Below are 54,274 nucleotides of genomic sequence, written 5' to 3'. Positions count from 1 at the left end.
GCTTGCCTTTGATTTCTTCGGCTTCGTCCTTCGACACGCCTTCTTTCACGGCTTTGCCGCCTGCTTCAACCAGTTCCTTGGCTTCTTTCAGGCCCAGACCGGTGATGCCGCGGACTTCCTTGATCACGTTGATCTTGGATGCGCCGGCCGACTTCAGGATGACGTCGAATTCGGTCTGCTCTTCAGCGGCTGCGCCACCGGCGTCGCCACCAGCTGCCGCCATCATCACAGCGCCACCAGCGGCGGGCTCGATGCCGTATTCGTCTTTCAGGATGGTTTTCAGTTCTTGAGCTTCCAGCAGGGTAAGACCCACGATTTGCTCAGCAAGTGCTTTCAGATCAGCCATTTTACTGTTTTCCGTTCGTTTAGATGTGTTCCAACGTGTGAGCTTTCACTCCACGCAGATCAAAAGGTTGCTTACGCGGCTTCCGCCTTCTCTTCGATGGTCGAAAGGATGCTCGCGATGTTCGAAGCAGGTGCGCCAATCGCGCCGGCAATATTCGCAGCAGGCGCGCCGATGCAGCCAACGATCGAAGCAATAAGCTCGTCACGCGAGGGCATTTTCGACACGGCTGTTACGCCAGCACGATCCAGAGCGTTCTCGCCCATTGCACCGCCGAGGATTTCGAATTTCGAATTTTCCTTGGCGAAGTCCTCGGCCACCTTGGCTGCTGCCACGGGGTCCTCGGAATAGGTCAGAACGGTCATGCCCGAAAGGTAATCAGCAATGCTTGCGCAAGGCTTCCCTTCCAGAGCGATTTTGGCGAGCTTGTTCTTGGCGACGCGTACGGACCCACCGGCTTCGCGGGCGCGAGCACGAAGGTCCTGCATCTCAGCAACCGTGAGACCTGCGTAGTGGGCTACGACCACAACGCCAGAGCTTTCAAAGATCTGGCCGAGTTCTTCGACCAACTTCTCTTTTTGTGCTCTATCCACAGTTTCACTCCAATTATGGGGGTTACCCCCCGGCTCTTCACTGCCGGGCGAACCCGGCGACTAAGTCCGACTACGGGGCTAAGCCAAAATCGCCCGAGGGATCCCAGGCTGAATTGGTTATTCCCGTCTCAGGCAGGAAATTAAGGCATCGAACGACGCCACCCACCGTCTTGGACGAAACAAAATAAAGCGCACGACGAATCGCACGCTTTACTCCGCAGCACTGAATAGAACAGATGTATGGGGTTTCCAAGGGGGGAAAGGCAAAAAAGTCTCCAGCTTGAAACGCACCCAACGCTCGCCTCCCCTATCGGCCAGCGGCCGCGACGCGCCGTTGCACGCACGACGCCCCGATCAGCCGCTTGATCTCGGTGGTCGACACGCCCTCGGTACGCGGCAGATAGAGAATATCGCACAAATCACGCAGATCGTCGAATTTTCCAGCCCAGTCATCGCCCATCGCGAACAGGTCAACGTCATAACGCCGGATATCGTCGCGCTTCTGCGCCCAGTTGGTTTCCGGGATCACCCTGTCGACGTAGCGGCAGGCCTCCAGCACTTTGGCCCGGCTTTCGAACGGGACCACCGATGCCTTGCCTTTCTTCGCGTTGAACTCATCTGTCGAACAGGCCACGATCAGGCGACTGCCGAGCCGCGACAGACGCTCCAGCAGCCGGACATGACCGTAGTGGAACAGATCGAACGTCCCATAGGTGATCACGGTGCGATCCGGGCGCTGGCCAAGCACGCTCATTGAATCGCCTCCAGGAAGGTTTGAAACCGCTGCCGCGCCGATCTCCACGGGAATTTGAAATAGGGATCGGGCTGGCGCCAGTCCTCTCCGTAGTTCAGCGCCAGCATCTTTTCCGCGGCGGCCGGAATGGGCCGGCCGGAAACGCCGCAGGTTGCCAGCGGCAGCACGTCGTCTTCGGCCAGTTCGCCAAAGGTATGCGGATAGACGAACACCCTGCCCTCCTCGATCCAGGCCGGGAACAGGTCGATTTCGCAGCCATCTTCCGGCTTGAGCTTGTAGATCGCCGGATTGGTGACGTTTTCGGCATCGAAGACGCCCATGCCCTGCAAATCGGACCGCAGCGCCTTCCATTCCCCAGCCGCCGCAACCGCCGAACCGCTTTTCAACACCACAGCGAGGTCGATATCGTCGTCATGGTCGATCAGCCGGCCGTCACGCACCACGCCAAGGAGGGTGCCCGAGTTCAGAAACACCTGGTATCCGGCTTTGCCCAGCGTTTCGATGTGACTGCCGATCCGTCCCCATAAAGCGCCATGATCGCGGTCGGCGAAACTCGCCTTTCCGAAACCGTGATTGGTCACGCCGCCTTCGCCGATATGATCCTTGATCAGGGCCTCGAACTTGTCGAATTCGCGGCGCTGCCCGCCCCGGGCGCGCAGGTTGCGCAACTTCTGCATTGTCCGCATCGCCGTGGCGGGCCGGATCCGACCCACGACGCATGTCGCGATACGGGCCTCGAGGAATGGAATTCCCGGGCGTTTGGGCTTTAGATTCTTGAGCTCGGCATAATATTTCCAAGCCTCGAAATCCTCGGCATGACCGCTCAAGGCGGCCAGCGCGATCAGGCGAATTTCCTGTACCCGCGCCACGCGATCTTGCGCGGACAACCCGCGCGCACGCTCAATCAACGTTTCACTATTCACGTCTGAAACTTGCCTGTTTTAACAAATTTTTAGGCGCCTCGGCTCTAACGGCCTTGTCCGCCCCTGCTCATTTCGAAAAACGCTACCATCATAAGATGCATCGGATCAACATTTTTAAAGCCGCGCACCGCCCAGCCGCGCGGCACGGCGCGATGGATTACATCCCGGAACGAAAAAGGGGCGCCGAAACGGCGCCCCTTTCAAGATGCTTTGAAGCGAAGATTACTCGGCGTTGGCCGACGACACGTCGATGCTGACGCCCGGACCCATGGTCGAGCTGATCGCGATCTTCTTCATGTAAGCGCCCTTGGCACCCGACGGCTTGGCCTTGGCCACGGCCGACACGAAAGCCTTGACGTTCTCGACCAGCTTGGCCTCATCGAACGATGCCTTGCCGACGCCGGCGTGAACCACGCCCGCCTTTTCGGCACGGAACTGGACCTCACCGCCCTTGGCGGCTTCGACGGCTTCTTTCACGTCCATGGTCACGGTGCCGACCTTGGGGTTCGGCATCAGGTTGCGCGGACCCAGAACCTTACCCAGACGACCGACGATCGGCATCATGTCCGGGGTGGCGATGCAGCGATCGAAATCGATCGTGCCGCCCTGGATGGTTTCCATCAGGTCCTCGGCGCCAACGATATCCGCGCCTGCGGCCTGGGCTTCTTCTGCCTTGGGGCCACGCGCGAACACGGCGACGCGCACGGTTTTGCCGGTGCCGTTGGGCAGGCTGACAACGCCGCGAACCATCTGGTCAGCGTGACGGGTGTCAACGCCCAGGTTCATCGCGATTTCGATGGTTTCGTCGAACTTGGCGGTGGCGTTTGCCTTGACCAGGGCGACGGCTTCTTCAACCGACAGGTCGCTTTTGCCAGCGAATGCTTCACGGGCTGCTGCGGTGCGTTTTCCAAGCTTTGCCATCTTACTTCACCTCGATGCCCATGGACCGGGCCGAGCCCAGGATGATCTGCATCGCCGCTTCGATATCGTTGGCGTTCAGATCTTTCATCTTGGCTTCGGCGATTTCTTTCACCTGCGCTGCGGTCACCGAACCCACGGTATCACGACCGGGAGTGCTGGCGCCGGATTTCAGCTTGGCGGCCTTCTTCAGGAAATAGGACGCGGGCGGCGTCTTGATGTCCATGGTGAAGGACTTGTCCTGATAGTAGTTGATGACGGTCGGGCAGGGTGCGCCCGGATCCAGGTCCTGCGTCTTGGCGTTGAACGCCTTGCAGAATTCCATGATGTTGATGCCGCGCTGACCCAGTGCCGGACCAACCGGCGGGGACGGGTTTGCCTGACCGGCGGGCACCTGCAGTTTCAGCGTGCCGACGAGCTTCTTGGCCATGAGGCCTCTCCTTTTTCCAACACCCCTCGAACGCGTTCTCGGGGCCTTACGTTGTGTGGTCTGGTCCGGACATCGCGATGCCCTCGCCTCCCACGCTCGAAGCCGCCCTCATCGGGCGGCCAAACACTCAGACCTGTTTGGTGACCTGAGTGAAATCCAGTTCGACCGGGGTTTCGCGGCCAAAGATCGACACGGAAACCTTCAGCTTCTGCGCATCCTCGTCCACTTCCTCGATCATGCCGTCGAAATCTTCGAACGGACCGTCGTTGACCTTCACCTTCTCGCCCACTTCGAAGCGGATCAGCGTGCGCGGCGCTTCTTCGCCTTCCTGCACGCGGTTCAGGATCTGGTTCACTTCGGCGTCGCGCATCGGCATCGGGCGGCCTTGCGGGCCCAGGAAACCGGTGACGCGGTTGATCGAGTTGATCAGGTGATAGCCACGGTCGCTCATTTCCATGCGCACCAGCACATAGCCGGGCATGAAACGGCGTTCGGTGGTGATCTTCTTGCCGCGACGGACCTCGATCACTTCCTCGGTGGGAACAAGAACCTCTTCGATTTCGTCCTCAAGGCCGTTTTCCTCGGCGGACTGACGAATCTGCTCGGCAATCTTCTTCTCGAAGTTCGAGAGAACGCTCACCGAATACCAACGCTTCGCCATCTTGATCCTGTCCTTGCATCCGCGAGCCCGCAAAGGGGCCGAAAATTCCAATAAATTGCAGGCATTTGCCCGCTTCTCCCGGAAACAAAAAAGCGGCGTGCAACTCGAATCGCCGCACGCCATTTCCGGATGAGGCCTGTCACCTACCCCCGAACCCTCAGGAATTCAAGAGAAAAGGCGCCGGACCCCGGGAGCCGAACTCAGCCGAACAGCGACAGCAGACCGCGCAAACCGCCCTTGATCGCAAGATCGACCAGCGCAAAGAAGATCGCGGTCAGCGTCGCCATGACGAACACCATAGCGGTCGTCAGCAGAACTTCGCGGCGGGTCGGCCAGACCACCTTGCCCACTTCGCTGCGGACCTGCTGGATGAACTGAAGCGGATTTGTGCGTGCCATGCTTTTTCTTCTCTGTCTGGAATGGGCCGCAGATACGCGTATCGGCGCCCGATTTCAAGGGGGCTCAGCCCGGCAGAGCACCGGTCAGCACATACCGCAGCATTTCGACCACCTGGCGCGGCTCCTCGGCCACGGCCAGCGCAGCGGCGTCGACCTCTTTCAGCGCGTGCTGGTGATCGGGCCCGTGCAGAACGATCAGCGACTTGCCGAGCGCCGCGGCATAGCCCGCGTCGAAGGCCGCGTTCCACTGCTTGTATTTCTCGCCAAAACGCACCACGACGACATCGGCGTCCTCGATCCCCTTGCGGGTACGGATCGCGTTCAGCTTGGCGCCCTTGTGATCGTGCCAGAACTTGTTCGGTTCCGCCCCCATGATCGCCACGCCGCAATCGTCGCTGGCATCGTGATCGGTCACCGGGGCGCTGAATTCGACATCCAGTCCCTGCGCACCGTCGATGATCTGTTCGCGCCAATCGGTGTGAATCTCACCCGACAAATACACTTTCAAAGCCATTGGACCCTCCGTCTTTGGGTCCGTGTCTTACCGCCTCTGCCGGGCAAAGCCCAGCCTCGATCAGGGCGCGAAAGGTCACAGTTTGCGCGCCACCAGGTAACGGGTCGGTGGCTTGGCGGGAAAATTGCCCGCCTCGATGATCTTGAATCCGGCCAGCTCGACGGCGCTTTCCAGCTCGGTAATCTTCAGGAACCGCACGAACGGCGCCTTGCCGATTAGTTGCATCAGCGGCAGCGCCAGCATCAGCAACCGCAGCTTCAAGGTTCCGCCGCCTTCGGCCAGGCAAACCGTTTTCGAAATGAACAATCCGCCCGGCCGGACCATTTCCCCGATCTGCGCCAGCGCCGCATCGGTATCCTCGATCAGGTGCAAAAGGTTGAAGGCCATGACCACGTCATAGGGATCTTCGCGCAGCCCCTCGTCATCGACCCCTGCCTGAACGAAGCTGACATTGCGGGCCCCGGCCTCGGCTGCGCGGTGCTTGCCGATCTCCACCATGTTCGCCGACAGGTCGCTGGCCACCACGGATCCCGCCGCCCCGGCCAGCGTCACCGCCGTCATGCCGGTGCCGCAGCCCAGTTCCAGCACCCGGTCGGTTTCCTTCAGATAGCTGCGTGTCCGGCCCAGCGTGTATTCATAGGCCTCCATGTCGTCGATCGGCGACTTGGCATAACGGTCGGCAAGCCTGTCCCAAAATTTCGCGGCTGTCTGCATGATGGGCCTCCTTTTGGCGGGATTTATACCCATGCGGATACCCGATAGAAATTGCGGAAATCCGCAGTTGCACTATACACAAACGCATGAACGACAGCAGCCGGCAGTTCGACTGGAACCATGTCCGCGCCTTCCTCGCCACCGCCGAGGAAGGATCGCTTTCGGCCGCCGCACGCAAGCTGCGCCTGACCCAGCCAACGCTGGGCCGGCAGGTTTCCGCATTGGAGGACGAACTGGGCCTGTTGCTGTTCGAACGGGTCGGACGCAGCCTCGTGCTGACCCGCGCCGGGACTGAGCTTCTCGATCATGTCCGCGCCATGGGCGAAGCCGCCGACCGGGTGGCGCTGGTCGCCTCGGGACAATCCCAATCGATCGAAGGGCTGATCCGCATCACCGCCTCGGACGTCACCTCGGCCTTCGTGCTGCCTTGGGCGCTGAAACAGCTGCGCAGCGAAGCTCCGCGCCTCAACATCGACATCGTCGCGTCCAACGACATCCGCGACCTGATGCGGCGCGAGGCCGATATCGCCATCCGCAACGTCCGCCCCGAACAACCCGACCTGATCGCCCGGCTGGTGCAGGAGGCAAGCGCGCATTTCTATGCCTCGACCGGCTATCTCGACCGCATGGGCCGGCCGCAAACCCCCGATGACCTCGCGAACCACGATTTCATCCATTACGGCGATGCAGAAGGGATGCGGGATTTCCTGACCCCTCTCGGCCTGCCGGTCACGGTGGAGAATTTCCGCATCGGCTCGAACAGCGGCTTGGTCGGCTGGGAACTTGCCCGGCAGGGTTTCGGTATCGTCGCGATGGACGAGGAAGTGGCCAGGATGACACCCGGCATGGAACGGATACTGCCCGAGCTTGACCCGATCACCTTCCCGGTCTGGCTCGCCACCCATCGCGAATTGCATACCAGCCGCCGCATCCGCCTAGTCTTCGACCTGCTGGCAGATTACCTGTCGCAGCGCGGCTGAACGGCCCGCGGCCCTGCCCGGTCACCGCACCGAAAAAGGGCCGCGCAATGCGCAGCCCTTCCGTTGCTCACCATCCATACGGCTTACCCGCGCAGCGTTCCGCCGGTCGCCTTCGACACTTTCTCGACGATCTTGGCGGCCACCGCCTCGATGTCCTTTTCCTTCAGCGTCTTCTCCGTCGGTTGCAGCCGAACGGTGATGGCGATGGATTTCTTGCCCTCGCCCAGCGAACCGCCGATGAACTGATCGAAGATCCGAACCTCGTCGATCAGCGCCTTGTCGGCCCCGGCGGCGGCGTTGACCAGCGTCAGTGCCTCGACATCGGCATCGACCACGAAGGCGAAATCGCGTTCAACCGCCTGCAAGTCGCGCAGTTCCAGCGCCGGACGGGTGGCCGATTTCTTCTTCGGCATCGGCACGTTTTCGGGCCAGACGGTGAAGGCCACGGCAGGACCTTTCACATCCATCTCGGCCAGCACTTTCGGGTGCAGTTCGCCAAAGACGCCCAGCACCTTCTTCGGGCCAAGGCAGATCTGGCCATGTCGGCCCGGATGCCACCAGGCTTCACCGTTGCGGAAAATCTGCGCCTTGGCCGGCGCGCCGATGGCGGCCAGAACCGCCTCGGCGTCGGCCTTGGCGTCATAGACGTCCACCGCGCGCGACTGGCCATGCACGTCCTTGGGACCAGTGCGACCGATCAGCAGACCCGAAATCTGCAACCGCTGTTCGCCGGGTTCGCCGCCGGTGAAGGCGGGGCCGCATTCAAACAGCGCCAGGTCGCTGAACCCGCGCGCCTGGTTGCGTGCGGCGGCCTGCAGCAGGCCGGGCAGCAGATCGGGGCGCATATGGCTCATCTCGCTGGAAATCGGGTTGTCCAGCATGGTCGCATCCGCCCCGCCGCCGAACAGTTCCGCCGATTTGCGGTCGATGAAGGAATAGGTGACGCATTCGTTGTACCCGAGCGACGCCGCGGTGCGCCGCGCGATGGTTTCGCGCCGCTGCAGCGGGGTCTGGGTCGGCTTCGGCACGCTGACCGTGGGACGGGCCAGCGGGATCGGTTCCAGCTTGGTCAACGACGCCACCCGCGCCACTTCCTCGACCAAATCGGCCGGGCCCTGAACGTCGGGGCGCCAACTGGGCACATGGGCCATGTTGCCTTCCATCCGGAACCCCAGCCGGGTCAGGGTCTGGCGTTGCTCGGATTCGGGGATTTCCATCCCCACCAGCGACTGCACCTTTGCGGCGTCGAGCTTGTAGGCGCGCGACACGTCCGGCACCTTGCCGGCCACCACGACGGTCGACGCCTCGCCACCGCAGAGATCCAGGATCATCTGCGTCGCGTCTTCGATGGCCTGCAGGTTATAGGCCGGATCGATGCCGCGTTCGTTGCGGTACCGCGCATCCGAATTGATCTTCAGCGCGCGCCCGGTCTTGGCAATCTGGATGGTGTCCCAAACGGCCGCTTCAAGGAACACGTTCACCGTCTCCTCGGTGCAACCGGTTTCCAGCCCGCCCATGATGCCGGCAATCGATTCGATGCCGTTGTCGTCGGAAATCGCCACCGCGCCCGCCGGGAAGGTATATTCCTTTTCGTCCAGACCGATCAGCGTCTCGCCGCCCTTGGTCCGGTGCACCCGCAAATCGCCCTTGACCTTGTCGGCGTCGAACACGTGCAGCGGCCGGTTGCGGTCGAAGGTGAAGAAGTTGGTCACGTCGACCAGCGCCGAAATCGGCCGCAACCCGATCGCCCGCAACCGCTGTTGCAGCCATTCCGGGCTGGGCCCGTTCTTCACGCCCCGGATCAGGCGCCCGGCGAACACTTCGCAGCCGCCTTCGCGGGCATCATCGTCGATGGTTACCTTGATCGGGGACGGGAACTGCCCCTCGACCCGGGGTTCATCCACCGGCTTCATCTCGCCCAGGCCGCGCGCCGCCAGATCGCGGGCGATGCCGCGCACGCCCAGGGCGTCCTGACGGTTCGGCGTGATGGCGATGTCGATCACCGGATCGACCTTGGCCGGATCGTTCGCGGCCAGCCAGTCGGTGAACTTCTGCCCCACCTCGCCCGAGGGCAGTTCGATGATGCCGTTATGTTCGTCGGAAAGCTCCAGTTCGCGTTCCGAGGCCATCATGCCGTGACTTTCCACGCCGCGGATATTGCCGACGCTCAGCGTCACGTCGATGCCGGGCACGTAATCGCCGGGCTTGCACAGGACCACGGTGATGCCTGCCCGCGCGTTCGGCGCGCCGCAAACGATCTGCTTGTCGCCCTCGTCGGTTTCCACCGTGCAGACGCGCAGCCGGTCAGCATCGGGGTGCTGTTCGGCATGCTTGACCTTAGCAAGCGTGAAGGAGGCCAGTTTCGAGGCCGGGTCCTCGACCTCTTCCACTTCCAGACCCAGATCGGTCAGGGCGTAGAGGATTTCATCCAAAGAAGCCTCGGTCTCGAGGTGCTCTTTCAGCCAGGAGAGGGTGAATTTCATAGTTCGATCCCCAATTTCTCGGCGGCTTCTTGCCTGATATAAGCAACAGCCAAATCTTTCATGATACCAAGAGTGGCACCGCCAATTTTAGCAGCTCCGTCCTTGGTCTTTTCCCACACGTCGTCAGAACGAATGGCATTGATGTAGTCATGACCTTGGGCAGTGAGTCGAAAAGTTCCATTACCTACTTCGGTAACAAAGCCCTCATCGGAAAGTAAAAGAACATGATATCGTTCGCGCCGCTCTTCTTCGCTCGCATCCTTTGTGTAGCCCGGCATCATCAGAAGCCAGTCATCCGCCTCTTCGTAATTGAAGAGTAGCGCCCTAATCAGGTCATCGTCACGTTTCACCGCGACAGCCCCCCATGCAGGGTCGGCACGTCAAGCGAGGCAAACCCGTAATGGCGCAGCCAGCGCAGGTCGCTGTCGAAGAACGCCCGCAGGTCGGGAATGCCGTATTTCAGCATCGCCAAACGGTCGATACCCATGCCGAAGGCAAAACCCTGCCATTCGTCCGGGTTCACGCCCGCGGCCTGCAGCACCTTCGGATGCACCATGCCCGACCCCAGAACCTCCATCCAATCGTCGCCCTCGCCGATCTTCAGCTGACCGTCGACCCAGCTGCACTGGATATCGACCTCGGCCGAGGGTTCGGTGAAGGGGAAGTGGGAGGCGCGGAAGCGGGTCTTGATGCCGTCGATCTCAAAAAAGGCGGCGAAGAATTCCTCCAGCACCCATTTCAGGTTCGCCATCGAAATGTCGCGGTCGATGGCAAGGCCCTCGACCTGGTGGAACATCGGCGTGTGGGTCTGGTCGTAGTCCGACCGATAGACGCGCCCCGGTGCGATCACGCGGATCGGCGCGCCCTGCTTTTCCATCGCGCGGGTCTGCACCGGCGAGGTATGGGTGCGCAGCACGTGCGGCGGACGTTCGTCGGCCTCATCCCGGTGCATGTAGAACGTGTCGAATTCCTGCCGCGCGGGGTGGTGCGGCGGGATGTTGAGGCTGTCGAAGTTGTACCAGTCGGTTTCGATCTGCGGCCCTTCGGCCACGGCAAAACCAAGATTGGCGAAGATCGCGGCGATTTCTTCGCTGACCTGGCTGACCGGGTGGATGGTGCCCTGCCCGCGGCCCCTGCCCGGCAGCGTCACGTCCAACCATTCGGTGCGCAGACGCTCATCCAGCGCGGCGTCGGCCAGCGCGGTTTTCTTGGCGGCCAGTGCCGAGTTGAGTTCGTCCTTCAGCGCATTCAATGCCGGACCGGCGACCTGGCGCTCTTCCGGCGTCATCTTGCCCAGCTCGCGCATTTTCAGGCTGACTTCGCCCTTCTTGCCCACCGCCTGAACGCGAATGTCTTCCAAAGCGGCTTCATCGCCCGCATCGGCGATGGCGCTGAGGTATTTCTGTTTCAGATCGTCCATCCGACCCCTCCAATTCCGTTGGTCCCCTGCTACCCAGCACGGACCCAAAACGCAAGAAGCCGCGAGACCCCAAAAGGTCCGCGGCTTCCTTAAACTTTATCCCTGGATGGGATTACGCGAGCGCGGCCTTCGCCTTATCGACGATGGCACCGAACGCTTCGGGTTCGTGCACAGCCAGATCGGCCAGAACCTTGCGGTCCACTTCGACGCCGGCCAGGGTCAGGCCGTTGATGAAGCGCGAATAGGTCAGCGCTTCGTCATGCGCGCGAACGGCTGCGTTGATCCGCTGGATCCACAGCGCGCGGAAATTCCGCTTGCGGTTCTTGCGGTCGCGGGTTGCATACTGGTTCGCCTTGTCGACGGCCTGACGGGCGACCTTGAAGGTGTTCTTGCGACGGCCATAGTAACCCTTGGCTGCCTTGATGACCTTCTTGTGACGGGCGTGAGTCGTGGTACCACCTTTAACGCGGGACATGTCTGCTCTCCTCTCTTAGCGGTCGTAGGGCATGAAGCCCTTGACGATTTTGGCGTCGGGAGCCGACAGCGTGGTGGTTCCGCGTGCATCGCGGATGAATTTGCGGGTACGTTTGATCATGCCGTGGCGTTTGCCGGCCTGAGCGGCGAGCACCTTGCCTTTGGCGGTCACCTTGAAGCGCTTCTTGGCGCTCGACTTGGTCTTCATCTTGGGCATTTTCGTCTCCTTGTCTTTGAACGATTACACGCGACTCGGCATGCCACTCCGGCCGGCCGCGCAGACAGGCCGCCCCTATACGCGGGCAAGGATGGGGTTGCAAGTGAAAATCAGCGCATCAGCAGCGCGATGACATTGACAAAGGCCGCCGGCACGTCACCCGGCCGATACTGCCAGTCGTTCAGCACGCAGGCATAGACGACAAGGGCGCCCCCGACGGCAAGGGTCAAAGCCGAAACGTTGAAAGGCCTGTGATTGCTCCAAGCAGAGACGGCCGATGAAATCGAAAACACAATCACGACAATCCCAAGTACCAAAACCAGATCCGCATTCATCGATGCTCTCCGCGCCTGAATGCGTCAAGCCTACTCTGGATCGGTGGCAAAAATCAAACGTTCGGCGCAGGGGGCAACGCGCAGGATATTGGTGGAGCCGGGCACGTTGAAGGGCAGCCCCGCGGTGACGAGTATCTGATCCTCTTCAGTGGCATAGCCGCCGGTTCGGGCGGCACGGGCGGCATTGACCACCGCCTGCTTGAAGCGCTCCAGCTCGCCGGTCATCACGCAATCCACCCCCCAGCTCAACGCCAGCCTCCGGGCGGTGCCGCGCAGCGATGTCATCGCCACGATCGGAACCCGCGGCCGTTCCCGCGCGGTCAGAAGCGCGGTGGTTCCCGACTGGGTAAAGCAGCAGATCGCCTTGATGTCGGTGGTTTCGGCGATTTCGCGGGCGGCGGCGACGATACCATCGGCCACCGTGGCCCGGTCGGCCGAACGCGAGGCATCGATCAGCTCGCGATAGGTTTCGTCAGCTTCGACTTCCTGGGCTACGTTGTCCATCGTGGTCACGGCTTCGACCGGGAACTGTCCGGCAGCCGATTCCGCGCTGAGCATGATCGCATCGGCGCCTTCGTAGATCGCGTTAGCCACATCGGACACCTCGGCCCGGGTCGGCATCGGCGATTCGATCATAGATTCCAGCATCTGGGTGGCGACGATCACCGGCTTGGCCGCCCTGCGGCATTTTCGGATCAGCCGCTTCTGGATCGGCGGCACGTTCTGCACCGGCAATTCGACCCCCAGATCGCCGCGCGCCACCATCACCCCGTCGCTGACCGCGAGGATGTCGTCGAATGCCTTCACCGCGGCGGGTTTTTCGATCTTCGACAGGATCGCGGCGCGGCCACCGGCCAGCTTGCGCGCTTCTTCCACATCCTCGACCCGCTGGACGAAGCTCAGCGCCAGCCAGTCGATGCCGAGCTGGCAGACGAATTCCAGGTCGCGCCGGTCCTTTTCGGACAGCGCCGCGAGCGGCAGCACCACGTCGGGCACGTTCACACCCTTGCGGTTGGAAATGACGCCGCCGTTGATCACTTCACAATCGGCGAAATCCGTGCCGCAGTCCAGCACCTGAAGCCGGATCTTGCCGTCATTGATTAGAAGCGTGGCCCCGGCTTCCAGCGCCTGGAAAATTTCCGGATGTGGCAGGCAGACCCGGGTGGCATCGCCCGGCGCCTCGTCCAGGTCGAGCCGGAAGCGCGCGCCGTTTTCCAGCGTCTCTTCCTCATTGCCAAACACACCGACGCGCAGTTTCGGCCCCTGCAGGTCGGCCAGGATGCCGATCGGGTTGTCCAGATCGCGTTCCACTTGCCGGATCATCGCGTGGCGTTCACGGATTTCGTCATGGCTGCCATGGCTCATGTTCAGACGAAACACGTCAGCGCCCGCTTCGTGCAGCTTGCGGATCATGTCGTAATCGTTTGAGGCCGGCCCAAGCGTCGCCACGATCTTCACATTCCGAAAACGTCTCATTCCATTCAGCCTCTGCTTATCTTTATGTTAACGCTAACCTACAGCAATTTCGAAACCAGAGACAATTCCAATTTGTCGCATTCTGCCTTACAGGGACCTCAAAAGAAGTGAAAGTTTCATGACGTACGAACCCTACCGGATCATCGGTGCAGACCGCCCGTCACGCTGGCTTGTCACCTGCGACCATGCCGCCAATACCGTGCCGCCTTTCGTCAATGACGGTCAGCTGGGGCTGGCCAGGGGCGATATGGAACGCCACATCGCCTATGACGTCGGCGCCGCTGGGGTCGCCACCGCACTGGCCGAGGCGCTGGATGCCCCCGCGATCCTGTCGAATTTTTCCCGCCTGGTGATCGACCCCAACCGCGGCGAAGACGATCCGACCCTGCTGATGAAGCTCTATGACGGCACCATCATCCCGGCCAACCGCAACGCGGGGCCCGAGGAGCTGGAACAGCGGCTGAATGCCTGTTACCGGCCCTATCACACCGCGCTGGCGGAACTGGCGGCGCGGCGCGGCGACACGGTGATCCTGTCGATCCACAGCTTCACCCGGCAATTGCAGGGCCGCGATCCGCGACCGTGGCATATCGGCATACTCTATGCCGCCGACGACCGGCTGGCCAAACCGCTGATCCGCCGGCTGGAACAGGAACACGATCTTTGCATCGGGGAAAACCAGCCCTATGGCGGCCACCTGCCCGGCGATGCGATCGCCCGCCATGCCATCGCGCATCAGCGCCTGAACGTGTTGGTGGAAATCCGCAACGATCTGATCGAAGATGAACCGCATCAGGTGGAATGGGCGCAACGCCTTGCCCCGATTCTGCAACAGGCGCTGGAGCAGACGGGGCTCTAGCGCCCGCAATCACGGCGCTTCCCGAAGCGCCGGTAGGAGGATACAGAATGGACGACCAGACCCGCATCGAACTCGAAGCCGCAGCTTTCCGCACCCTGCGCGAACATCTGATGGAAAAGCGCACCGACGTGCAGAACATCGACCTGATGAACCTCGCCGGATTCTGCCGCAACTGCCTCAGCCGCTGGTACCAGGAAGCCGCCAACGAACGCGGCATCGAGATGACCAAGAACGAGGCGCGCGAAATTTTCTACGGCATGCCTTACGACGACTGGAAAGCGCAGAACCAGACCGCGGCCAGCCCCGAGAAACAGGAAGAGTTCAAGAAAGCCTTCGCCGAGAACGTGGGCGACAAGGGCTAGGATCGCTGCGCCGCACCATTGGCACCTTCACAGCAACAATGCGCCGATACACCCTTGGGTTGTTTAACTCCGCTTACCAAGAAAGCAATTTCTCTTGACTCATATCAGTCGGGATGCTTTCAGAAGTTAAACTTAAGGGTGTATTTTATACTTTATATTCCAATCCTATTACCTTTGATAGTCGGATCGACTTTGGCGTTTGGAATGTTGGATGATGGTTCGGACCTCGACAACGCCGAGGACGAACGCACCGATGTACGAGAAACCACAATGGTGGTGCCTGAGGATGACAATATCGCGACCTTTGAAGACAACGAAGGCCTGCATGACGATCTGACGGGGACTTCCACGTTTGACATTGTCGATTTGGGAGACGGTGATGATTACGCTCTGACCGGCGATGGAAATGATTTCATTTTGGGCGGTGCCGGGCAGGACAGTATCGATGGCGGCTTGGGAGAAGACACCATTCACGGCGGTGCCGGAGATGACTTTCTCGGTGGCGGCGACGGTGACGGAAGCGATTGGATACGCGGTGGCGAAGGTAACGATGTGATCAATCTTGGCGCAGGTTTGGACAGCAACGGCGCCGACATCGAAGACTATGAAATGGTTCTTCTCGAAGATCCTGAAAATTCGGCGACCTATCTTGCGCAGATGCAGGCCGAAATAGAGGATTCAGATGCAGGAAACGACACGATCTCGGGTGGGGCTCACGATGACGAGATCAGCGATTTTCTTGGCTCCAATCTGATCAACGGTCAGCAGGGATCGGACACGATCGTCGGGCTGGACCTGTATGAAACTGAAGGTACACCCGACACATTGCTGGGCGGGCACAACGATGACACCCTGATTGGTGACGATGGTGACGTGATGAGCGGCGGTCTCGATACTGACCGCTTCATCGTGTATCAGTCGGTAGGAAATGCCGCGGTCACCATCACCGATTTCGACCCCGTCAGCGAAATCCTTCTCGTTGCCGGCGACTACGATACCTCGGTTACACTCAGCTTCAGCGCCAACGGAGATCACGCGCAGGTGATGGCCGGCGACACGGTTCTGGCCACGCTGGAAAACGTTTCGGTATCCGATTTGTCGTCGGACAACGTCATGTATGAATCGGAAACGCAGGCCACACCGTAATCGGTACAGAAGGAGATAACACGCTCCACACCGATGAATTCGCCAATGACACTCGATCCTTGGCGACGACACTGTCTTGCTCGGAAGTGGAAATAATGCCATCGACCTGGATGATGGCGACGATGTCATGATGGTCGCAAGCTGACCGCAATTCGATACAGTCTCATTTAAATCGGCCGGACTGCCCTGACGGGTACTGCATCTGCACCGCCCCGACCACATTTCCTGTTGCCACCGGCGTCCCAGCCGGGCCTTTTCATGTAACTAGGCCGCATAAATCAGGGAGCGACAGATGACGGAACAGATGGTCAGTATCGAACGCGCAGAAACACAGCACGGGCGACGCATCGCCATCGTCCGCTTTGACACCGGCGCCAAGGCGAACGCTCTGTCGCAGGAACTGATGCGTCAACTCACCGCCGCGGCGCGCAGTTTCGAAGGCGACGCGGACACCAGCGCCATCATCCTGACCGGCCGGGCCGACCGGTTCTGCCTCGGCATGGATCTGAAGGACCCCGAATTTCAGGGCGCGCGGGACCTGCCGCTGAACGAACGCCGTCAGTTGCTGCAGCTTGGCCCGCGCATGTGCAGCGCCTGGGAAGACCTGGAACCGATGACCATCTGCGCCATCGAAGGCTGGTGCGTCGGTGGCGGCGTGGCTTTGGCGGCATCGCTGGATCTGCGGGTCTGCGGCCGGTCTTCGCAATTCTACATCCCCGAGATCGAACGTGGTCTGAACATGGGCTGGGGATCGCTGCCCCGCATCGCGGGTCTGATCGGCCCCGCCCGTGCCAAACGGCTTGCCATCGTGGCGGAACAGATCGGCGCGGGCGAGGCGGCGGACTGGGGCTGGGCGGATTACGTCGCCGAGGACGGAAAGGTCGTGGAAACGGCCCTGTCGGTTGCCGAACAGATCGCGGCAATGCCGCCCGTCGCAGTACGGATGATCAAGCAGGGCATCGAAACCGCCACGAAACCGCTCAACGGCGCCGTCAGTGCGATGGACATGGATCAGTTTGCCCTGATGCAATCTTCCGAAGACCACGCCGAGGGCGTGGCATCCTTTCTCGAAGGGAGAGAAGCGAAATTCACCGGGAACTGATCAAAAATGCACCAGTCCGGGTGCATATTGCCGCACAAGTCCTGTTCACCCATGGGGCTGTCCACCTGCCCAGCTGGCGAATACATTCGTCTCAGTTGATATGATTTCCTCGGCAAAGGCCCAAAATGACCACTCTTCCCACCTATTTCATTTCCCACGGGGGCGGTCCGTGGCCGTGGATTCCGCAGATGGCGGCGGATTTGGAACCATTGGCGGCCTCGTTCCGCGCCATGCCCGGCGAAATCGGTCAGACGCCGAAGGCCGTGCTGATGATCTCGGGCCATTGGGAAAGCGATGAATTCGCCGTCATGCATTCGGCCCGGCCGCCGATGGTCTATGATTATTACAACTTCCCGCCCGAAACCTATGAAATCCAGTACCCCGCCCCCGGCGCGCCGGAACTGGCCGAGGGCGTGGCGCATATGATCCATGCCGCCGGCCTGCCGACGCGGCTGGATGATGAATACGGTTACGACCACGGCACCTTCGTTCCGATGGCCGTGATGTATCCTCGGGCCGATGTGCCACTGTTCCAGGTTTCGATGCGGCACAATTACGACCCCGAGGAGCATTTCGCACTGGGTCGCGCGCTGGCGCCACTGCGTGATCGCGGCGTGCTGATCGTCGGATCGGGGCTGAGCTTCCATAACCTGCGCATGTTCGGCCCGGCAGCCAGGGAACCTTCGACCGTGTTCGACGGCTGGCTGACCGAAACGCTGGCCCTGCCCCCGGCGGACCGCACCGCCGCTTTGCTGGAATGGGAAAAGGCACCGCAGGCCCGCACCTGCCACGAAAAGGAAGATCACCTGGTGCCGCTTTTCGCCGCCCTCGGCGCCGCCGAAAACGATCCCGCCACCCGGACCTATCACCAGACCGGCATTCGCGGCGGCGTGACCGCATCGAGCTTCCGCTTCGGCTGATCCCCGGTTTGACCGGGATCAACGCGCGCGCCCCGCGCTGCTGGCAGGCTGGCCCCATTCACAGGATAAAGGCCATGACATGCGCGCAATGGTATTCGAAAAACCGGGACAGCGGCTGCGGCTGAGCGAAATGGACTTGCCGCACTCCGCCGACGGGCAAGTGCGGATCAGGGTCGAAGCCTGCGGCGTCTGCCGGACCGACCTGCACATCGTCGACGGCGAACTGGACCATCCCAAACTGCCGCTCGTCCCCGGGCACGAAATCGTCGGCCGCGTCGATGCGCTTGGTCCGGGTGTTTCCGGCCTTGCCCTTGGACAGAGGGTCGGCGTGCCCTGGCTGGGCCATGCCTGCGGCCATTGCTACTACTGCGACCACGGCCGGGAAAACCTCTGCGACGACCCGCTGTTCACCGGCTACACGATCAATGGTGGCTATGCCGAATACTGCCTGGCCCATACCGATTTCGTCTTTGCCCTGCCCGATGACGCCGATCCGGTCGCGCTGGCGCCGCTGCTGTGCGCCGGGCTGATCGGCTATCGCAGTTTCGCACAAGCGGGCGAGGTCGATCGGCTCGGTCTCTACGGATTTGGCGCTGCGGCGCATATCCTGTGCCAGATCGCGGTCTGGCAGGGGATCGAGGTCTTTGCCTTCACCAGCGACGGCGACGCGCAGGCACAGGATTTCGCCCGCAGGCTGGGCGCAAGATGGGCCGGCGGATCATCCCAGCCGTCACCGATAGAACTGGACGCTACGATCCTGTTTGCCCCCGTCGGCGCACTGGTCCCGCTGGCGCTGAAGGCAGTGCGCAAGGGCGGCAGAGTGGTCTGCGGCGGCATCCACATGAGCGACATTCCGGGCTTCCCCTATGCCGATCTGTGGGGCGAACGCGAAATCCGATCGGTCGCCAACCTGACCCGCGCCGATGGCGAAGCGTTCTTCCCGCTGGCACAGCAGGCCGGGGTCAAGACCGAAACCATCCCCTACCCGCTGGAACGGGCTAACGAGGCGCTGGACGACCTGCGCGCCGGGCGGCTGCAGGGGGCGGCGGTGCTGGTGCCGTGACCAGTCCTTGACGAAATCACGTGCGTCATGGCTCCCGAGATGCCATGCTCGCCAATGCAACAATAGGGAGGTTGCCAATGCGTCCGGCAGATCAACTCGCCCAGTTCGTCGCCGAAGCCCTGAAGGAAGGGCGATCGCGCGCGGAAATCGCCGCTGCCCTGCAACAGGCCGGCTGGGCGCAAAACGAAGTGACCGAGGCGTTGAACGCATGGGCCGATACCGGTTTCATTCCGCCGGTGCCGCGCCCGCGCCCCTATGTGTCGGCTCGCGAAGCGTTCCTTTACGGGCTGATGTTCCTGGCCCTTGCGATGACCGCGTGGAACATCACCACGCTCGGCTTCGAACTGATCGAACTCTGGCTGCCCGACATCGCGGACAGCTACTCGCGCTACAATGTCGGCACGGTACGCTGGTCGATTTCCGTGCTGGTGGTATTTTTCCCGCTGTTCCTGGTGATGAACACCCGCGCTCAACGCGCCGCCCATGCCGATCCCGGCAAGCGCCGCTCGGCGGTACGCAAATGGTTCGGCTACATCGCCCTTTTCCTGGCCGCTCTGACCCTGCTGGGCGACCTGATCGCGGTGATCTATGCGCTGCTCAGCGGCGACCTCACCGCGCGGTTCTTTGCCAAGGCGGTTCTTGTGGCGCTGACCGCCGGGCTGATCTTCCTGTATTTCAGCGGCGAAACGAGGGAGGCCGAGAATGCAAGCTGACAGGCTGGCACAGACCGCGCTGGCCGCGCTTGTTGCGGGGCTGGTGGTATTTGGCCTGCTGACGGTGGGCGGCCCCGGCAAGGGGCGGATAGAAAAACGCGACGATACGCGGATGTCTGATCTGCTCGTCCTCAGCAGCTACGTCCGCTGCGTTGCCGACACCCAGGGCAAAACCCTGCCCGCCTCTCTGGCCCCGGTGGATACATGCCAGCGCGACCTGCGGCTAACCGATCCCTATACCGACACGCCCTATCGCTACGAACGCGTCTCGGACACGGCCTACCGGCTTTGCGCCGGGTTCGAAGACCCCGACTGGATAATCGAAACCCGTGGCGCGGATATCGACCGCGCCACGGGCTGCTTGCAGTACACCTATACGCCCTGAGGCGATCAGATCCCCGACTTGATGCTTTCGTCGAGATAGATTTCGCGCAGACGCGTGGCAACCGGGCCGGGTTCGCCCGCGCCGACCTTGGCGCCGTCGATTTCCACCACCGGCATCACGAAGGTCGAGGCCGAAGTGACAAAGGCCTCATCCGCATCCTGTGCTTCCGCTATGGTGAAGGGGCGTTCCTCGACTTCCATCTGTGCTTCACGGGCGAATCGCAGCACCGCCGCGCGGGTGATCCCGTGCAGGATGTCGCTGGACAGGTTGCGGGTGATGATCTTGCCGTCCTTGACGATATAGGCGTTGTTCGACGTGCCTTCGGTCACATGGCCGTCCTCGACCAGCCAGGCATCGTCGCAGCCTTCCTTCTTGGCCGCCATCTTGCCCATCGAGGGGTACAGCAGCTGCACCGTCTTGATGTCGCGGCGGCCCCAGCGGATATCCTCGATCGAGATGACCTTGATGCCCTTTTTCGCTACCGGATTATCGGCCAGGCCGGGCTTTGACTGGGTGAACAGGACCAGCGTCGGCTTCACCACTTCCGGGTCGGGGAAGACGAAATCGCGGTCGCCGGCCGATCCGCGCGACACCTGCAGGTAGATCATGCCCTCGTCGATCCCGTTCAGTTCCACCAGCTTGCGGTGGATATCCAGCAGGTCGTCGAAGGCTTCGGGCTTTTCCATTTCCAGTTCGTTCAGCGACCGTTCCAGCCGCGCCAGGTGGCCGTCGAAGTCGATCAGCTTGCCCTCCAGCACGCTGGTCACTTCGTAAACGCCGTCGGCCATCAGGAAGGACCGGTCGAAGATCGAAACCGTAGCTTCGGTTTCGGGCAGGTACTCACCGTTAACGTAAACGGTACGGGTCATGGGCGGTCTCCTTCTATCCCCACAAGGCCGCGACGGGCGGGTGCACGCCGTCGGCATCGTATTGCAATGCGTTGTCGCGGTCTTCGGCCAGAAGAAGCGGCCCGTCAAGGTCCGTCACCATCGCGCCTTGTGCCACCAGCACCGCGGGCGCCATCGCCAGCGAACTGCCGACCATGCAGCCGACCATGACCTTGTAGCCCTCCGCCAGCGCCTCGTCGCGCAGCATCAAGGCCTCGGTCAGACCGCCGGTCTTGTCCAGCTTGATGTTGACCACGTCGTATTTGCCCTTCAGCCCGGGCAGCGACGCGCGGTCATGACAGCTTTCATCGGCACAGACCGGCACCGGACGCACCATCCCGAGCAGCGCGTCGTCCTGCGCCGCCGGAAGCGGCTGTTCGACCAGGGCCACGCCCAGCCGCACTAGGTGCGGCGCCAGGTCCTTGTAAACCTCGGCGCTCCAGCCCTCGTTGGCATCGATGATAATCTTGGACTTGGGCGCCCCGGCCCGTACCGCTTCAAGCCGCGGCATGTCGTCGGGCGTGCCCAGCTTGATCTTCAGCAGCGGCCGGAAGGCGTTCTTCTCGGCCTGCGCCCGCATCGCATCGGGTTCGTCCAGCGACAGGGTGTAGGCGGTGATCTCCGGCCCCGGCGCAGGCAATCCGGCCAGTTCCCAGACCCGCTTGCCCGCGCGTTTGGCTTCCCAGTCCCACAGGGCGCAATCGACCGCGTTGCGCGCGGCCCCGGCCGGCAGCAGCTTCTGCAGGGCGGCGCGGCTGACATCCGACGGCAGGCCGAGGATTTCCTCGGTCACGCTGCCGAGCGTTTCGTCATAGCGCGCGTAAGGCACGCATTCGCCCCAACCGATCACGCCGTCGCGGGTCACCTTCACCGTCAGAACCTGCGCCTCGGTCCGTGCGCCCCGGCTGATCCGGAACACCTGAGCCAGTGGAAACACATCTCTTTCAACGGTGATCGTCACGCGCCCATCCCCTTTTCATCGTTCTTCAAATGCTCGCAAAACGGCCGGAGCGCCAACACGGCACCCCGGCCCCTGTTTCAATCAGATCGCCGCCAGCGCGTCCACCAGCTTGGCCGCGCCAAACCGGAACGGGTCGGTTGCCGGCAGGCCCAGATCGGCCTCGACCTTCGCAACATAGGCCTTGGCGTCTTCCTCGCTCATGTGCTGGGTGTTGATCGCGTAGCCGACCACCTTGGCATCCGGGTTGGCGACCTGCGCCAGCGAGGTCGCCATGTCGCGCACCGCCTCGAGCGTCGGCAGCTTGTAGCCCGGCAGCCCGCGCATGTGTTCGCGGGTCGGTTCGTGGCAAACGATCAGGGCGTCGGGCTGGCCGCCGTGGATCAGCGCCATGGTGACGCCGGAATAGGACACGTGGAATAGGCTGCCCTGCCCTTCGATGATGTCCCAGTGGTCGGCGTCGTTGTCGGGGGTGATGTATTCGATCGACCCGGCCATGAAATCAGCCACCACCGCATCCAGCGGCACGCCGTCGCCGGTGATCAGGATCCCGGTCTGTCCGGTGGCGCGGAAATCGGCCTTCATGCCGCGCGCGCGCATTTCCTTTTCCAGGCACAGCGCGGTGTACATCTTGCCCACCGAACAATCGGTGCCGACGGCCAGCACCCGCATGCCGGTCCGCTTGACGCCGTTGGCGATCGGGTAGTCCACTTCCGGCACCCGCACATCGTGCAATTCCCGCCCGGTCGCTTCGGCCACCGCGACAAGGTCGGCTTCGTCGCGCAGCAGGTTGTGCAGCCCGCTGGCGAGGTCGAAGCCTTCCTCCAGCGCCGTCACCAGCACCTTTTTCCAGGCCGGACTGATCACGCCGCCCCGGTTCGCGACACCGATCACCAGCGTCTTGGCGCCGGCCGCCTTGGCCTCTTCCAGCGTCATGTCGGTCAGGCCCATATCGGCCTTGCAGCCCTCCATGCGGAACTGGCCGATGGCGAATTCCGGGCGCCAGTCCTTGATGCCCTGCGCCACTTTCGCGGCCAGTTGGTCGGGGGCATCGCCCAGGAACAGAAGATAGGGAGTCTGGATCATCGTTTCGGCCTCTCATTCACTTGTTAAACTCCATTGTCGGGGTTCGCGACGGGATTGCTTTGCGAAATTTGCGGTGCAGCACGGCGTTACAGAAGATTTTTGCATGAATTGAAAATAATTCGAAGATTATCCCGTGATGACAGACAACACCGACATTATCCACCATCCCGGCAGCGGATTTGCCGCAACTGCAAAATGACCTTGCGAAAGCGCGCGCAATTTCATAACCCTCAGGGCGACGAATTCGAAATTTAGTTACTCAAAGGATGACGCCATGAGTTTCCGCATTCAGCCCGCCGCGCCTGCCCGCCCGAACCGCTGCCAGCTGTTCGGCCCGGCCTCCAACACCAAGCTGTTCGCCAAGATGGCGGCCTCGGCGGCGGACGTGATCAATATCGACCTGGAAGATTCGGTCGCCCCTTCGGACAAGGATATGGCCCGAGCCAACGCGATCGAGGCGATCAACACCGTCGACTGGGGCAACAAGCATCTCTCGGTGCGGATCAACGGGCTCGACACGCCCTATTGGTACCGCGACGTGGTCGACCTTCTGGAACAGTGCGGCGACCGGCTCGACCAGATCATGATCCCGAAAGTGGGCTGCGCCGAGGACGTCTACGCGGTCGACGCGCTGGTCACCGCGATCGAGCGCGCCAAGGGCCGGACCAAGCCGATCAGCTTCGAGGTGATCATCGAATCGGCCGCCGGCATCGCCCATGTCGAAGCGATCGCCGCGTCCTCGCCGCGGCTGCAGGCGATGAGCCTTGGCGCCGCCGATTTCGCCGCCTCGATGGGGATGCAGACCACCGGCATCGGCGGCACCCAGGAAAACTACTACATGCTGCACGACGGCGCGAAACACTGGTCCGACCCGTGGCACTGGGCCCAGGCGGCCATCGTCGCCGCCTGCCGCACCCACGGCATCCTGCCTGTCGATGGCCCGTTCGGCGACTTCTCCGACGACGAAGGCTTCATCGCGCAGGCGAAACGCTCCGCCACCCTGGGCATGGTCGGCAAATGGGCGATCCACCCGAAACAGATCGCGCTGGCCAACCAGGTCTTCACCCCGTCCGAGGAAGCCGTCACCGAGGCGCGCGAAATCCTCGCCGCGATGGAAGACGCCAAGGCCAAGGGCGAAGGCGCCACCGTCTACAAGGGCCGGCTGGTCGACATCGCCAGCATCAAGCAGGCCGAGGTCATCGTCGCCCAGGCCGACCTGATCGCCAACAGCTGACCCACGCATCAGAAGCGGCGCCCCCCTTCCCGGGCCGCCGCTTCCCGCTTCTTCTTTTCAAAAATATCCCGGGGGAGTCGCGCAGGGCGCGACGGGGGCAGCGCTCCCTCTGCTTCGCCTCGGGGCGAAGCGCATCAAGCGTGGCGCAGCCACACAATCAAATCAGACCCGAATGGAATCAGGACCGGTCGCCCCCCCGTCCCTTTCAGCCCGGCCCGGAAGTCCGACAACGCCTCCGGATACAGGCGTTCCACCGTTTCCTCGCTTAACCGCGCGCCCTTCGCATTCCAGCAACTCAGCCCGTCAGCGCCCTGCAGCAGGAACGCCACGGGCGTTTTTTCGCCGCAAATGAACATCCCTCGCCCCAGCGCGCCACAGCGCACCTGCCGCGTACTGATGGCCGCCACGCGCCCTTGGGGCAGTTGAATGATCTCGATATCGTAATCCGTCATCGCATCGGCCCGAAAACGCGCCAGACAAAGCGCAGGATAGGCGGCAACAGCGTGATCGGCGTGATCCGCAAGGCCGCCCGCAATTGCCCGTCAAGACAGGCAGTATCGAAATCGGGCGCCAATGCGATCGTCACCCCCCGCCGCGCGGGCAGGCCATAGAGGATCGGCGACAGCATCCCGAAGACCGTGCCGGTATCGGCGGGATCGCCAAGTCCGAACCGGCCCTGCAGGCGGAACTCCTCAAACCTGATCTGCCGCAGCAACCCCCGCAGCAGCACCGGGAATTCCCCCGCCAGGCGCACCGACCCCTTTCCCGTCCGCCCCTTGCGGCGCTTCGGTTTCTTCCTGGCCTTCTTCTTGCGCGGCTTTCTGGGCCTTGCGCTGTCATAGACCACCAGCCCGGGCGCCATTCCGCCCATCAGGCCGATGGTGACGCGCAGACGCGCCACCGCGCCGGCCTCGCCGGTCAGCGCGATACGCAGCGGCAACGCGGCCAGCAGCACGATCGCCGTCAGCAGCGCCAGCACGCCCCAGACCAGAATCTGCAGCGCCAGCCACAGGATCACGGTCACGCCTCGTCGTCAGCCTTGCCCTGCCCGGACAGCTTCGCCCCCGCGACCTTGGCCGCGGCTTCGCCGAGGACTTCGGCCACATTGGACATTGCCCCCTTCACGGCCTCGACGCGCGCGCCGTTGGCGTCGAACACGATGGCGCCCACGGGCTTGATGCCGCCGCCCGCTCCGGTCCCGGCACCGCCGCCAGATTTCGCGTCGGACCCGCTGCCGGCCCCAAAGCCGAAGCCATAGCTGACGATCGGGATCACCGTCGCGCCGTCGCGCTCGATCGGATCGCCCAGCACGTTGCGCGCATTCAACAGCTTGTCGAGTTCCTCGACCGTTCCCTTCAATAGCTTTTCAACATCTTGCATCTGAAATCTCCCGTCGCGGGACAATCCCGCCGCCCGAGGTTTCGCGCCTGAAAGGGCGCGCGGCCATGATCTGGATCACGGACGGGCGCGGGATCGGGGCGATTCGCCGGGAATCCGTTCAGGCGCGTTCGTCCTTGGGCGACCCCATCACCACATAGGTCGTGATCGAATTCACCTGCGGCAGGGTGCCCAGAACGTCGGTGTGGAAGCGCTTGAAATCGGCAAGGTCGCGCGCCTCCACCCGCAGCAGGTATTCGATGCTGCCGGTAATATTGTGGCACTCGCGCACCTCCGGCGACCGGGCCACCGACCGCTCGAACGCTTCCTGGCTGTCCTTGGTGTGCAGGTTCAGCCCGACCGCGATATAGGCGGTGAACCCGCCGCCCCGCGCTGCCGGGTCGATCACCGCGCGATAGCCCTTGATCACACCGCTGCGTTCCAGTTCCTGCACTCGGCGCAGACAGGCCGAGGGCGACAGCCCGACCCGTTCGGCCAGGTCCAGGTTGCTGATCCGCCCGTTCCGGGACAGCTCGCACAATATCTTTTGGTTTATATCGTCATTCTTCGTCATCAGTTGCAAAATTAGACCAACAGCACACGAAAACGCAATTACACTGCGGGCAAATCGAAATAATTCTTCTTCATGACTTACGAATTACTCACCGGCCTTGCCGCCTTCGCCTTCGCCTCCTCGATCACGCCGGGGCCCAACAACATGATGTTGCTGGCCTCGGGCGCCAATTTCGGCTTTCGCCGTTCGATCCCGCATATGCTGGGTATCGCCATCGGGTTCACCTTGATGATCGTGCTGGTCGGCATCGGCCTGATCGGCCTGTTCGACGCCTTCCCGCTCAGCCATGCGATCCTCAAATTCGCAGGTGTCGGCTATCTGCTTTGGCTGGCCTGGAAAATCGCCAATGCCGGCATGCCCGAAGCAGGCAGCAACGCCCGCCCGATGAATTTCGTGCAAGCGGCGGCGTTCCAATGGGTCAATCCCAAGGCCTGGCAAATGGCGCTGACCGCGATCACGCTTTACGCGCCGGACCGGTCGGTCTGGGCAATCGGTATCGTGGCGGCGATCTTCGGGCTGATCAACCTGCCCTCGGTCAGCACATGGACGGTACTGGGCCAGCAGATGCAAAGGGTGTTGTCCTCGCCGCTCAGGCTGCGCAGCTTCAACGTCGTGATGGCGCTGTTGCTGGTGGCCTCGCTGGTCCCGGTGCTTTACCCTGCCGCGTCGTGACCCTGACCCTGCTCCATACCGCCGCGGCCCACCGCGCCACCTTCGACCGCCTGCGCGACCGTATCGCGCCGGGGACGCAGTTGGACCATGTCGTGCGCGAAGACTGGCTGATCCGGGCACAAGGCGGCATTGACGACGACCTGGCGCGGGAAATCACCGCAGCGACCATGGCGGCGGGCGGCCCGGTGCTGTGCAGCTGCACCACGCTGGGGCCACTGGCCGAAGCCGCCGGTGCGTTGCGCATCGATCAGCCGATGATGCAGATCGCGGCGCAAACCGGTGGCAAGGTGCTGATGGCCTACTGCCTGAAATCGACCGAAACGCCGAGCCTGTCGCTGCTGCAGCGCGAAATGGACAGGGCAGGAAATGACAGCGGGATAGAGCCGCTGTTTCTTGGCCATCATTGGCCGCTTTTCGAAGCCGGTGAAGCCGACGAATTCGCCGATGCCATCGCGGCTTCTGTTCGCGGCGCGGCCACAATGTGCGACGACCTCGGCGCGGTGGTGCTGGCGCAGGCACCGATGGCGGCGGCGGCGGACCGGCTGACCGATCTGGGCCTGCCGGTTCTCAGTTCGCCAGAAACGGCACTCGGCGCGGCACTGGAGCGCGTCAGGCAGGCTTGACCGGCTGGCGCAAGATCGTCTTCAGCTTCTCCGGCGCCACCCGGCACGGATCGGACAGGTAGATTTCGTGATGATGCCCACCAAAGGTCAGCCCCATTCCCGGCATCGCCTCGTGATGCAGGTCGGCCAGCACCGGCGCCTCGTCGGCATAAGACCCGACATGCAATGCCTGCAGGCAATCGCCCTCCTCGTAGCGCCACAACCCGACCGCCTCGACATGATCCGCATCGGTGGCGGCATCCTTATCCTTGGCCAGTTTCGCCAGCACCTTGGCCCGCGCCGCATTCAGCATCTCCTCGCTCACACCCTCCGGCATCCGCAGCATCGCCTTCCAGCGCCAATTCGCCCGGTCGCCCCTGACGAAAGCGTCCATGTCATCGGCCCACCACAATGCTTCCAGCGGCGGCACCACGAAATCCTGCCCCGCCGCCTTGCACGCGAACTTGATCGCATAGGCCACCGGATAAAGCGCGGCGACCGCGGCGGTGTATTCCGCCCCGCCCGGATCGCCCTGCCCTTCGACCGCCAGGAACAGCATCGCCGGTATCACGACCCGGTCCCATCGCCCGGTCTTGCCGCTATAAAACGCCTTGTCGGTTTTTTTGAAATCCAACTTATCCATCCTGATCCTCCGCCAGCGCCATGCGTATCCGTCCCATTGAACCCCACCGGGCCGACCGCCGCCTTGCGCCCGATCAACAAGCATTGCCAGTTGCATCTGGCCCCAGTCACAGCCATATAACCTGCTAATCAAGGCTGGAGAGTGACACGCGATGACCAACTACCTCGATTTTGAACGCCCGCTTGCCGAAATCGAAGGCAAGGCCGAAGAACTGCGCGCCATGGCGCGGCAGAACGAGGAGATGGATATCGAAGCGGAAGCCGCCGCTCTGGACAAGAAAGCGGCTGACCTGCTCAAGGATCTCTACAAGAACCTGACGCCCTGGCGCAAATGCCAGGTCGCGCGCCATGCCGACCGTCCCCATTGCAAGGACTACATCGAGGCACTGTTCACCGATTACACGCCGCTGGCGGGCGACCGGAACTTCGCCGACGATCACGCGGTGATGGGCGGGCTGGCGCGGTTCAACGACAAGCCGGTGATCGTGCTGGGCCAGGAAAAGGGCCATGACACCAAAAGCCGGATCGAACGTAATTTCGGCATGGCCCGGCCCGAAGGGTATCGCAAGGCGGTGCGGCTGATGGAAATGGCGGAAAAATTCGGCCTGCCGGTGATCACCCTGGTCGACACCTCGGGTGCCTATCCCGGCAAGGGGGCCGAGGAACGCGGCCAGTCCGAGGCGATCGCGCGCTCGACCGAAAAATGCCTGCAGATCGGCGTGCCGGTGATTTCGGTGATCATCGGCGAAGGCGGGTCCGGCGGCGCCGTTGCCTTTGCCACCGCCGACCGGCTGGCGATGCTGGAACATTCGGTCTATTCGGTGATTAGCCCCGAAGGCTGCGCCTCGATCCTGTGGAAGGACGCGGGCAAGATGCGCGAAGCGGCCGAAGCGCTGCGCCTTACCGCGCAGGACCTGAACAAACTGGGCGTCGCGGACCATGTCATCGACGAACCTCTTGGCGGCGCGCATCGCGACCGCGAGGCGACGATGCAGTCGGTGGGCGACGCGATCCAGAAGATGCTGGGCGAACTGTCCGGCCGGTCGGCAAAGAAGCTGGTCGCGGATCGGCGCAAAAAATTCCTCGACATGGGATCGAAGGGTCTGGCGGCCTGAGGCGAGCTTTCCCGAAACGGATACGGCAGCAAGGTCCGATGCGAATTTTGCCCCCCTTCCGCCGAACCGCTTTTACGGCAATAGTCGTTTCATGATCGAGAAACTGGAAATGTTCATCTCGCTGGCGCGCGAACAGCATTTCGGCCGCGCCGCCGAAAGCTGCGGCGTAACCCAGCCCAGCCTGTCGGCCGCCATCAAGCAGCTCGAGGACCAGCTTGGCGTTATGCTGGTTTATCGCGGATCACGATTTCAGGGTCTGACACCTGAAGGTCAGCGGGTGCTGGACTGGGCGCGCCAGATCGTCGGCGACACCCGAACCATGAAAGAAGAAATGCGCGCCGCCAGGCAGGGCCTGTCGGGCAACCTGCGGCTGGCCGCGATTCCCACCGCACTCAACCTGATAGCCGAACTGACGGCGGAATTCGTCCAACGCCATCCCAAGGTTCGCTTCACCATCCTGTCGCGCACCTCGGTCGAAATCCTGTCGATGCTGGAAAACCTGCAGATCGACGCCGGGCTGACCTATCTGGATAATGAACCGCTGGGCCGGGTGTCCACGGTGCCGATCTACTCCGAACGTTACGCGCTGATCCTGCGGCGCGATCACCCGCTGGCGGATCGCGACCGGATCGATTGGGGCGAACTGAGCGAACTGCCGCTTTGCCTGCTGACCCCCGACATGCAGAACCGCCGGATCATATCCCAGCACCTGTCCGAAGCCGGAGCCGAGGTGACCCCGATGATCGAATCCTCGTCGCTGATCGTTCTGGTGGCCCATGTGCGCCAGGGCGGCTGGGCGACTATCCTGCCGCTGAAGGCGGCAGAAATCTTTCTCGAGGGGGGGGAACTGGCGGCGGTGCCCATCGCCGCGCCCGAGGCACACCACCGCGTCGGGCTTATCGCGCCCCACCGCGAACCCCACACGCCGGTCCTGGCGGCGCTGCTGGCGCAGGCCGCGTCGTTGTCGGGACGGTTTCAGGACTGACAGGGGCAGCTTGAGCCTACACCGCCTCCCGGATCACACCCACTTGGCCATCGGCGGCAGGCTCATCAGAACCGCATTCGCGTCGTGGCCGGTTTCCAGCCCGAATTTCGTGCCCCGATCGTAAACCAGATTGTATTCGGCATAGAGCCCGCGATGGATCAGCTGAGTATCCTTGTCGGCCTCGGTCCAGGGCGTGTTGCGGCGCTTTTCGGTGATCGGCACGAAGGCGGGCAGGAAGGCCCGGCCGACATCCTGAATGAAGGCGAAATCCGCCTCCCAGTCACCGGTGTTGTGGTCGTCGAGGAAGATGCCGCCGACACCACGTGCCCGCTTGCGGTGGGGGATATAGAAATATTCGTCCGCCCAGGCCTTGAAGCGCGGGTAATATTCCGGGTCGTGCCTGTCGCAATGTTCCTTCTGCACGGCATGGAAATGCGCCGTGTCCTCAGGATATTCGATGCAGGGGTTCAGGTCGGATCCGCCGCCGAACCACCAGGCATGGGGGGTCCAGAACATCCGCGTGTTCATGTGAACGGCGGGCGTGTGCGGGTTCTGCATGTGCGCGACCAGCGAAATGCCCGAGGCCCAGAACCGCGGATCGTCCTTCATCCCCGGAATGCCCTTGCGCGCGGCCATCGCCGCCTGTGCGCGTTCGCCCAGTTCACCGTAAACAGTCGACACGTTAACGCCTACCTTTTCGAACACCCGGCCGCCGCGCATGACGCTCATCAAGCCGCCGCCGGCATCCGACCCGTCCGCCGATTCCCGCTTGGTTTCGGTTACTTCGAACCGGCCCGCCGGCCGGTCGGCGAAGGGGCCTTCGGTCTGGCTGTCTTCCAGCGCCTCGAAGGCGGCGACGATATCGTCACGCAGCTGCCGGAACCAGGCGCTGGCGCGCTGTTTTTCTTCTGTGAACACTTCGGTCATGACATCCTCACCCTGTCTTTGGCGCAGGTTTAGCAGCCCGCGCGGGCGGCGACCACTGTCACGATGGCGCAGGGATCAATGCGCCGAGGCCGAAACCGGATCGATCAGGGTGCGACCGCCATCTATGGTCATGATCTGCCCGGTCATGAAGCCCGACGCTTCCGACGCCAGGTACTGCGCCGCATGGGTCAGTTCGGTCGGCGCCGCGATCCGGCCCAGCGGCGTGTGTTGTTCGATCTCGCTGCGGTAATCGGTGTGATCGCGCAACGTGTCCTTCAGGCTGTTCGACATCACCGACCCGAAGGCCAGCCCGTTGACGCGAATCCGGTGCGGTGCCAGCGCGACGGCCAATGACCGGGTCATCTGATCCAATGCGGCGGTCGACACCGAATAGGCCAACAGGTCGGGCGAGGTGCGCCGCGCTGCGATGCAGGACAGATTGACGATGGTGCCGGCGGTGCCTTCGCCGTTGCCATTGGCCTGCTTGATCATCCGCTTGGCGACCAACTGCGACAGCCGCAAAGAGGTCAGCAGGTTCTGCTGCAACATGGTTTCGACCGCGTCGTCATCGGCGTTCAGGGGATCGGCAGCGATGATCTGTCGCGAGGCGTTGATCAGGATATCGACACTGTCGAACGCATCCAGCGTCGCCGACAACAGGTTCACGAGGGTCAGCTTTTCCCGCAGATCGCCTGCGAAATAGCGATGGGCCTTGCCCTCTTCGTTCGGGCCCAGTTCCTTGACGAGATTGCCCTCGTCCATATCCGCGAATATCACATTCGCGCCCTTGTCGAGGAAATGCCGGCCGATGGCCAGGCCGATCCCATTGGCGCCACCGGTCACAATGGCTGTCTTTCCCGAAATGGCAAAGCTCATGCGTAAAGCTCCTGAAATCTGATGGCTATGGGTACCGGGTCTATCGTGACTTACGGGACGGCCGCCGGGCGTAGAGCACCTTGAAGCGGTTGTCCCCGTCCACTTCTTTCACATCGGCGAACAGCTCGGCAAGAGTCGTTTCGTAGGCAAGGTGACGGTTCGCCACCAGCCACAACTCGCCATGTGCGGCCAGATTACGGGCCGCGGCGGCAATGAAGGCCCGGCCCAAATCGGGTTCCGCGGTGCGGCCGGTATGGAAAGGCGGGTTCATCACCACCCCGTCGAGCTTGCGGTCCGACCGCCATGTGGTGGCATCGGCCCAATGGAATTGCACCCGCTCGTCGTCCAGATTCGCGCGCGCGCACTCCAGCGCCGCATAATCGGCCTCGACCAGAGCCAGCGATTTGACCCCCGCGCGTTGCAGCACGGCGCGCGACAGATACCCCCACCCCGCGCCCAGATCGGCCAGATGTCCCGACAATTTCTCGGGCAGGGCGCTAGCCAGCAATTTCGAGGCCGGGTCGATCCCGTCGGCGGAAAACACACCGGGCCGGGTGATGAAACCGTCCTCGATCACGGACGGTTCCGACGCGGCCCAATCCTCGAATCCCGAACCGGCGGCGAACCAGAACAGCTTGCCATGCGCCTTGGAAAGAACCGAAAGCACCTCGGCCCGTTTGCGCACTTCCTTCAGCAGGCTGTCGACGCCATCGGTTTTCTGCCCGTCGATCACCACCGGCCCCTCTGTCAGCGCTGCCGCCTCGGCGATCATCGCACGTGCCAATTGCTTGGCGCGCGGCAGGAATACGATGCTGGCGGCATAGCGGCCTTCGGCCTGCGTGGCACAGTCGAATCCCTGCGCCGTGAACCGGTCGTAATCGGGTTTGAAACCCGTCACGATCTGGCAACGCGCCTTCGGCAAGTCGGAGATGTCGGTATCGGCACGCGGCGCGAAAACGCCAATCCTGCCTTCGGCGATGTCCAGACCGGCCTCAAGGGCCAGGGCGAGGCGCGGATGGCTCATCGGTGGGCCTCGCGAAGCTGGGACAGGATCATTCCTTTTCCATCGTACATTGCAGCGGGTGCTGATGGCGGCGGGCGAAATCCATCACCTGGGTCACCTTGGTTTCCGCGATTTCGTGACTGAAAACGCCGACCACCGCCAGCCCCTTCTTGTGGACCGTCAGCATGATTTCAAAGGCCTGCGCGTGGTTCATCCCGAAAAACCGTTCCAGAACGTGAACAACGAATTCCATCGGCGTGTAATCGTCGTTCAGCAGCATCACCTTGTACAGCGGAGGGCGCTTGGTCTTGGGCCGGGTCTGCAGCGCGATGGACGCATCGGAATCGTCGTCGTTCTTGTCAGACATTGTGACGGGCCAGTCGATCATGAGCTCGCTTCTTCGGTTTTCGCGGTTGAGGCTTAGAACGGTCTATATAACCTGTGTATTGGATTAGGAAAGAGGTCTGCCGCTGGCAGAAGGAAAACTTGGCCGGAAAACTTACGACAATAGGCTTCGATGCGGACGATACGCTTTGGCATAATGAGCGGTTTTTCCGCATCACGCAGGAGCGATTCGCCGACCTTCTGGACGATTTCGCTGACCCCGACCACCTGATGGAACGCCTTCTCGAGGCGGAAAAGCGCAATATTCGCCATTACGGATTCGGGATCAAAGGTTTCGTCCTGTCGATGATCGAAACCGCCCTCGACGTGACCGAAAACCGCGCGCCCGGCCCGGTCATCCGGGCGCTGATCGATGCCGGTCAGGACATGCTGCAGCACCCGATCGAACTGCTGCCGCACGCGCGCGAAGCGGTCGAAGCGCTGGCCGACAGCCACCGCGTGATCCTGATCACCAAGGGCGACCTGATCGATCAGGAACGCAAGCTGGCGCAATCGGGTCTGGGGGACCTGTTCGACGGGATTGAAATCGTGTCGAACAAGACGCCAGAGGTCTATGCCGAGATCTTCACCCGCCTGGGCGACGGCCCCGCATCCGGGCTGATGGCGGGCAACTCGATGAAATCCGACGTGGTGCCGATGGTCGAAGCGGGCGGTTGGGGCGTTTACGTGCCGCACGGGTTGGTCTGGGAAATCGAACGGGCCGAGGCGCCGGAACAGTCGGACAGGTATCAGGCAATCGACGATCTGGGCGCCCTGACCGCGCTGGTGAAACGGATCGAAGAGGGCTGACGGCGTTTGCAGCGCGGTAGAGCCGGGCAGCGCCTTGATCCCGCCACCTATATGTACAAGTAACTGATCCCGGTTTCCGTCTGATCCGCCCGCGCGCCCCGCGCGGCGCCAATACCGCCCTGGTTGAAAAAATCTTCCCGCCGCGATGGCATGTGTTGGGGGTCCGAAACGCCATCCCCCAAGATTTGCCTCTTTGTCGGGCAGCATCCCCGGTTCGTCAAAAAAACGGTCAAAACCCAACTAAATGATAGCTTTATTCGTGAAAACTCATGTGTTAGCCTGAATTCAACCAAACGACGTCAGACCGGAAAACCGGCGGCGCAGAGGCAGTAAAGGCAGTGATCGTGAAGGATCGGCAGTGGAAGCCGGCCCGCTTGGGCCTGCTGGTATTCGCACTCATCTGGATATTGGCCATCGTGCCGCTCAGCGCGCGCGCCGCACCCTATGCGGCGATGGTGATCGACGCGCGTTCGGGCGAAGTCCTGCATTCGCGCAACGCTGATCAGCGCCTTCACCCGGCTTCCCTGACCAAGATGATGACGCTCTATATCGCCTTTGAGGCGATCGAGCACGGCGAAATCAGCCTCGACACCAAGGTCCGCATCACGAAGAAAGCCGCCGCCGAACCTCCTTCGAAACTGGGGCTGGTGGCCGGGCAGCGGATCAAGCTGCGTTACCTGATCCGTGCCGCGGCGGTGAAATCGGCCAATGACGCCGCCACCGCCATCGGCATCGCGATTTCGGGTTCCGAAGCGGCCTTCGCCCGCCGGATGAACCGCACTGCCAAGGCCCTTGGCATGACCCGGACCACCTTCAAGAACGCCAACGGGCTGACGGAATCGGGCCACCTGTCCACCGCCCGGGACATGACGACGCTGGGCCGGCACCTGTTTTTCGACTTCCCGGAATATTACAACCTGTTTTCGCGCCGATCGACCGATGCCGGCATGCGTCAGGTCAACAACACCAACCGCCGTTTCCTGAACGCCTACAAGGGCGCCGACGGCATCAAGACCGGCTATACCCGCGCCGCAGGGTTCAACCTCGTCGCCTCGGCGCGGCGTGGCGACGAACGGATCATCGCCACGGTTTTCGGTGGCCGGTCCACCGCGACCCGCAACGCCAAGGTCGCCGAATTGCTGGATCTGGGGTTCCGCCGCGCCCCGAGCCGGGTGGCAGTACGAAAACCGCAACGGCCAATCTATGTCGGCAACAGTCCCGCGCCGGGAACGGCTGGCAAAACCATTCGCCTGGTAACGGCGGTGAAGAAAAGTCTGCGCCCCCGGCCGCGTCCCGGCGAAGCGTCCCAGCCGCCGGTCCTGCTTGCTTTGAAGGATGACATAAACAGCGCGCTGGCCGAAGTAGCGATCACCTCGGACACCCCCGCGGTCACTCCAAGGATGCGGCCCGAAGAGGTGGTCCTTGCCAAAGCCGACAATACGCCGGCGGTCGAGGAAACCCTGGCCCGCCAGTCCAGCCGCAGCGAACCCGAAGTCGTGACCCGCGTCAGCACCTCGGGTGGACGGCACTGGGGCATCAATATCGGCCGCTTCCCCAGCCGCTATGCCGCCGAGCGACAGTTGCTGAAAGTCGCCCTGACGGAAATGAGCACGCTGGACGGCGGCCTGCGCAAGGTGGTCAATCGCAAGAACGGCTATGACGCCAATTTCCTTGGCCTGACCCGCGACAGCGCCGATCTGGCCTGCCGCCGCCTGCAGGCGCGGAAAGTGACCTGCTTCATGATCGGGCCGGGCTGAGGCAGGGTTCCCAGATCGGTTCAGCCTCTGCGCGCGACACGAAAAAAACCCCACGGAAACGGGCCGCGGGGTTTTCTTTTTGGATGGTCTTCCGGGCCGTTCAGGGCTTGGGATGATCGTCCCAGTCGCCGTTCAGAATCCGCTGCGCGTTTCCGTCCGGGTCGTCATACTGATCGCTCTTGACTGTGTAGATGAAAAACAAAAGCCCCACGCCGCCAAGGATCAGCGAGATCGGGATCAGGTAGGACAGGACTGACATCGGCTTTACCTCAGGCGCAACGCGTTCAGGGAAACTGTAATGGAACTGGCCGACATAGCCAAGGCCGCGACCAGCGGCGTGGCAAGCCCGATGACCGCGATCGGCACCGCGATCACGTTGTAGATCGTCGCTATGCGGAAGTTTTCGCGAATACGGCGGGTCGCGGACCGTGCGGTTGCCACCGCGTCTGCAATCGGGCTCAGATCGCCGCCCAGCAGCACGATGTCCGACGCCACCCGCGCCGCGTCAAGCGCCGAAGCGGGAGAGATCGATACATGCGCCTCGGTCAGTGCCGCGGTGTCGTTCAACCCGTCACCCACCATCAGAACATGCCTGCCTTCAGCGCGCATCGCGGCGATGCGCGCTGCCTTGTCGCTGGGCAGCGCCTCGGCCATCCATTGCCGGATGCCCAGCCGGCCTGCCATCTTTTCCACCGCGCCCGAAGCGTCGCCGGAAATCAGGATCACGTCCTTGCCGCTGTCCTGCAGAGCCTTGACCGCCTCTTCCGCCCCCTCGCGCAGACGGTCGGCGAAGCGGAAGGGTATCGGTTCCTCGCCCTCGACGGCCAGCCACGCGGTGGTTTGCGACAGCGACGGCGCGCCGACCCATGCACCGCGGCCCAGACGCACGCGGCGCCCCTGCCAACGGCCTTCGGTGCCGTAACCTGGCACCTCGGTCAGGCTTTCGATTGCGGCCGGCTTCACCCCCTCTGCCTTCACCGTGTTGGTCAGTGACACCGACAGCGGATGCGCGCTGCCCTGCGCCAGCGCCAACGCGATTTCCAGATCGCGGGTCGCGTGGTCCCCCATGTTGGTCAGTTCCGGCGTACCCGCGGTCAGCGTGCCTGTCTTGTCGAAGACGACCGTGTCGACCTGCGCCAGACGTTCCAGCGCGGTGGAATGCTTGATCAGCATCCCCTTGCGGAACAACCGCCCGGACGCGGCTGTGGTCACCGCCGGCACGGCCAGCCCAAGGGCACAGGGGCAGGTGATGATCAGAACGGCGGCGGCGATGTTGAGCGCGGTACGCACATCCCAGCTGTAGAGGTACCAGCCGACGAAGCTGAGCGCCGACAGGATATGCACCCCCGGCGCATACAGCTTCGCGGCCTTGTCCGCCAGCGAGGTGTAGCGCGACCGGCCCGATTCCGCGATGGCGACCAGATCGGCCATCCGGTGCAGCGAGGTGTCCTTGCCCACCGCCGTTGCGCGGATCGTCAGGGGGCCGGTCAGGTTGACCTCGCCCGCCGACACCGCCTGCCCCGCCGCGGCAAATACCGGCACTGTTTCCCCGGTCAGCAGCGACCTGTCGATTTCCGAGGTGCCCTCGACGATTTCGCCGTCCACCGGCATCCGTCCGCCCGGCCGCACCATGATCAGGTCGCACACGACCAGCTCCGACACCGGCACCTGCTTTTCCTCGCCCTCGCGCAGCAGGAAGGCGCGCGGCACTTCCAGCGCCGCCAGTTCCTCGGCCGCCGAACGTGCAATCGCCCGGGTGCGGTGATCCAGATAACGCCCGGCCAGCAGGAAGAAGGTCAGCGTCAAGGCCGCGTCGAAATAGGCGTGTTCGCCCGACAGCGAGGTTTCCCAGAGCGACGTCACCACCGCCAGCGCGATCGCCAGGACGATCGGCACGTCCATGTTCAGCCGCCCGTTTCTCAGCGCGCTCCAGGCGTTGCGGAAAAACGGCTGGCCGGAAAACACGATGGTGGGCAGCGCGATCGCCGCCGAAATCCAGTGAAACAGGTCGCGCGTCGCCGCTTCGGCGCCGGACCAGACCGACACCGACAGCAGCATCACGTTCATCGAGGCGAATCCCGCCACCGCCAGCCGCATCAGCAAATCGCGCCCGGCCTTGTCGGCCTTCGTCGCCGACAAGGCACCGGCATCCAGTTCGTGCGCCTCGTATCCGATCCCCGAAAGCACCCCGATCAGATCCTGCGGCATCACGTCGTGATCGGCCTCCACGCTGGCGCGTTTCAGCGACAGGTTCACCCGCGCCGAATGCACGCCGGGATGATCCGCCAGCGCGCTTTCCACCGCCGAGATACAGGCCCCGCAATGCACCGCCGGCACCGACAGGGAAATCTGAGCATCTTTCAACTCTTCGCGTTCCGCCAGGGCTTCCGCCGCCGGAGCGGCGAGGCAGGCCGGGCAGGCCGAAGGGGGTGGGCGCATGGCGGTGGTCATCGGCTTACCGGATCACGTGCAGGTTCAGGCGTTGGGTAAACTCGGTGCCATCATCGGCAAACGCCTTCAGACGCACGTTCCATTTGCCGCCGCTCAACTGCAGCGGCGCGACATAGGCTTCGCCGTCAAAGCTGAACTCGGGCGCGACATCCTCGGCAATCTCGGTAGGCCGGCCCACCGTCGCCTGCAGCTTTGCCGCGCGCACCGGGCGCCCCTGCCGGTCGGTGATCCGCAGGGTGATATGGCCGTCCACCTCATCGGCCCGAACGGTCCAGCCCAGAGCTTCCTGCGCGGCCTTGCGCTTGTTGAATTCCTGGCTGGCGACATAGGAATTCTTAACCTCGAGCCCCGGGAAGGTCTTCACCGCCTTGACCGCGAGGAGCACATTGACCGAGATGATCACCCCGAAAGCCGCGACGAAGCCTATCAGCACATGTTTACCGGTGATTTCCTTGACCATCAGTTTGCCCTTCCGTTGAACACCGTGTCTTTGTAGGCGCGTTCGCCACTGGCAGTGTCTTCGACCCAGAAACGGAATTCCACCCGTTCGCTTTCCGCCGGTTCAGACCCTTTCGGCGCGATCACGTAAACCCGTTGCAGATAGGTGCTGTCGGCCGGCACCTTGACCGAAGAATAAGGCGTGCCTTCCAACTGCACCCGCAGCGCCGGATCGCCCTTCAGAGAGATATAGAACGGCCGGTCCTCGCCATGCTTGTTGCGCAGCCGCACGTCATAGGTGTTGCGGATCGATCCGTCGGACAGGGTCACGAAGGTCGGGTTGCGGACCGGCGCGACGGTCAGGTCGATATCCGAGCGGATGAACAGCGCCACCACAAGGCCGACGCCGACCAGCGCCCACAGCGTCGTATACATGATGGTGCGCGGGCGCAGGATATGCTTCCACACGCTCTTGACCGGCTTGCCGGAACGTTCCGACGCTTCGTCGGTCAGCGCCATGTAATCGATCAGGCCGCGCGGCTTGCCGACCTTGTCCATTATTTCGTCGCAGGCATCGATGCACAGCCCGCAGGTGATGCATTCCAGCTGCTGACCGTCGCGGATGTCGATCCCCATCGGACAGACATTGACGCAGGCCATGCAGTCGATGCAATCGCCCAACTTTTCCGCGCCTTCCGCCTTGCGGTGCTTGCCGCGCGGTTCGCCGCGCCAGCTGCGATAACCGATGGTGATGGTATCCTCATCCATCATCGCGGCCTGGATCCGCGGCCAGGGGCAGGCATAGATGCAGATCTGTTCGCGCGCGAAACCGCCAAACAGGAAGGTCGTGGCGGTCAGCACCAGCACGGTCGTATAGGCGACCGGGTGCGCGTTCAGCGTGACCAGATCGACCAGCAGCGTCGGCGCGTCGGTGAAATAGAACACCCAGGCGCCGCCGGTGGCCAGCGCGATCAGAAACCACGCCACCCATTTGGTGACCCGCAGACGGGCCTTGCGAAAATCCCATTTCTTCTGCCGGTGCAGACGCAGACGCGCATTGCGGTCGCCTTCGATCCAGCGTTCGACCAGGATGAACAGGTCGGTCCAGACCGTTTGCGGACAGGCATAGCCGCACCAGATCCGCCCGAGCGCCGAGGTGAACAGGAACAATCCCAGCCCCGCCATCACCAGAAGCCCGGCGATGAAATAGAATTCATGCGGCCAGATTTCGATCCAGAAGAAGAAGAACCGGCGATTGGCTAAGTCCACCAGGACCGCCTGATCAGGTAGTTGCGGCCCGCGATCCCACCGAATCCAGGGCGTCAGGTAATAGATGCCCAGCATCACCGCCATCAGGACCCATTTTAGATTTCTGAACTTGCCTTTTACGCGTCGCGGGAAAATCGGTTCGCGGGCGGCGTAAAGACTTGGCGCTTCGGGTTCGGTTTGGGACACGGAATCACTCCGACTATTTCTGAATTTTTCGGCCTCTTCTCACAGGCTTCAGGGGGTGCGGCATTGACCTGCATCAAAATGTTAATTTCAAAATATCTATTTTCACCGCTGGCCAATTAACCATTTCGTGAACGCGCGCATGGCGGGCCGCTGCACCCCGGGCCGGGTAACGATGTAATACCCCTTCTTGCGGTCGTCCTGAAACAGCACACGCAGCCGACCGGCGGCAATGTCGGCTTCGACAAAGGCGCGCGCCAGAACCGCCGCCCCGCGCCCGGCGCGGGCCTCTTCCATCACCAGGTTGCCGGGCAACGACGTCATGCCCGACGCGGGCGGCTCCTCCACGCCTTGCTGGCGCAACCAGTCGCTGCTTTCGTGGGTCCCCAGTTCCTGCAACCAGGGCAGCCGCGCCAGTTCCGCGGGGGTCAGTGGCCCGTCCTTCGGCACAAGTTCGGGCGCCGCCACGACGACGATGGGGGATTCGACCAGCAGGCTGGCCTCCAGCCCCGGCCAGTTCCCAACGCCATAGCGCAGCGCCACATCGATACCCCCCGGTCGCAGCGGCTTCACCTCGGCTGTGGGATCTATCATCAGGCTGACTTCGGGATGTTTCTGCCGGAAATCGGCCAGCCGCGGCATCAGCCAGCCCGAAGCGAAGGCCGGCGTGGTGGAAATCTGCACCGGACGCTCGGCCTCTGCCCCGGTCAGGGCATCGGTCATCTGCGCGATCTCGCCCAAGCTGCGCTCCAGCGTGATGGCCAGTTGGAACCCCGCATCTGTCAGCACCGGCTTGCGCGGTCTGCGGTCCAGAAGCGGCAGGCCCAGATGCGACTCGAGCGCCTTGATCTGCTGGCTGATCGCCGCGTGACTGACATTCAGCAGCGTTCCGGCCGCGGCCATGCTGCCGGCCTGATGAAAGGCGGCGAAGGCGCGCAAGGCGTTCAAGGGCGGCAGGCGGGTCAGGTTCATTCGTAAATTATACTTACGATAACGGAAAATTACCAGAGTCGCCGAAACCACCGTACCTGCCTATTTTAAGGCATGGTTTTCGGCAATGGAGATTGAAATGCTTACAATACTTGCTAATTCCTTCATGGTTGCCACCGGAAACAACACGGTGGACCGGGACACTGAAGCTCACCCTTCCACTTACGAACGGTGTATCAAATCCGCACCGGGCACCCCGAACCCGGCGTGCCGCGACTGCGCCGCTTCGGGACAGTCGACTGGGGAAACTTTGACCGTTTGAACCCCGCCATGTCATAGTCGGACTCCCTGCGAGGAGACCAGCGTGGGCCACCGGCCCACGCGCATGACATGGGGGGAAGGTTTTGACCGAAACCGCCAATCACGACCGAACGAAGCTGACATCGTCGGAAATCACCGCCGTCGCGCATCTCTATCGCGGCGAGGTCTATCGCAGCACGATCTGGCGCACCCGGCTGGACACGACGACAAACTGGGCGGTGGTTACGCTGGGGGTGGCCTTGTCGATTTCCTTCGCTTCGCCCGATGCCTCGCCGCTGCCACTGGTGCTGGTCGGCGTTCTGGTCATCTTCTTCCTGATGCAGGAAGCCCGGCGCTATCGCTATTTCAACGTCTGGCGCGCGCGCTGCCGCTGGATGGAAACCCATTTCTACGCCCCGATGCTGGACGAAGGCGATCTGCACCTCGAAGACAACTGGCAGAAAACGCTGGCCAATGATTACCTGCACCCGCGGTACCACGTGTCCCTGATGACCGCGATCGGGCGGCGCATCAGGCGTAACTATCTGTGGATCCTGATGATTCAGTCGTTGGCCTATGCCGGCAAGCTGGCGGTGCATCCGGCCCCGGTCGAAAGCCTGGAACAGGCCTTCCGGCGCGCCGATGTCGGCCCCCTGCCCGGTGAATTCATCGTTGGCGCCGGCATCTTCTACATCAGCACCTGGATCGCCATCGCGATCTGGAGCCACTTCCACGACGACCGCCGTGCCCGGTTGCGGAAAACCGACAGCTCGATGGGTTGATTTCTAACCGGTTTGGGAAATAAATGGCACCGGCCTTCCAGGAAACGCGCGAACAGGACGGAAGGACCGGTGCCAAACCCGGGGCGTCGGGAAACGCCTCGGGTATTCTTTTAGGCGATGTTACTCGCCGCCACCCAGCTGGTGGACATAGGTTGCCACGGCGCGAATCTGCGCTTCGGACAGGCGGGAATCCCAGTTGGGCATAACGCCGAAACGGGAATTCACGACGGTTTCCTTGATGGTGTCGAAGTCACCGCCATAGAGCCAGATCGCGTCGGTCAGGTTCGGAGCACCCTGCGCCCGGTCGCCAGTGCCGTCTTCGGCATGGCAGGCCGCACAGTTTTCCTCGAACACGACCGCGCCGTCCGCCACTTGCGCGGCATCCATCGGATCCCCCGACAGCGACATGACGTAATTCACCACCTGGTCGATCTGCGCGGATTCAAGCAGTTCGTCCTTGCCGAAGGCCGGCATCTGCGAGAACCGGGCATCATCCGATGTTTCGTTGCGGATGCCGTAGGACACGGTTTCGTGGATGGCTTCGATGTCGCCGCCCCACAGCCAATCGTCGTCCAGCAGGTTGGGATATCCCTTGGCGCCGGCGGCACCCGATCCGTGGCACTGGGCGCACCAGGTCTTGAACACCGCGGCCCCGGCCGACACGGCATAGCCGCTCAACTCGGGATCATCGGCGATCTCGGTCAGCTCGGCCGAAGCCAGCTTTTCGTTGATCGGGCCCAGCTTGGCCTCCTGCGCGGCGATTTCTTCGGCCACGTCAGCACGGGTCGACCAGCCGAGGAAACCGGCGGTCGCACCCTTGATCCCCGGCCAGGCCGGATAGGCAAAGGAATAGATCACGGCCCAGAAGATACAGGCGTAGAAGGTCCACAGCCACCAGCGCGGAAGCGGGTTGTTAAGTTCCTCGATACCGTCCCATTCGTGGCCGGTGGTGCCGACCTCTTGTTTTTGGTTTGGTTTCTTAGCCATTTCCTCACGCCTCCTTGGCGTCACCGCGCGGGGCGGGTTTGTCTTCGTGACGGAAAGGGATGTCCGCGACATCGCGGTAGGTCTTGCTGCTTCCCGGGCGCATCACAAACAGGATGACACCGATGAAGAAGCCAAACAAAGCCAACAGCACCCAGCTATCCGCGAACTCTCTGAGCAGGGAATAGGTTTCCATCATTCCCTCCTTACCGGCTTGCATCCGGGGTGAAGGTCGAGAAGTCGACCAGCGTCCCCAGCATCTGCAGATAGGCGATCAGAGCATCCGCTTCCGAAATACCCGGCTGACCGTCGAAGTTGCGCACCTGTACGCTGTCTTCGCCATAGCGTTCCAGCAGACCGTCGTAATCGCTGTCCGGGTCCGCTTGGGCGGCGAAATCGGCCTGTGCGTTTTCGACCATGTCATCGGTGTAGGGCACCCCGACGAGCTTGTTCGTCGCGACGACGTCACCGATATACTTGCCGTCAATCATCCGGTCTTCGAGGAAGCCGTACTTCGGCATAACCGATTCCGGCACAACCGACTGCGGATTGCGCAGGTGGTCGACATGCCATTCATCCGAATAGCGGCCGCCGACGCGGGCCAGGTCGGGCCCGGTCCGCTTCGATCCCCACTGGAACGGGTGATCGTATTGCGATTCAGCCGCCAGCGAATAGTGGCCATAGCGTTCCACTTCGTCACGCATCGGACGGATCATCTGGCTGTGGCAGACATAGCAGCCTTCGCGGATATAGATGTCACGCCCGGCCAGTTCCAGCGGGGTGTAGGGGCGCATGCCCTCTACATCCTCAATGGTGTTTTCCAGCCAGAACAGCGGTGCGATCTGCACGATGCCGCCAATGGTCACGACCAGGAAAGCGAAGATTGCGAGAAGTGTGATATTCTTCTCGAGGATGGTGTGTTTATCGAGAATTGCCATCTCTTCATCCCTCCTTATTCAGCCGGGACCAGTTGGTTCGTGGCTTCCACAGCCGGCGAACGCTTAACGGTCATCCAAAGGTTGTAGCACATGATGATCGAGCCGGTGAGGTAGAGCAGGCCACCAACGCCACGCACCACATACATCGGGAACTTCGCGGCCACGGTGTCGGCGAACGAGTTCACGAGGAAACCGTTTGCATCCACTTCGCGCCACATCAGGCCTTCCATGATACCGGTCACCCACATCGCTGCCGCGTAAAGGATGATACCGATCGTGGCGAGCCAGAAGTGCCAGGACACCATGCTCAGGCTGTAGATCCGTTCACGGTTCCACAGTTTCGGCACCAGGAAGTAAAGCGCGCCGAAGGTGATCATGCCGTTCCAGCCCAGAGCGCCGGAATGGACGTGACCGATGGTCCAGTCGGTGTAGTGCGACAGCGAGTTCACCGCGCGGATCGACATCATCGGACCCTCGAATGTCGACATGCCGTAGAACCCGATCGAGATCACCATCATCCGGATGACCGGATCGGTGCGCAGCTTGTCCCAGGCGCCCGACAGGGTCATCAGACCGTTGATCATGCCACCCCAGGAGGGCATCCACAGCACGATCGAGAACACCATGCCCAGCGTCGATGCCCAGTCAGGCAGCGCGGTATAGTGCAGGTGGTGCGGACCGGCCCAGATATAGATGAAGATCAGCGCCCAGAAGTGGATGATCGACAGCTTGTAGGAATAGACCGGGCGTTCGGCCTGTTTCGGCACGAAGTAGTACATCATGCCCAGGAACCCCGCGGTCAGGAAGAAGCCGACGGCGTTGTGGCCGTACCACCACTGGGTCATTGCGTCCTGCACCCCCGAGAAGACCTGAACCGACTTCGATCCGAAGACCGAGACCGGGATCGCCAGGTTGTTCACGACATGCAGCATCGCGACGGTGATGATGAAGGACAGGTAGAACCAGTTCGCCACGTAGATGTGGGGTTCCTTCCGCTTGACGATGGTGCCGACGAAAACGGCGAGATAGGCGACCCAGACAATGGTCAGCCACCAGTCAACATACCATTCCGGTTCGGCATATTCCTTCGACTGGGTTGCTCCCAGAAGATAGCCGCTCGCGGCCAGCACGATCACCAGCTGGTAGCCCCAGAACACGAACCACGCGAGGTTGCCGCCCCACAGGCGTGCCGCAGATGTCCGCTGAACCACGTAGAACGAGGTAGCGATCAGCGCGTTGCCCCCGAACGCGAAAATCACCGCCGACGTGTGCAGCGGGCGCATGCGGCCGAAATTGACAAGGCCCTCGGCCCATTCGAAGTTGAGCATCGGGAAGGCCAGCTGGAATGCGATAGTCACCCCGACCAGGAACCCGACGACACCCCAGAGTGCGGTGGCGATCACGCCATAGCGGACCACGCCATCCATATATTCCCCGGAAACATTCCTGCCCGCCGGTTCGTCCGTGCGTCGCAGGATGAATATAAAGGCCACAAACGAGAACAGCGCGATTTCCAGCGCGTTCACCGTATAGGCCAGATCGCGTCCGTAATTGGCCGCGATCAACGCCAGAAGCGTGACCAGACCAAGCGCGATCAGCTTGATATAGTTAACCATTTTTCGTCCCTTCGTCTCTGACCCGCACGATTCGGATGCCGCGCGGGCGGTTCCAGACTGGGCGTTTAATGCGCCTGGGGGGCAAGAACTACCTTGATCTGCATCAAAACCCGGTTCGCCTTTTTGTCACGCCCATCGGATTTTTATTGACCCGTATCAAAGTCGTATCGAAATGCCGCCCGTAATGTGCCCTTCATGCGGTCCTGAACCAAAGAGGGAAATTATGGCCTATAAAACATTATTCTCGGTGCTGACCGATCCAGACCTCGTAGAGCCCGTGCTCGAGAAGGGAATCGCTCTCGCCAATGCGTGTGATGCCCATCTCGACGTCCTCTGCCTCGGTGTGGACCGGACCCAAACCGGGTATTACTACGCCGGCGCGAACGCGATGGTGCTGCAGGAAACGATCACCCGGGCCCATGAAGAGGCCAAGGAAGTCGAAGACAAGGTGAAGGAAAGGCTGACGAAAAGCGGCATCCGCTGGAACACGGAAATGGGCGTGGCGCAGCTGGCCGATATCGGGCGTCACGTCGCCGCCCATGCACGGTTCTCCGACATGGCGGTGCTGCCGCAACCCTATGGTGAAAACCGCGGTGCCGAACTGGAACCGATCGTCGAGGCGGCCATGTTCGACGGCAAGGTTCCAGCGATGGTACTGCCGGTGGATGGCGGCAATGTTGACGATCCCAAGCGGATCATCATTGCCTGGAACGAAAGCAACGAGGCGATGGCGGCGGTGCGCGCCGCCCTGCCGATCCTCGAAAACGCGGAATCAGTGCGTGTCGTGGTCATCGACCCGCCCACCCACGGACCAAATCGTTCCGATCCCGGCGGCCTGCTGTCGCAATTCCTCGCGCGCCACGGCGTCCGGACGGAAATCGACGTGCTGTCGAAAACCCTGCCGCGGATTTCCGATGTCATTCTGCGGCACGCGACCGATACCGGCGCGGACATGGTGGTGATGGGGGCTTATGGCCATTCGCGGTTCCGCGAAGCGATCATGGGCGGTGCCACCCGCGACATGCTGGAAAAGGCGCAGCTTCCGGTCTTCATGGCGCACTGAGATCAGCGCGTCGAAAACCGGAACGAAAAAGAAAAAGGCGGGTCCGGGCCCGCCTTTGTTTCGTTCGGATGTTGCAGCCCAGACGCTTCAGGTCAGGCGAACATGCCGCCGTCGCTGTCATCACCCGCTTCTTCCATCAAGCGGCTGACATCAGGCACCGTCACATGGCGCTTACCTTCAAGCAGGATCACCCCGTCACGCTTGAGCGCCGAAATCTGCCGGCTGACCGTTTCCAGGGTCAGGCCCAGATAATCGGCCATCGCCTCACGCGTCAGCGGCAGGTCGAAGACCAGCGCGCCCTCGGTCGGGCGCAGGTGCAGCGTGGCATCGCGCCGGGCGATGATCGACAGCAGGCTGGCGATCTTTTCGCGCGCGTTCTTGCGCCCCAGAACCAGCATCCATTCGCGTGCCGCATCCAGTTCGTCCAGCGTCATCTCGAGCAGCCGCTGCGCGATATGCGGCGTCCGCTCCATCAGCTGTTCGAACGGTTTCTTGCGGAAGCAGCACATCACCATGTCGGTGGTCGCCACCACGTCGTAGGCGGATCCTTCGCGCCCGGGGCGGCCGACGAAATCGCTGGGAAGAAGCAGCCCCACCATCTGGGTGCGCCCGTCTTCCATCGTCTGGGTCAGCGTGGCGATGCCGGACACCACCGAACCGACGAAATCCATCTTGTCACCGGACCAGATCACGGTCTGACCCGCCTGGAAGTTCCGGTAATACTTTACCTCTTCCAGTTGTTCCAGTTCCTCGGCTTCACAACGTGCGCAAACCGCACGATGGCGGATCGGGCAATCCTCGCAATCATGAGGGCTTTTCAGTTTCTCGTCTTGCATCATACTGGACCGCCGCGCGCTTGATCTGGGTCAAAGTTTACCCATCCTGTTTCTACTAGAGGCTAGGGCCATGGAAACGAAAACGCAACTTGCAAAACTGGGACTGTTTGACGCGAAAGTACCGCGCTACACCAGCTACCCAACTGCACCCCATTTCTCGGGCGACACCTCTCCCTCTGATTTTTCCAATTGGATCAAAGGCGTAAAACCTAAATCAGAGATATCTCTTTACGTCCATGTGCCGTTTTGCCGCCGTCTCTGCTGGTTCTGTGCCTGCCGGACTCAGGGCACCCAGAGCGAAGCCCCGATCATCGCCTACCTGGAAACGCTGAAGGCCGAACTGGCGATGCTGAAGGGGATTCTCCCCGAGGGTGTCAAACTGTCGCGCCTGCACTGGGGCGGGGGCACGCCGACCTTGCTGTCGCCGGGCATGATGACCGATCTGGCCGGCGCGATCGCCGATGTCGCCCCCTTCGCCGAAGATGCCGAGTTTTCGGTCGAAATCGACCCGAACGAAATCGATGACGCCCGGCTCGGCGCGCTGGCCGCGGCGGGGATGAACCGGGCCTCGATCGGGGTGCAGGATTTCGACGACGAGATTCAGCGCACCATCGGGCGTTTGCAGGGCTATGACGTCACCCGCGACGCTGTCGAAGCGATCCGGTCGCATGGCGTCTACAGCCTGAACGCCGACATTCTTTACGGCCTGCCGTATCAGTCGAACGAACGGATCACCGAAAGCGTGCAGAAGCTTCTGTCGCTCAGCCCCGACCGCGTGGCACTTTACGGTTATGCCCATGTGCCCTGGATGGCCAAGCGGCAACAGATGATCCCGTCCGAGGCGCTGCCCACGCCGGAAGAACGGCTCGACCTGTTCGAGACCGCGCGGCGCCTGTTCCTGTGGGATGATTACGCCGAAATCGGCATCGACCATTTCGCGACCAAGAGCGACGGCCTGGCGATTGCCCAGAAAGCCGGAAAGCTGCGGCGCAACTTCCAGGGCTATACCGACGATCAGTCCGACGTGCTGATTGGCGTCGGCGCATCGTCGATTTCCCGTTTCCCGCAAGGGTATGCGCAGAACAACCCGTCGACTGGCGGCCATACAGCGGCGATCCGTGACGGGCAGTTTTCGACTTCGCGCGGTCACAAGTTCAGCGCCGAGGACAAGCTGCGCGGCCGGATCATCGAAATGCTGATGTGCGATTTCACCGTTCACACCGATGAATTGCTCGATCGCTTCGATGTCAGCCGCGAAACGCTGGAAGCCATGTTCGCGGTCGCCGATGAGGCTTTCGCAGGCATCTTGGAACGCGACGGGCCGGATCTCGTCATCCCGCCCGAAGCGCGCCCGCTGACCCGGATGATCGCGCGCAGCTTCGACGCCTATGACCTGTCCAGGGCCGGGCACAGCGCGGCGATCTGACCCGGTTCAAAGGGGCGAAATCCGCATCGGATTTCGCGGCGTTTTCCGTCTCAGAAAACGCCGCCCTTGCTGCTAGGATGCGCCATGCGGATCGCGACCTTCAACCTTCAAAACATGCGCCTGCGCGGCAACCACCTGGATGGCGCGCGGGACGGTGACGTGCCGCAGGATCGCGGCCCGCAGGCCGAGGCGCTCGATCCCGCCGACCGTGCCCTGACCGCGCAGGTCATCCGCGAAGCCGATGCCGATGTGATCGCGGTGCAGGAGGTTTTCGATCAGGCCACGCTGGATCATTTCAACGCGTACGACCTCGCGCCGCTCGGCGCCGACTATCCGTACCGTATCTGCCTGCCGGGCAATGACGGGCGCGGATTGGACGTCGGCATCATGTCACGCATCGAACCGGCACGGGCGCAATCGCACGCGCAGCTGACGCCCGCCGACCTGGACCTGCATTTCGACCAGTTGCCGGACGATCAGCCGATATTCCGCCGCGACGTCCTGCAGACCGAAATCGGTCCGCTGACGCTGTTCATCTGCCATTTCAAGGCCCCGTACCCCGACACTGATCTGGTCCGGGCGATCCGGCGGGCCGAGGCGCGCGCTCTGCAAATGCTGGTCGAACGCGCCTTTCCCGATCCCGCACAAGGGCTTTGGATGATCCTCGGCGATCTGAACGAACCGGCCCGCAATGAAAACCACGCGGCGGCGATCGAACCGCTGCGCGGCGGCTTCGCCACCGACCTGCTGGACCGCATCCCGCGCGAAGACCGCTGGTCCTGGCACAACCCGTTCGAACATCTCTACGGCCATCCCGACGCCATGTTGGCCAGCCCGGCCCTGGCCCGGCGCTGGCCCGATGCGGTGCCCCGGATCATCCGCAGCGGCATGGGGCTGGAAACCCGCCGCAACCAAGGCCCGCATCTGCCCAGCGTCGGGTATCACCGCCCCCATGCCAGCGATCACGCAGCGGTGGTGGTGGAGCTGGAAGGGATCTGAGCCGGCCATAGTGCACTGTCCCGGCGGCCTGACGGCCTTGTTCCGGGCCGTTTTTTAATGCGGCCATTTCCCTAGCGGCTGGAATCCACCGCGGCCGCCAGCAGCGTCCTTGCATAGTCCGTTTGCGGATTGTCGAACAGCGCCTGTGCCGGTCCTGCCTCGACCACGTCGCCCTGTTTCATCACGATCATCTTGTGACTCATCGCGCGCACCACGTTCAGGTCGTGGCTGATGAACAGATAGGCCAGCCCGTGCTTTTCCTGCAGCTGCCGCAGCAGATCGACGATCTGCACCTGCACGGTCATGTCCAACGCGCTGGTGGGTTCGTCCAGCACCAGAAGCCGGGGCCGAAGGATCATCGCGCGGGCAATCGCGATGCGCTGGCGCTGACCGCCGGAAAATTCATGCGGATAGCGATGCATCGTGGCGGGATCGAGCCCCACTTCCGCCATCACTTCCGACACCATGTCGCGGCGGTTCCGGCCCGGATCGACGCCGTGCACGCCCAGACCTTCGGCAATGATCTGTTCGCAGGTCATCCGCGGCGACAGGCTGCCGAACGGGTCCTGGAACACGATCTGCATTTCCTTGCGCAGGGCGCGTAATTGCTTCGTCGACCAGCCGCGCACGTCCTGACCGTCGAAGGTGATGCCGCCCTCGGACCCGATCAGCCGCATGATCGCCAGCGCCAGCGTGGTCTTTCCCGACCCGCTTTCGCCGACGATGCCCAGCGTTTCGCCTTCGCGCACGCTGATCGTGGCGTCGTTCACCGCCTTCACGTAGCCGACCGTTTTCTTGAAAAAACCCTTCTGGATCGGGAACCAGACCCGCAGACCATCGGTCTTCACCAGTTCCTTCGCGTTCTCCGGCACCGCCACCGGCTGGCCCGACGGCCGGGCCGACAACAGCTTTCTGGTATAGGGATGCTGCGGATCATCGAAAATCTCGACCGTGGGACCGGATTCGACGATCTCGCCATCCTTCATCACGCAGACCTTGTCGGCAATCCGCCGCACGATGCCCAGATCGTGGGTGATGAACAACAGCCCCATGTCCTCGGTCTGCTTCAACTCGGCCAGCAGTTCGAGGATCTGCGCCTGAATCGTCACATCGAGCGCCGTGGTGGGTTCGTCGGCGATCAGGATATCGGGTTTGTTGGCCAGCGCCATGGCGATCATCACCCTCTGCCGCTGCCCGCCGGACAGCTGATGCGGATAGGCCCCAAGGCGGCTTTCTGCATCGCGGATGCCGACCTTCTGCAGCAGCTCCAGAATCCGAACGCGCGCTTTGTCGCCCACCACCGACTGGTGCAGCGCCAGCGATTCCGTCAACTGCCGTTCGATCGTGTGCAGCGGGTTCAGCGACGTCATCGGTTCCTGGAAGATGAAGCTGATATCGTTGCCCCGCACCCGGCGCAGCAACCGGTCCGGCGCAGCGATCATTTGCTGCCCATCATAGGTGACCGACCCGCCGACCTGTGCCACGTCGCCCAAGAGCGACACGGTGGACAGCGCCGTGACCGATTTTCCCGATCCGGATTCGCCCACCAGCGCGACGGTTTCGCCCCGGTCGACGCTGAACGACACGCCCTTGACCGCCACGTTGGTCTTGCCGTCCTGGCGGAAGCTGACGGTCAGGTCCTTGACCTCAAGAATGCTCATAAAGACCTCATCGCATTCAGCATGATCACGCCCCAGATCGCGCCACCGATTGTGAAGAATATCCCGAACCAGCCCAGCGGGCGGGCCTGCCAACGCATCAGGACGGCATAGAGCACCGACAACGCCACCGGACCAAAGGGCACCGCCCAGACCCACAGCAGCTTGCCAAAGCTACTCGCGGACAAATCGGCTGCCAGAAGCCCGAACGCGATCCAGCCCAGCATGATGACGGACACGGCGACCGCCGTTCCGCTCAGCCCGTTCAGGGTACATTGCCATTTGGAGGTACAGACGGGCGCACTCATTGAAACGTCTTCCTCGGATCAAACGCATCCCGCACGCCCTCAAAAATAAACACCAGCAGCGACAGCATCACGGCGAACACGGTGAAGGCGGTGAAGGCAAGCCACGGCGCCTGCAGGTTCTGTTTCGCCTGAAGGGTCAGTTCGCCCAAGGAGGGCGCCGAGGACGGCAGGCCAAAGCCGAGGAAATCGAGGCCGGCGAGCGTGGCGATGGTGCCGGTTACGATGAAGGGCAGCATGGTCAGTGTCGCCACCATCGCGTTGGGCAGCATGTGGCGGAACATGATCACCCGGTTCGACACGCCAAGGGCCTTGGCCGCGCGCACGTATTCCAGGTTCCGCGCGCGCAGGAATTCGGCCCGCACCACGCCGACCAGCGCGGTCCATCCGAACAGCACGGTGATCAGCACCAGAAGCCAGAAACCACGGCCCAGGATCGCGAACAGGATGATGATGACGTAAAGCGCCGGCGTCGCGCTCCAGATCTCGATCAGACGCTGGAAAATCAGGTCGAGCCAGCCGCCGAAATACCCCTGCAACGCGCCGGCGACGATGCCCACCACGCTGGCCAGCGAGGTGACGATCAGGGTGAACAGGATCGACAGCCGGAAGCCATAGATCACACGCGCCACCACGTCGCGCTTGGTATCGTCGGTGCCTAGCCAGTTCATCTCGTTCGGCGGCAGGGGCGCCGCACCGGGCCGGTCCACCGTGGTCTGGTAACTGTAGGGGATCGGCGGCCACAGCGCCCAGCCGCGTTCAAACCCATCGGCCGCGAAGGTCCCTGCCGCGATCGCCTCGATCATGCCATCGGGATCGTCGAAACAGTCTTCCAGGCCGCCCGACGCGATCAGGCACTGCACCTCGGGGTCGCGATAGGCCGCTTCGGTCTGGAAATCGCCGCCGAAGGCGGTTTCGGGATAGAAGCGGAAAATCGGCGCATAGAAATCGCCGCGATATTTCACCAGGATCGGTTTGTCATTGGCGATGAATTCGGCAAACAGCGACAGGCCGAACAGGATCGCGAACACGATCAGCGACCAGAAGGCGCGGCGGTTGCGCTTGAAATTGTTCCAGCGGCGTTGATTGAGCGGGGACAATGCCATCAGCCTTCCCTCTTCTCGAAATCGATGCGCGGATCGACAAAGACATACATCAGGTCCGACAGGATCCCGACCACCAGACCGATCAAGCCGAAGATGAACAGCGTGCCGAAGATCACCGGGTAATCGCGGGCCACCGCCGCCTCGAATCCCAGACGGCCCAGCCCGTCGAGGCTGAAGATCGTTTCGATGATCAGCGATCCGCCGAAGAACACACCGATGAACACCGCAGGGAAGCCCGCAATCACGATCAGCATCGCATTGCGGAACACATGACCGTAAAGCACCCGCCGTTCGGTCAAGCCCTTGGCGCGGGCGGTCATGACATAGTGTTTCTTGATCTCGTCGAGGAAGCTGTTCTTGGTCAGCAGCGTCAGCGTCGCAAAAGCCGCGATGGTCGAGGCGAAAACCGGCAGCGCAATATGCCAGAAATAGTCGATCACCTTACCGACGACCGAAAGCTGGTCCCAGTTGTCCGAGGTCAGCCCCCTGAGCGGGAAGACCTGCCAGTAACTGCCGCCCGCGAACAGCACCAGAAGCAGGATCGCGAACAGGAAGCCTGGGATCGCATAGGCGACGATGATCACCCCGCTGGTCCAGGTATCAAACCGCCCGCCATCCTGCACCGCCTTGCGGATGCCAAGCGGGATCGAAATGGCATAGGCGATCAGGGTCGACCACAGGCCCAGCGTGATCGACACCGGCATCTTTTCCAGCACCAGATCGGTCACGCTGATCGACCGGAAATAGCTTTCGCCGAAATCCAGCCGCATATAATTCCACATCATGTTGAAGAACCGCTGCAGCGGCGGCTTGTCGAAACCGAATTCCTTTTCCAGTTCGGCGATGAATTCCGGCGGCAACCCGCGCGCGCCGGCATATTCGCTATCCGATGCAGCGGCGCCCGTGCCTGCCCCGGCA

General features: G+C 62.4%; 63 protein-coding genes (2 of these 63 cut by a window edge). 20 read left to right on the top strand and 43 right to left on the bottom strand.

Annotated features, from left to right (window positions below; genetic code table 11):
- The 10 genes from rplL to IT775_RS13875 form a co-directional block, all read right to left on the bottom strand.
- Nucleotides 1-346 carry the 5' portion of a 50S ribosomal protein L7/L12 gene (rplL, locus tag IT775_RS13920; RefSeq protein WP_212701725.1) on the bottom strand. 35 nt of this gene lie to the left of the window's left edge, so the window shows 346 of its 381 coding nt (coding positions 1-346); the start codon lies at nucleotides 344-346; its stop codon lies off the left edge, out of view.
- Nucleotides 347-417: 71 nt separating this feature from the next.
- Nucleotides 418-936: a 50S ribosomal protein L10 gene (gene rplJ / locus IT775_RS13915; RefSeq protein ID WP_212701724.1), complete on the bottom strand. Its 519-nt coding sequence runs from the start codon at nucleotides 934-936 to the stop codon at nucleotides 418-420.
- Between the two features lie 307 nt (nucleotides 937-1,243).
- Nucleotides 1,244-1,690, bottom strand: coding sequence for a glycerol-3-phosphate cytidylyltransferase (tagD, locus tag IT775_RS13910; protein ID WP_212701723.1), 447 nt, complete (start codon nucleotides 1,688-1,690; stop codon nucleotides 1,244-1,246).
- Entirely contained in the window at nucleotides 1,687-2,598 is a 912-nt protein-coding gene (locus IT775_RS13905) for a LicD family protein (RefSeq protein ID WP_212701722.1), read from the bottom strand. Before IT775_RS13905 ends, tagD begins: the two co-directional genes overlap by 4 nt.
- Nucleotides 2,599-2,835: 237 nt before the next feature.
- On the bottom strand, nucleotides 2,836-3,534 hold the full coding sequence (rplA, locus tag IT775_RS13900) for a 50S ribosomal protein L1 (RefSeq protein ID WP_212701721.1): 699 nt from the start codon (nucleotides 3,532-3,534) through the stop codon (nucleotides 2,836-2,838).
- A gap of 1 nt (nucleotide 3,535) precedes the next feature.
- Complete coding sequence (rplK, locus tag IT775_RS13895; RefSeq protein ID WP_212701720.1) at nucleotides 3,536-3,961, bottom strand: 50S ribosomal protein L11; 426 nt, start codon at nucleotides 3,959-3,961, stop codon at nucleotides 3,536-3,538.
- Between the two features lie 127 nt (nucleotides 3,962-4,088).
- A complete protein-coding gene (gene nusG / locus IT775_RS13890) occupies nucleotides 4,089-4,622 on the bottom strand; it encodes a transcription termination/antitermination protein NusG (RefSeq protein ID WP_212701719.1) in 534 nt (177 codons plus the stop codon).
- 200 nt (nucleotides 4,623-4,822) lie between these two features.
- Nucleotides 4,823-5,020: a preprotein translocase subunit SecE gene (gene secE, locus IT775_RS13885; protein WP_212701718.1), complete on the bottom strand. Its 198-nt coding sequence runs from the start codon at nucleotides 5,018-5,020 to the stop codon at nucleotides 4,823-4,825.
- Nucleotides 5,021-5,084: 64 nt separating this feature from the next.
- Complete coding sequence (locus IT775_RS13880) at nucleotides 5,085-5,534, bottom strand: YtoQ family protein (RefSeq protein ID WP_212701717.1); 450 nt, start codon at nucleotides 5,532-5,534, stop codon at nucleotides 5,085-5,087.
- A 75-nt stretch (nucleotides 5,535-5,609) separates the two neighbouring features.
- On the bottom strand, nucleotides 5,610-6,248 hold the full coding sequence (locus IT775_RS13875; protein WP_212701716.1) for a class I SAM-dependent methyltransferase: 639 nt from the start codon (nucleotides 6,246-6,248) through the stop codon (nucleotides 5,610-5,612).
- Between the two features lie 86 nt (nucleotides 6,249-6,334).
- On the opposite strand from IT775_RS13875, the gene IT775_RS13870 reads away from it, so the two are divergent.
- A complete protein-coding gene (locus tag IT775_RS13870; RefSeq protein ID WP_212701715.1) occupies nucleotides 6,335-7,228 on the top strand; it encodes a LysR family transcriptional regulator in 894 nt (297 codons plus the stop codon).
- Nucleotides 7,229-7,311: 83 nt separating this feature from the next.
- On the opposite strand, the gene pheT is transcribed toward IT775_RS13870, so the two are convergent.
- The 7 genes from pheT to pyk form a co-directional block, all read right to left on the bottom strand.
- A complete protein-coding gene (gene pheT, locus IT775_RS13865) occupies nucleotides 7,312-9,711 on the bottom strand; it encodes a phenylalanine--tRNA ligase subunit beta (protein ID WP_212701714.1) in 2,400 nt (799 codons plus the stop codon).
- Nucleotides 9,708-10,061: a DUF2513 domain-containing protein gene (locus IT775_RS13860; protein WP_212701713.1), complete on the bottom strand. Its 354-nt coding sequence runs from the start codon at nucleotides 10,059-10,061 to the stop codon at nucleotides 9,708-9,710. The genes pheT and IT775_RS13860 overlap by 4 nt, the downstream gene beginning before the upstream one ends.
- Entirely contained in the window at nucleotides 10,058-11,131 is a 1,074-nt protein-coding gene (gene pheS, locus IT775_RS13855; RefSeq protein ID WP_212701712.1) for a phenylalanine--tRNA ligase subunit alpha, read from the bottom strand. Before pheS ends, IT775_RS13860 begins: the two co-directional genes overlap by 4 nt.
- Before the next feature lie 112 nt (nucleotides 11,132-11,243).
- Complete coding sequence (gene rplT / locus IT775_RS13850; RefSeq protein WP_212701711.1) at nucleotides 11,244-11,606, bottom strand: 50S ribosomal protein L20; 363 nt, start codon at nucleotides 11,604-11,606, stop codon at nucleotides 11,244-11,246.
- Between the two features lie 15 nt (nucleotides 11,607-11,621).
- The gene (rpmI, locus tag IT775_RS13845) at nucleotides 11,622-11,822 is read right to left on the bottom strand and encodes a 50S ribosomal protein L35 (protein WP_212701710.1); all 201 of its coding nucleotides are present in this window, start codon (nucleotides 11,820-11,822) and stop codon (nucleotides 11,622-11,624) included.
- Nucleotides 11,823-11,932: 110 nt separating this feature from the next.
- On the bottom strand, nucleotides 11,933-12,157 hold the full coding sequence (locus IT775_RS13840; protein ID WP_212701709.1) for a hypothetical protein: 225 nt from the start codon (nucleotides 12,155-12,157) through the stop codon (nucleotides 11,933-11,935).
- 30 nt (nucleotides 12,158-12,187) lie between these two features.
- Nucleotides 12,188-13,633 (bottom strand): pyruvate kinase, encoded by a 1,446-nt coding sequence (gene pyk / locus IT775_RS13835; protein WP_212701708.1) that lies wholly within the window; start codon nucleotides 13,631-13,633, stop codon nucleotides 12,188-12,190.
- Nucleotides 13,634-13,751: 118 nt separating this feature from the next.
- Between pyk and IT775_RS13830 the strand changes: the two genes are divergently transcribed.
- From IT775_RS13830 to IT775_RS13795, 8 genes are all read left to right on the top strand, one after another.
- Nucleotides 13,752-14,492, top strand: a complete 741-nt coding sequence (locus tag IT775_RS13830; RefSeq protein ID WP_212701707.1) for an N-formylglutamate amidohydrolase — start codon at nucleotides 13,752-13,754, stop codon at nucleotides 14,490-14,492.
- 47 nt (nucleotides 14,493-14,539) lie between these two features.
- Nucleotides 14,540-14,854: a DUF1244 domain-containing protein gene (locus IT775_RS13825; protein WP_212701706.1), complete on the top strand. Its 315-nt coding sequence runs from the start codon at nucleotides 14,540-14,542 to the stop codon at nucleotides 14,852-14,854.
- A 204-nt stretch (nucleotides 14,855-15,058) separates the two neighbouring features.
- Entirely contained in the window at nucleotides 15,059-16,000 is a 942-nt protein-coding gene (locus IT775_RS13820; protein ID WP_212701705.1) for a calcium-binding protein, read from the top strand.
- Nucleotides 16,001-16,292: 292 nt separating this feature from the next.
- A complete protein-coding gene (locus IT775_RS13815) occupies nucleotides 16,293-17,102 on the top strand; it encodes an enoyl-CoA hydratase/isomerase family protein (protein WP_212701704.1) in 810 nt (269 codons plus the stop codon).
- Nucleotides 17,103-17,227: 125 nt separating this feature from the next.
- On the top strand, nucleotides 17,228-18,022 hold the full coding sequence (locus IT775_RS13810) for a DODA-type extradiol aromatic ring-opening family dioxygenase (RefSeq protein WP_212701703.1): 795 nt from the start codon (nucleotides 17,228-17,230) through the stop codon (nucleotides 18,020-18,022).
- A 79-nt stretch (nucleotides 18,023-18,101) separates the two neighbouring features.
- Entirely contained in the window at nucleotides 18,102-19,085 is a 984-nt protein-coding gene (locus tag IT775_RS13805) for a zinc-dependent alcohol dehydrogenase family protein (RefSeq protein ID WP_212701702.1), read from the top strand.
- A gap of 77 nt (nucleotides 19,086-19,162) precedes the next feature.
- Complete coding sequence (locus IT775_RS13800) at nucleotides 19,163-19,798, top strand: DUF5671 domain-containing protein (protein WP_212701701.1); 636 nt, start codon at nucleotides 19,163-19,165, stop codon at nucleotides 19,796-19,798.
- Nucleotides 19,788-20,183 (top strand): hypothetical protein, encoded by a 396-nt coding sequence (locus IT775_RS13795; RefSeq protein WP_212701700.1) that lies wholly within the window; start codon nucleotides 19,788-19,790, stop codon nucleotides 20,181-20,183. Before IT775_RS13800 ends, IT775_RS13795 begins: the two co-directional genes overlap by 11 nt.
- 5 nt (nucleotides 20,184-20,188) lie before the next feature.
- Here IT775_RS13795 and IT775_RS13790 read toward each other — a convergent pair whose 3' ends face one another.
- The 3 genes from IT775_RS13790 to dgcN form a co-directional block, all read right to left on the bottom strand.
- Nucleotides 20,189-21,052, bottom strand: coding sequence for a D-amino-acid transaminase (locus IT775_RS13790; protein ID WP_212701699.1), 864 nt, complete (start codon nucleotides 21,050-21,052; stop codon nucleotides 20,189-20,191).
- A gap of 13 nt (nucleotides 21,053-21,065) precedes the next feature.
- On the bottom strand, nucleotides 21,066-22,031 hold the full coding sequence (gene dgcA / locus IT775_RS13785; RefSeq protein ID WP_212701698.1) for an N-acetyl-D-Glu racemase DgcA: 966 nt from the start codon (nucleotides 22,029-22,031) through the stop codon (nucleotides 21,066-21,068).
- Between the two features lie 81 nt (nucleotides 22,032-22,112).
- A complete protein-coding gene (dgcN, locus tag IT775_RS13780) occupies nucleotides 22,113-23,114 on the bottom strand; it encodes an N-acetyltransferase DgcN (protein ID WP_212701697.1) in 1,002 nt (333 codons plus the stop codon).
- 274 nt (nucleotides 23,115-23,388) lie between these two features.
- Here dgcN and IT775_RS13775 point away from each other — a divergent pair, with 274 nt between their 5' ends.
- Nucleotides 23,389-24,348, top strand: a complete 960-nt coding sequence (locus IT775_RS13775; protein WP_212701696.1) for an HpcH/HpaI aldolase/citrate lyase family protein — start codon at nucleotides 23,389-23,391, stop codon at nucleotides 24,346-24,348.
- A gap of 134 nt (nucleotides 24,349-24,482) precedes the next feature.
- Here IT775_RS13775 and IT775_RS13770 read toward each other — a convergent pair whose 3' ends face one another.
- The 4 genes from IT775_RS13770 to IT775_RS13755 form a co-directional block, all read right to left on the bottom strand.
- Nucleotides 24,483-24,800 carry a hypothetical protein gene (locus tag IT775_RS13770; protein ID WP_212701695.1) on the bottom strand — a complete coding sequence of 106 codons (318 nt, stop codon included), beginning with the start codon at nucleotides 24,798-24,800 and terminating at the stop codon, nucleotides 24,483-24,485.
- Entirely contained in the window at nucleotides 24,797-25,372 is a 576-nt protein-coding gene (locus tag IT775_RS21465; protein WP_212701694.1) for a DUF2953 domain-containing protein, read from the bottom strand. The genes IT775_RS13770 and IT775_RS21465 overlap by 4 nt, the downstream gene beginning before the upstream one ends.
- Entirely contained in the window at nucleotides 25,369-25,728 is a 360-nt protein-coding gene (locus IT775_RS13760) for a GerW family sporulation protein (protein ID WP_212701693.1), read from the bottom strand. The genes IT775_RS21465 and IT775_RS13760 overlap by 4 nt, the downstream gene beginning before the upstream one ends.
- 118 nt (nucleotides 25,729-25,846) lie before the next feature.
- Nucleotides 25,847-26,299, bottom strand: a complete 453-nt coding sequence (locus IT775_RS13755; RefSeq protein WP_212701692.1) for an Lrp/AsnC family transcriptional regulator — start codon at nucleotides 26,297-26,299, stop codon at nucleotides 25,847-25,849.
- Nucleotides 26,300-26,371: 72 nt separating this feature from the next.
- On the opposite strand from IT775_RS13755, the gene IT775_RS13750 reads away from it, so the two are divergent.
- Entirely contained in the window at nucleotides 26,372-26,971 is a 600-nt protein-coding gene (locus tag IT775_RS13750) for a LysE family translocator (protein WP_212701691.1), read from the top strand.
- The gene (locus tag IT775_RS13745; RefSeq protein WP_212701690.1) at nucleotides 26,968-27,594 is read left to right on the top strand and encodes a hypothetical protein; all 627 of its coding nucleotides are present in this window, start codon (nucleotides 26,968-26,970) and stop codon (nucleotides 27,592-27,594) included. Before IT775_RS13750 ends, IT775_RS13745 begins: the two co-directional genes overlap by 4 nt.
- Here the strand turns inward: IT775_RS13745 and IT775_RS13740 are convergent.
- Entirely contained in the window at nucleotides 27,581-28,216 is a 636-nt protein-coding gene (locus IT775_RS13740; protein WP_212701689.1) for a GyrI-like domain-containing protein, read from the bottom strand. The genes IT775_RS13745 and IT775_RS13740 overlap by 14 nt on opposite strands.
- Nucleotides 28,217-28,367: 151 nt before the next feature.
- On the opposite strand from IT775_RS13740, the gene IT775_RS13735 reads away from it, so the two are divergent.
- Together IT775_RS13735 and IT775_RS13730 are read left to right on the top strand one after the other, a co-directional pair.
- Nucleotides 28,368-29,330 carry an acetyl-CoA carboxylase carboxyltransferase subunit alpha gene (locus IT775_RS13735; protein ID WP_212701688.1) on the top strand — a complete coding sequence of 321 codons (963 nt, stop codon included), beginning with the start codon at nucleotides 28,368-28,370 and terminating at the stop codon, nucleotides 29,328-29,330.
- A gap of 91 nt (nucleotides 29,331-29,421) precedes the next feature.
- Nucleotides 29,422-30,315 carry a LysR family transcriptional regulator gene (locus IT775_RS13730; protein ID WP_212701687.1) on the top strand — a complete coding sequence of 298 codons (894 nt, stop codon included), beginning with the start codon at nucleotides 29,422-29,424 and terminating at the stop codon, nucleotides 30,313-30,315.
- Nucleotides 30,316-30,348: 33 nt separating this feature from the next.
- Here the strand turns inward: IT775_RS13730 and hemF are convergent, their stop codons facing one another.
- The 4 genes from hemF to clpS form a co-directional block, all read right to left on the bottom strand.
- A complete protein-coding gene (hemF, locus tag IT775_RS13725; protein ID WP_212701686.1) occupies nucleotides 30,349-31,242 on the bottom strand; it encodes an oxygen-dependent coproporphyrinogen oxidase in 894 nt (297 codons plus the stop codon).
- A gap of 75 nt (nucleotides 31,243-31,317) precedes the next feature.
- On the bottom strand, nucleotides 31,318-32,118 hold the full coding sequence (locus IT775_RS13720; protein WP_212701685.1) for an SDR family NAD(P)-dependent oxidoreductase: 801 nt from the start codon (nucleotides 32,116-32,118) through the stop codon (nucleotides 31,318-31,320).
- Nucleotides 32,119-32,158: 40 nt separating this feature from the next.
- Nucleotides 32,159-33,142 (bottom strand): class I SAM-dependent methyltransferase, encoded by a 984-nt coding sequence (locus tag IT775_RS13715; protein ID WP_212701684.1) that lies wholly within the window; start codon nucleotides 33,140-33,142, stop codon nucleotides 32,159-32,161.
- A 28-nt stretch (nucleotides 33,143-33,170) separates the two neighbouring features.
- Nucleotides 33,171-33,509: an ATP-dependent Clp protease adapter ClpS gene (clpS, locus tag IT775_RS13710; protein WP_212701683.1), complete on the bottom strand. Its 339-nt coding sequence runs from the start codon at nucleotides 33,507-33,509 to the stop codon at nucleotides 33,171-33,173.
- Nucleotides 33,510-33,607: 98 nt separating this feature from the next.
- Here clpS and IT775_RS13705 point away from each other — a divergent pair, with 98 nt between their 5' ends.
- Both IT775_RS13705 and IT775_RS13700 read left to right on the top strand, forming a co-directional pair.
- Nucleotides 33,608-34,315, top strand: a complete 708-nt coding sequence (locus tag IT775_RS13705) for an HAD family hydrolase (RefSeq protein WP_212701682.1) — start codon at nucleotides 33,608-33,610, stop codon at nucleotides 34,313-34,315.
- 344 nt (nucleotides 34,316-34,659) lie between these two features.
- Nucleotides 34,660-36,072 carry a D-alanyl-D-alanine carboxypeptidase family protein gene (locus tag IT775_RS13700; RefSeq protein WP_212701736.1) on the top strand — a complete coding sequence of 471 codons (1,413 nt, stop codon included), beginning with the start codon at nucleotides 34,660-34,662 and terminating at the stop codon, nucleotides 36,070-36,072.
- Between the two features lie 100 nt (nucleotides 36,073-36,172).
- On the opposite strand, the gene ccoS is transcribed toward IT775_RS13700, so the two are convergent.
- The 5 genes from ccoS to IT775_RS13675 form a co-directional block, all read right to left on the bottom strand.
- Complete coding sequence (gene ccoS / locus IT775_RS13695; RefSeq protein ID WP_212701681.1) at nucleotides 36,173-36,331, bottom strand: cbb3-type cytochrome oxidase assembly protein CcoS; 159 nt, start codon at nucleotides 36,329-36,331, stop codon at nucleotides 36,173-36,175.
- Between the two features lie 5 nt (nucleotides 36,332-36,336).
- Nucleotides 36,337-38,523 (bottom strand): heavy metal translocating P-type ATPase, encoded by a 2,187-nt coding sequence (locus IT775_RS13690; protein ID WP_212701680.1) that lies wholly within the window; start codon nucleotides 38,521-38,523, stop codon nucleotides 36,337-36,339.
- Nucleotides 38,524-38,527: 4 nt separating this feature from the next.
- Nucleotides 38,528-38,983: a FixH family protein gene (locus tag IT775_RS13685; protein ID WP_212701679.1), complete on the bottom strand. Its 456-nt coding sequence runs from the start codon at nucleotides 38,981-38,983 to the stop codon at nucleotides 38,528-38,530.
- On the bottom strand, nucleotides 38,983-40,416 hold the full coding sequence (gene ccoG, locus IT775_RS13680) for a cytochrome c oxidase accessory protein CcoG (RefSeq protein ID WP_212701678.1): 1,434 nt from the start codon (nucleotides 40,414-40,416) through the stop codon (nucleotides 38,983-38,985). Before ccoG ends, IT775_RS13685 begins: the two co-directional genes overlap by 1 nt.
- Nucleotides 40,417-40,518: 102 nt before the next feature.
- Entirely contained in the window at nucleotides 40,519-41,385 is an 867-nt protein-coding gene (locus IT775_RS13675) for a LysR family transcriptional regulator (protein WP_212701677.1), read from the bottom strand.
- A gap of 362 nt (nucleotides 41,386-41,747) precedes the next feature.
- Here IT775_RS13675 and IT775_RS13670 point away from each other — a divergent pair, with 362 nt between their 5' ends.
- Nucleotides 41,748-42,425, top strand: a complete 678-nt coding sequence (locus tag IT775_RS13670; protein ID WP_218958619.1) for a DUF2270 domain-containing protein — start codon at nucleotides 41,748-41,750, stop codon at nucleotides 42,423-42,425.
- Nucleotides 42,426-42,545: 120 nt separating this feature from the next.
- Here the strand turns inward: IT775_RS13670 and ccoP are convergent, their stop codons facing one another.
- The 4 genes from ccoP to ccoN are packed head-to-tail and all read right to left on the bottom strand — an operon-like array spanning nucleotide 42,546 to nucleotide 45,963.
- Nucleotides 42,546-43,412 carry a cytochrome-c oxidase, cbb3-type subunit III gene (gene ccoP, locus IT775_RS13665; RefSeq protein ID WP_212701676.1) on the bottom strand — a complete coding sequence of 289 codons (867 nt, stop codon included), beginning with the start codon at nucleotides 43,410-43,412 and terminating at the stop codon, nucleotides 42,546-42,548.
- 4 nt (nucleotides 43,413-43,416) lie between these two features.
- On the bottom strand, nucleotides 43,417-43,605 hold the full coding sequence (locus IT775_RS13660; RefSeq protein WP_212701675.1) for a cbb3-type cytochrome c oxidase subunit 3: 189 nt from the start codon (nucleotides 43,603-43,605) through the stop codon (nucleotides 43,417-43,419).
- Nucleotides 43,606-43,615: 10 nt separating this feature from the next.
- Complete coding sequence (ccoO, locus tag IT775_RS13655; protein ID WP_212701674.1) at nucleotides 43,616-44,347, bottom strand: cytochrome-c oxidase, cbb3-type subunit II; 732 nt, start codon at nucleotides 44,345-44,347, stop codon at nucleotides 43,616-43,618.
- Between the two features lie 14 nt (nucleotides 44,348-44,361).
- Nucleotides 44,362-45,963, bottom strand: coding sequence for a cytochrome-c oxidase, cbb3-type subunit I (gene ccoN / locus IT775_RS13650; RefSeq protein ID WP_212701673.1), 1,602 nt, complete (start codon nucleotides 45,961-45,963; stop codon nucleotides 44,362-44,364).
- 223 nt (nucleotides 45,964-46,186) lie between these two features.
- On the opposite strand from ccoN, the gene IT775_RS13645 reads away from it, so the two are divergent.
- The gene (locus tag IT775_RS13645; protein WP_212701672.1) at nucleotides 46,187-47,026 is read left to right on the top strand and encodes a universal stress protein; all 840 of its coding nucleotides are present in this window, start codon (nucleotides 46,187-46,189) and stop codon (nucleotides 47,024-47,026) included.
- A 92-nt stretch (nucleotides 47,027-47,118) separates the two neighbouring features.
- On the opposite strand, the gene fnrL is transcribed toward IT775_RS13645, so the two are convergent.
- Nucleotides 47,119-47,862: a transcriptional regulator FnrL gene (fnrL, locus tag IT775_RS13640; RefSeq protein WP_373050237.1), complete on the bottom strand. Its 744-nt coding sequence runs from the start codon at nucleotides 47,860-47,862 to the stop codon at nucleotides 47,119-47,121.
- A 70-nt stretch (nucleotides 47,863-47,932) separates the two neighbouring features.
- Between fnrL and hemN the strand changes: the two genes are divergently transcribed.
- Together hemN and IT775_RS13630 are read left to right on the top strand one after the other, a co-directional pair.
- A complete protein-coding gene (hemN, locus tag IT775_RS13635; RefSeq protein ID WP_212701670.1) occupies nucleotides 47,933-49,288 on the top strand; it encodes an oxygen-independent coproporphyrinogen III oxidase in 1,356 nt (451 codons plus the stop codon).
- Between the two features lie 84 nt (nucleotides 49,289-49,372).
- Nucleotides 49,373-50,287: an endonuclease/exonuclease/phosphatase family protein gene (locus IT775_RS13630; protein ID WP_212701669.1), complete on the top strand. Its 915-nt coding sequence runs from the start codon at nucleotides 49,373-49,375 to the stop codon at nucleotides 50,285-50,287.
- A gap of 71 nt (nucleotides 50,288-50,358) precedes the next feature.
- On the opposite strand, the gene IT775_RS13625 is transcribed toward IT775_RS13630, so the two are convergent.
- The 4 genes in view from IT775_RS13625 to IT775_RS13610 are tightly spaced (each overlapping or abutting the next) and all read right to left on the bottom strand, a layout consistent with a single transcriptional unit that may run on beyond the window.
- A complete protein-coding gene (locus tag IT775_RS13625) occupies nucleotides 50,359-51,948 on the bottom strand; it encodes an ABC transporter ATP-binding protein (RefSeq protein ID WP_212701668.1) in 1,590 nt (529 codons plus the stop codon).
- Nucleotides 51,945-52,253: a hypothetical protein gene (locus tag IT775_RS13620; RefSeq protein WP_212701667.1), complete on the bottom strand. Its 309-nt coding sequence runs from the start codon at nucleotides 52,251-52,253 to the stop codon at nucleotides 51,945-51,947. Before IT775_RS13620 ends, IT775_RS13625 begins: the two co-directional genes overlap by 4 nt.
- Complete coding sequence (locus tag IT775_RS13615) at nucleotides 52,250-53,356, bottom strand: ABC transporter permease (RefSeq protein ID WP_212701666.1); 1,107 nt, start codon at nucleotides 53,354-53,356, stop codon at nucleotides 52,250-52,252. Before IT775_RS13615 ends, IT775_RS13620 begins: the two co-directional genes overlap by 4 nt.
- Nucleotides 53,356-54,274 carry the 3' portion of a microcin C ABC transporter permease YejB gene (locus IT775_RS13610; protein ID WP_212701665.1) on the bottom strand. It continues 170 nt past the right edge of the window, so only the last 919 of its 1,089 coding nucleotides appear in the window; the start codon falls outside the window, past its right edge — the gene reads right to left on this strand; the stop codon is at nucleotides 53,356-53,358. The genes IT775_RS13615 and IT775_RS13610 overlap by 1 nt, the downstream gene beginning before the upstream one ends.

Origin of the sequence: Thalassovita aquimarina, assembly GCF_018219815.1 — a bacterium.
GTDB lineage: Bacteria > Pseudomonadota > Alphaproteobacteria > Rhodobacterales > Rhodobacteraceae > Thalassobius > Thalassobius aquimarinus.
Note: the sequence above shows the minus strand (reverse complement) of the source record. Positions and strands in the feature narration are given on the sequence as shown.

What these genes read in the sequence shown, in the direction of transcription:
- tagD (WP_212701723.1), bottom strand. Translation starts at nt 1,690, where the DNA reads ATGAGCGTGCTTGGCCAGCGCCCGGATCGCACCGTGATCACCTATGGG.
- rplA (WP_212701721.1), bottom strand. Translation starts at nt 3,534, where the DNA reads ATGGCAAAGCTTGGAAAACGCACCGCAGCAGCCCGTGAAGCATTCGCT.
- rplK (WP_212701720.1), bottom strand. Translation starts at nt 3,961, where the DNA reads ATGGCCAAGAAGCTCGTCGGCACGCTGAAACTGCAGGTGCCCGCCGGT.
- nusG (WP_212701719.1), bottom strand. Translation starts at nt 4,622, where the DNA reads ATGGCGAAGCGTTGGTATTCGGTGAGCGTTCTCTCGAACTTCGAGAAG.
- secE (WP_212701718.1), bottom strand. Translation starts at nt 5,020, where the DNA reads ATGGCACGCACAAATCCGCTTCAGTTCATCCAGCAGGTCCGCAGCGAA.
- IT775_RS13880 (WP_212701717.1), bottom strand. Translation starts at nt 5,534, where the DNA reads ATGGCTTTGAAAGTGTATTTGTCGGGTGAGATTCACACCGATTGGCGC.
- IT775_RS13875 (WP_212701716.1), bottom strand. Translation starts at nt 6,248, where the DNA reads ATGCAGACAGCCGCGAAATTTTGGGACAGGCTTGCCGACCGTTATGCC.
- IT775_RS13870 (WP_212701715.1), top strand. Translation starts at nt 6,335, where the DNA reads ATGAACGACAGCAGCCGGCAGTTCGACTGGAACCATGTCCGCGCCTTC.
- pheT (WP_212701714.1), bottom strand. Translation starts at nt 9,711, where the DNA reads ATGAAATTCACCCTCTCCTGGCTGAAAGAGCACCTCGAGACCGAGGCT.
- pheS (WP_212701712.1), bottom strand. Translation starts at nt 11,131, where the DNA reads ATGGACGATCTGAAACAGAAATACCTCAGCGCCATCGCCGATGCGGGC.
- rplT (WP_212701711.1), bottom strand. Translation starts at nt 11,606, where the DNA reads ATGTCCCGCGTTAAAGGTGGTACCACGACTCACGCCCGTCACAAGAAG.
- rpmI (WP_212701710.1), bottom strand. Translation starts at nt 11,822, where the DNA reads ATGCCCAAGATGAAGACCAAGTCGAGCGCCAAGAAGCGCTTCAAGGTG.
- IT775_RS13840 (WP_212701709.1), bottom strand. Translation starts at nt 12,157, where the DNA reads ATGAATGCGGATCTGGTTTTGGTACTTGGGATTGTCGTGATTGTGTTT.
- pyk (WP_212701708.1), bottom strand. Translation starts at nt 13,633, where the DNA reads ATGAGACGTTTTCGGAATGTGAAGATCGTGGCGACGCTTGGGCCGGCC.
- IT775_RS13830 (WP_212701707.1), top strand. Translation starts at nt 13,752, where the DNA reads ATGACGTACGAACCCTACCGGATCATCGGTGCAGACCGCCCGTCACGC.
- IT775_RS13825 (WP_212701706.1), top strand. Translation starts at nt 14,540, where the DNA reads ATGGACGACCAGACCCGCATCGAACTCGAAGCCGCAGCTTTCCGCACC.
- IT775_RS13820 (WP_212701705.1), top strand. Translation starts at nt 15,059, where the DNA reads ATGTTGGATGATGGTTCGGACCTCGACAACGCCGAGGACGAACGCACC.
- IT775_RS13815 (WP_212701704.1), top strand. Translation starts at nt 16,293, where the DNA reads ATGACGGAACAGATGGTCAGTATCGAACGCGCAGAAACACAGCACGGG.
- IT775_RS13810 (WP_212701703.1), top strand. Translation starts at nt 17,228, where the DNA reads ATGACCACTCTTCCCACCTATTTCATTTCCCACGGGGGCGGTCCGTGG.
- IT775_RS13805 (WP_212701702.1), top strand. Translation starts at nt 18,102, where the DNA reads ATGCGCGCAATGGTATTCGAAAAACCGGGACAGCGGCTGCGGCTGAGC.
- IT775_RS13800 (WP_212701701.1), top strand. Translation starts at nt 19,163, where the DNA reads ATGCGTCCGGCAGATCAACTCGCCCAGTTCGTCGCCGAAGCCCTGAAG.
- IT775_RS13795 (WP_212701700.1), top strand. Translation starts at nt 19,788, where the DNA reads ATGCAAGCTGACAGGCTGGCACAGACCGCGCTGGCCGCGCTTGTTGCG.
- IT775_RS13790 (WP_212701699.1), bottom strand. Translation starts at nt 21,052, where the DNA reads ATGACCCGTACCGTTTACGTTAACGGTGAGTACCTGCCCGAAACCGAA.
- dgcN (WP_212701697.1), bottom strand. Translation starts at nt 23,114, where the DNA reads ATGATCCAGACTCCCTATCTTCTGTTCCTGGGCGATGCCCCCGACCAA.
- IT775_RS13775 (WP_212701696.1), top strand. Translation starts at nt 23,389, where the DNA reads ATGAGTTTCCGCATTCAGCCCGCCGCGCCTGCCCGCCCGAACCGCTGC.
- IT775_RS13770 (WP_212701695.1), bottom strand. Translation starts at nt 24,800, where the DNA reads ATGACGGATTACGATATCGAGATCATTCAACTGCCCCAAGGGCGCGTG.
- IT775_RS13760 (WP_212701693.1), bottom strand. Translation starts at nt 25,728, where the DNA reads ATGCAAGATGTTGAAAAGCTATTGAAGGGAACGGTCGAGGAACTCGAC.
- IT775_RS13755 (WP_212701692.1), bottom strand. Translation starts at nt 26,299, where the DNA reads ATGACGAAGAATGACGATATAAACCAAAAGATATTGTGCGAGCTGTCC.
- IT775_RS13750 (WP_212701691.1), top strand. Translation starts at nt 26,372, where the DNA reads ATGACTTACGAATTACTCACCGGCCTTGCCGCCTTCGCCTTCGCCTCC.
- IT775_RS13740 (WP_212701689.1), bottom strand. Translation starts at nt 28,216, where the DNA reads ATGGATAAGTTGGATTTCAAAAAAACCGACAAGGCGTTTTATAGCGGC.
- IT775_RS13735 (WP_212701688.1), top strand. Translation starts at nt 28,368, where the DNA reads ATGACCAACTACCTCGATTTTGAACGCCCGCTTGCCGAAATCGAAGGC.
- IT775_RS13730 (WP_212701687.1), top strand. Translation starts at nt 29,422, where the DNA reads ATGATCGAGAAACTGGAAATGTTCATCTCGCTGGCGCGCGAACAGCAT.
- hemF (WP_212701686.1), bottom strand. Translation starts at nt 31,242, where the DNA reads ATGACCGAAGTGTTCACAGAAGAAAAACAGCGCGCCAGCGCCTGGTTC.
- IT775_RS13720 (WP_212701685.1), bottom strand. Translation starts at nt 32,118, where the DNA reads ATGAGCTTTGCCATTTCGGGAAAGACAGCCATTGTGACCGGTGGCGCC.
- IT775_RS13715 (WP_212701684.1), bottom strand. Translation starts at nt 33,142, where the DNA reads ATGAGCCATCCGCGCCTCGCCCTGGCCCTTGAGGCCGGTCTGGACATC.
- clpS (WP_212701683.1), bottom strand. Translation starts at nt 33,509, where the DNA reads ATGATCGACTGGCCCGTCACAATGTCTGACAAGAACGACGACGATTCC.
- ccoS (WP_212701681.1), bottom strand. Translation starts at nt 36,331, where the DNA reads ATGTCAGTCCTGTCCTACCTGATCCCGATCTCGCTGATCCTTGGCGGC.
- IT775_RS13690 (WP_212701680.1), bottom strand. Translation starts at nt 38,523, where the DNA reads ATGACCACCGCCATGCGCCCACCCCCTTCGGCCTGCCCGGCCTGCCTC.
- IT775_RS13685 (WP_212701679.1), bottom strand. Translation starts at nt 38,983, where the DNA reads ATGGTCAAGGAAATCACCGGTAAACATGTGCTGATAGGCTTCGTCGCG.
- IT775_RS13675 (WP_212701677.1), bottom strand. Translation starts at nt 41,385, where the DNA reads ATGAACCTGACCCGCCTGCCGCCCTTGAACGCCTTGCGCGCCTTCGCC.
- ccoP (WP_212701676.1), bottom strand. Translation starts at nt 43,412, where the DNA reads ATGGCTAAGAAACCAAACCAAAAACAAGAGGTCGGCACCACCGGCCAC.
- IT775_RS13660 (WP_212701675.1), bottom strand. Translation starts at nt 43,605, where the DNA reads ATGGAAACCTATTCCCTGCTCAGAGAGTTCGCGGATAGCTGGGTGCTG.
- ccoO (WP_212701674.1), bottom strand. Translation starts at nt 44,347, where the DNA reads ATGGCAATTCTCGATAAACACACCATCCTCGAGAAGAATATCACACTT.
- ccoN (WP_212701673.1), bottom strand. Translation starts at nt 45,963, where the DNA reads ATGGTTAACTATATCAAGCTGATCGCGCTTGGTCTGGTCACGCTTCTG.
- IT775_RS13645 (WP_212701672.1), top strand. Translation starts at nt 46,187, where the DNA reads ATGGCCTATAAAACATTATTCTCGGTGCTGACCGATCCAGACCTCGTA.
- fnrL (WP_373050237.1), bottom strand. Translation starts at nt 47,862, where the DNA reads ATGCAAGACGAGAAACTGAAAAGCCCTCATGATTGCGAGGATTGCCCG.
- hemN (WP_212701670.1), top strand. Translation starts at nt 47,933, where the DNA reads ATGGAAACGAAAACGCAACTTGCAAAACTGGGACTGTTTGACGCGAAA.
- IT775_RS13630 (WP_212701669.1), top strand. Translation starts at nt 49,373, where the DNA reads ATGCGGATCGCGACCTTCAACCTTCAAAACATGCGCCTGCGCGGCAAC.
- IT775_RS13625 (WP_212701668.1), bottom strand. Translation starts at nt 51,948, where the DNA reads ATGAGCATTCTTGAGGTCAAGGACCTGACCGTCAGCTTCCGCCAGGAC.
- IT775_RS13620 (WP_212701667.1), bottom strand. Translation starts at nt 52,253, where the DNA reads ATGAGTGCGCCCGTCTGTACCTCCAAATGGCAATGTACCCTGAACGGG.
- IT775_RS13615 (WP_212701666.1), bottom strand. Translation starts at nt 53,356, where the DNA reads ATGGCATTGTCCCCGCTCAATCAACGCCGCTGGAACAATTTCAAGCGC.